Origin of the sequence: Microbulbifer elongatus, from assembly GCF_020524885.1 — a bacterium.
Lineage (GTDB): Bacteria > Pseudomonadota > Gammaproteobacteria > Pseudomonadales > Cellvibrionaceae > Microbulbifer > Microbulbifer elongatus_A.
In genome coordinates this window covers 1,441,238-1,498,908 of record NZ_JAIVKJ010000001.1, presented here as the reverse complement: position 1 = coordinate 1,498,908, position 57,671 = coordinate 1,441,238, and the positions used below count along the sequence as shown (strand labels likewise).

Annotated in this window: 52 protein-coding genes (2 of these 52 running past the window's edge); 25 read left to right on the top strand and 27 right to left on the bottom strand. The window is 57.8% G+C overall.

The annotated features are described in order from the left end of the window. The 4 genes from LC059_RS06340 to hrpB all read left to right on the top strand — a co-directional run. On the top strand, positions 1 to 296 hold the 3' portion of the coding sequence (locus tag LC059_RS06340; RefSeq protein WP_226702966.1) for an FMN-dependent NADH-azoreductase. 307 nt of this gene lie to the left of the window's left edge; 296 of the gene's 603 nt are visible here — the last part of the coding sequence; the start codon falls outside the window, past its left edge; the stop codon is at positions 294 to 296. Positions 297 to 303: 7 nt separating this feature from the next. Further along, a complete protein-coding gene (locus LC059_RS06335) occupies positions 304 to 1,053 on the top strand; it encodes a sulfite exporter TauE/SafE family protein (RefSeq protein ID WP_226702965.1) in 750 nt (249 codons plus the stop codon). Positions 1,054 to 1,277: 224 nt separating this feature from the next. Next, complete coding sequence (locus LC059_RS06330) at positions 1,278 to 2,192, top strand: pirin family protein (protein ID WP_226702964.1); 915 nt, start codon at positions 1,278 to 1,280, stop codon at positions 2,190 to 2,192. A 31-nt stretch (positions 2,193 to 2,223) separates the two neighbouring features. Beyond that, positions 2,224 to 4,767, top strand: a complete 2,544-nt coding sequence (hrpB, locus tag LC059_RS06325) for an ATP-dependent helicase HrpB (RefSeq protein ID WP_226702963.1) — start codon at positions 2,224 to 2,226, stop codon at positions 4,765 to 4,767. A gap of 89 nt (positions 4,768 to 4,856) precedes the next feature. Here hrpB and nfuA read toward each other — a convergent pair whose 3' ends face one another. Together nfuA and LC059_RS06315 are read right to left on the bottom strand one after the other, a co-directional pair. Continuing rightward, a complete protein-coding gene (nfuA, locus tag LC059_RS06320) occupies positions 4,857 to 5,459 on the bottom strand; it encodes a Fe-S biogenesis protein NfuA (protein ID WP_226702962.1) in 603 nt (200 codons plus the stop codon). A 151-nt stretch (positions 5,460 to 5,610) separates the two neighbouring features. Beyond that, positions 5,611 to 6,288, bottom strand: coding sequence for a type 1 glutamine amidotransferase domain-containing protein (locus LC059_RS06315; protein WP_226702961.1), 678 nt, complete (start codon positions 6,286 to 6,288; stop codon positions 5,611 to 5,613). Positions 6,289 to 6,566: 278 nt separating this feature from the next. On the opposite strand from LC059_RS06315, the gene metH reads away from it, so the two are divergent. Further along, entirely contained in the window at positions 6,567 to 10,274 is a 3,708-nt protein-coding gene (gene metH, locus LC059_RS06310; protein ID WP_226702960.1) for a methionine synthase, read from the top strand. 114 nt (positions 10,275 to 10,388) lie between these two features. After that, positions 10,389 to 10,604 (top strand): DUF2970 domain-containing protein, encoded by a 216-nt coding sequence (locus LC059_RS06305; protein ID WP_226702959.1) that lies wholly within the window; start codon positions 10,389 to 10,391, stop codon positions 10,602 to 10,604. A 77-nt stretch (positions 10,605 to 10,681) separates the two neighbouring features. Here LC059_RS06305 and LC059_RS17965 read toward each other — a convergent pair whose 3' ends face one another. After that, positions 10,682 to 10,816, bottom strand: coding sequence for a hypothetical protein (locus LC059_RS17965; RefSeq protein ID WP_264189245.1), 135 nt, complete (start codon positions 10,814 to 10,816; stop codon positions 10,682 to 10,684). Positions 10,817 to 11,108: 292 nt separating this feature from the next. On the opposite strand from LC059_RS17965, the gene LC059_RS06300 reads away from it, so the two are divergent. After that, the gene (locus LC059_RS06300) at positions 11,109 to 12,773 is read left to right on the top strand and encodes a nitrite/sulfite reductase (protein WP_226702958.1); all 1,665 of its coding nucleotides are present in this window, start codon (positions 11,109 to 11,111) and stop codon (positions 12,771 to 12,773) included. Next, a complete protein-coding gene (locus tag LC059_RS06295; RefSeq protein WP_226702957.1) occupies positions 12,757 to 13,341 on the top strand; it encodes a DUF934 domain-containing protein in 585 nt (194 codons plus the stop codon). The genes LC059_RS06300 and LC059_RS06295 overlap by 17 nt, the downstream gene beginning before the upstream one ends. Positions 13,342 to 13,623: 282 nt before the next feature. Here LC059_RS06295 and LC059_RS06290 read toward each other — a convergent pair whose 3' ends face one another. Further along, positions 13,624 to 14,847: a CaiB/BaiF CoA transferase family protein gene (locus LC059_RS06290; protein ID WP_226702956.1), complete on the bottom strand. Its 1,224-nt coding sequence runs from the start codon at positions 14,845 to 14,847 to the stop codon at positions 13,624 to 13,626. A gap of 270 nt (positions 14,848 to 15,117) precedes the next feature. Here LC059_RS06290 and LC059_RS06285 point away from each other — a divergent pair, with 270 nt between their 5' ends. Continuing rightward, a complete protein-coding gene (locus tag LC059_RS06285; protein ID WP_226702955.1) occupies positions 15,118 to 15,474 on the top strand; it encodes a DUF962 domain-containing protein in 357 nt (118 codons plus the stop codon). Here the strand turns inward: LC059_RS06285 and LC059_RS06280 are convergent. Beyond that, positions 15,471 to 16,856 (bottom strand): TyrR/PhhR family helix-turn-helix DNA-binding protein, encoded by a 1,386-nt coding sequence (locus tag LC059_RS06280; protein ID WP_226702954.1) that lies wholly within the window; start codon positions 16,854 to 16,856, stop codon positions 15,471 to 15,473. The two genes, LC059_RS06285 and LC059_RS06280, sit on opposite strands and share 4 nt — an antisense overlap. A gap of 217 nt (positions 16,857 to 17,073) precedes the next feature. Between LC059_RS06280 and phhA the strand changes: the two genes are divergently transcribed. From phhA to LC059_RS06260, 4 genes are all read left to right on the top strand, one after another. Then, positions 17,074 to 17,874 carry a phenylalanine 4-monooxygenase gene (gene phhA, locus LC059_RS06275; protein ID WP_226702953.1) on the top strand — a complete coding sequence of 267 codons (801 nt, stop codon included), beginning with the start codon at positions 17,074 to 17,076 and terminating at the stop codon, positions 17,872 to 17,874. A gap of 295 nt (positions 17,875 to 18,169) precedes the next feature. Then, entirely contained in the window at positions 18,170 to 18,640 is a 471-nt protein-coding gene (locus tag LC059_RS06270) for an Lrp/AsnC family transcriptional regulator (protein WP_226702952.1), read from the top strand. Between the two features lie 72 nt (positions 18,641 to 18,712). Further along, a complete protein-coding gene (locus LC059_RS06265) occupies positions 18,713 to 20,380 on the top strand; it encodes an aminotransferase class V-fold PLP-dependent enzyme (protein ID WP_226702951.1) in 1,668 nt (555 codons plus the stop codon). Positions 20,381 to 20,508: 128 nt separating this feature from the next. Continuing rightward, positions 20,509 to 21,678, top strand: a complete 1,170-nt coding sequence (locus tag LC059_RS06260; RefSeq protein WP_226702950.1) for a cation:proton antiporter — start codon at positions 20,509 to 20,511, stop codon at positions 21,676 to 21,678. Positions 21,679 to 21,710: 32 nt separating this feature from the next. Here LC059_RS06260 and LC059_RS06255 read toward each other — a convergent pair whose 3' ends face one another. The 8 genes from LC059_RS06255 to LC059_RS06220 all read right to left on the bottom strand — a co-directional run bounded on the left by LC059_RS06255 (position 21,711) and on the right by LC059_RS06220 (position 30,087). Next, positions 21,711 to 22,043 (bottom strand): SMR family transporter, encoded by a 333-nt coding sequence (locus LC059_RS06255; RefSeq protein WP_226702949.1) that lies wholly within the window; start codon positions 22,041 to 22,043, stop codon positions 21,711 to 21,713. Between the two features lie 84 nt (positions 22,044 to 22,127). Then, positions 22,128 to 22,601 (bottom strand): GNAT family N-acetyltransferase, encoded by a 474-nt coding sequence (locus LC059_RS06250; RefSeq protein ID WP_226702948.1) that lies wholly within the window; start codon positions 22,599 to 22,601, stop codon positions 22,128 to 22,130. A 46-nt stretch (positions 22,602 to 22,647) separates the two neighbouring features. Further along, positions 22,648 to 23,028 carry a VOC family protein gene (locus tag LC059_RS06245; RefSeq protein ID WP_226702947.1) on the bottom strand — a complete coding sequence of 127 codons (381 nt, stop codon included), beginning with the start codon at positions 23,026 to 23,028 and terminating at the stop codon, positions 22,648 to 22,650. Between the two features lie 127 nt (positions 23,029 to 23,155). Beyond that, on the bottom strand, positions 23,156 to 23,350 hold the full coding sequence (locus tag LC059_RS06240) for a hypothetical protein (RefSeq protein ID WP_226702946.1): 195 nt from the start codon (positions 23,348 to 23,350) through the stop codon (positions 23,156 to 23,158). A 156-nt stretch (positions 23,351 to 23,506) separates the two neighbouring features. Beyond that, positions 23,507 to 23,899, bottom strand: a complete 393-nt coding sequence (locus tag LC059_RS18090; RefSeq protein WP_226702945.1) for a DUF805 domain-containing protein — start codon at positions 23,897 to 23,899, stop codon at positions 23,507 to 23,509. Positions 23,900 to 24,206: 307 nt separating this feature from the next. Continuing rightward, complete coding sequence (locus LC059_RS06230; RefSeq protein ID WP_226702944.1) at positions 24,207 to 27,359, bottom strand: efflux RND transporter permease subunit; 3,153 nt, start codon at positions 27,357 to 27,359, stop codon at positions 24,207 to 24,209. Then, on the bottom strand, positions 27,356 to 28,666 hold the full coding sequence (locus LC059_RS06225) for an efflux RND transporter periplasmic adaptor subunit (protein ID WP_226702943.1): 1,311 nt from the start codon (positions 28,664 to 28,666) through the stop codon (positions 27,356 to 27,358). The genes LC059_RS06230 and LC059_RS06225 overlap by 4 nt, the downstream gene beginning before the upstream one ends. Further along, positions 28,663 to 30,087 carry an efflux transporter outer membrane subunit gene (locus LC059_RS06220; RefSeq protein WP_226702942.1) on the bottom strand — a complete coding sequence of 475 codons (1,425 nt, stop codon included), beginning with the start codon at positions 30,085 to 30,087 and terminating at the stop codon, positions 28,663 to 28,665. Before LC059_RS06220 ends, LC059_RS06225 begins: the two co-directional genes overlap by 4 nt. Positions 30,088 to 30,421: 334 nt before the next feature. Between LC059_RS06220 and LC059_RS06215 the strand changes: the two genes are divergently transcribed. The 4 genes from LC059_RS06215 (at position 30,422) to LC059_RS06200 (ending at position 35,033) form a co-directional block, all read left to right on the top strand. Beyond that, positions 30,422 to 31,609 carry an acyl-CoA dehydrogenase gene (locus LC059_RS06215; protein WP_226702941.1) on the top strand — a complete coding sequence of 396 codons (1,188 nt, stop codon included), beginning with the start codon at positions 30,422 to 30,424 and terminating at the stop codon, positions 31,607 to 31,609. 96 nt (positions 31,610 to 31,705) lie between these two features. After that, on the top strand, positions 31,706 to 32,323 hold the full coding sequence (locus tag LC059_RS06210; RefSeq protein WP_226702940.1) for a trimeric intracellular cation channel family protein: 618 nt from the start codon (positions 31,706 to 31,708) through the stop codon (positions 32,321 to 32,323). 54 nt (positions 32,324 to 32,377) lie between these two features. Next, positions 32,378 to 34,066, top strand: coding sequence for an alpha/beta hydrolase (locus LC059_RS06205; RefSeq protein WP_226702939.1), 1,689 nt, complete (start codon positions 32,378 to 32,380; stop codon positions 34,064 to 34,066). Between the two features lie 67 nt (positions 34,067 to 34,133). Further along, positions 34,134 to 35,033 carry a sulfurtransferase gene (locus tag LC059_RS06200; protein ID WP_226702938.1) on the top strand — a complete coding sequence of 300 codons (900 nt, stop codon included), beginning with the start codon at positions 34,134 to 34,136 and terminating at the stop codon, positions 35,031 to 35,033. Here LC059_RS06200 and msrA read toward each other — a convergent pair whose 3' ends face one another. After that, positions 35,034 to 35,663, bottom strand: a complete 630-nt coding sequence (gene msrA / locus LC059_RS06195; protein ID WP_226702937.1) for a peptide-methionine (S)-S-oxide reductase MsrA — start codon at positions 35,661 to 35,663, stop codon at positions 35,034 to 35,036. It lies immediately after the preceding gene. A 58-nt stretch (positions 35,664 to 35,721) separates the two neighbouring features. Further along, a complete protein-coding gene (locus LC059_RS06190; RefSeq protein WP_226702936.1) occupies positions 35,722 to 36,339 on the bottom strand; it encodes a class I SAM-dependent methyltransferase in 618 nt (205 codons plus the stop codon). 277 nt (positions 36,340 to 36,616) lie between these two features. Here LC059_RS06190 and LC059_RS06185 point away from each other — a divergent pair, with 277 nt between their 5' ends. Both LC059_RS06185 and LC059_RS06180 read left to right on the top strand, forming a co-directional pair. Continuing rightward, positions 36,617 to 37,876 (top strand): porin, encoded by a 1,260-nt coding sequence (locus LC059_RS06185; protein ID WP_226702935.1) that lies wholly within the window; start codon positions 36,617 to 36,619, stop codon positions 37,874 to 37,876. A gap of 56 nt (positions 37,877 to 37,932) precedes the next feature. Continuing rightward, on the top strand, positions 37,933 to 38,478 hold the full coding sequence (locus tag LC059_RS06180) for a molecular chaperone DnaJ (protein ID WP_226703191.1): 546 nt from the start codon (positions 37,933 to 37,935) through the stop codon (positions 38,476 to 38,478). Positions 38,479 to 38,484: 6 nt separating this feature from the next. Here the strand turns inward: LC059_RS06180 and LC059_RS06175 are convergent, their stop codons facing one another. Then, positions 38,485 to 39,264, bottom strand: a complete 780-nt coding sequence (locus LC059_RS06175; protein ID WP_226702934.1) for a methyltransferase — start codon at positions 39,262 to 39,264, stop codon at positions 38,485 to 38,487. 48 nt (positions 39,265 to 39,312) lie between these two features. Further along, a complete protein-coding gene (locus tag LC059_RS06170; protein WP_226703190.1) occupies positions 39,313 to 40,017 on the bottom strand; it encodes a DUF599 domain-containing protein in 705 nt (234 codons plus the stop codon). A gap of 226 nt (positions 40,018 to 40,243) precedes the next feature. On the opposite strand from LC059_RS06170, the gene LC059_RS06165 reads away from it, so the two are divergent. The 4 genes from LC059_RS06165 (at position 40,244) to LC059_RS06150 (ending at position 46,605) form a co-directional block, all read left to right on the top strand. After that, positions 40,244 to 43,156: an insulinase family protein gene (locus tag LC059_RS06165; RefSeq protein WP_226702933.1), complete on the top strand. Its 2,913-nt coding sequence runs from the start codon at positions 40,244 to 40,246 to the stop codon at positions 43,154 to 43,156. A gap of 16 nt (positions 43,157 to 43,172) precedes the next feature. Further along, positions 43,173 to 43,913 (top strand): carboxy-S-adenosyl-L-methionine synthase CmoA, encoded by a 741-nt coding sequence (cmoA, locus tag LC059_RS06160; protein WP_226702932.1) that lies wholly within the window; start codon positions 43,173 to 43,175, stop codon positions 43,911 to 43,913. 14 nt (positions 43,914 to 43,927) lie between these two features. Further along, positions 43,928 to 44,905, top strand: coding sequence for a tRNA 5-methoxyuridine(34)/uridine 5-oxyacetic acid(34) synthase CmoB (gene cmoB / locus LC059_RS06155; RefSeq protein ID WP_226703189.1), 978 nt, complete (start codon positions 43,928 to 43,930; stop codon positions 44,903 to 44,905). 314 nt (positions 44,906 to 45,219) lie between these two features. Further along, complete coding sequence (locus LC059_RS06150; RefSeq protein WP_226702931.1) at positions 45,220 to 46,605, top strand: L-serine ammonia-lyase; 1,386 nt, start codon at positions 45,220 to 45,222, stop codon at positions 46,603 to 46,605. 31 nt (positions 46,606 to 46,636) lie between these two features. Here the strand turns inward: LC059_RS06150 and LC059_RS06145 are convergent, their stop codons facing one another. From LC059_RS06145 to LC059_RS06110, 8 genes are all read right to left on the bottom strand, one after another. Beyond that, the gene (locus LC059_RS06145) at positions 46,637 to 47,446 is read right to left on the bottom strand and encodes a class I SAM-dependent methyltransferase (protein ID WP_226702930.1); all 810 of its coding nucleotides are present in this window, start codon (positions 47,444 to 47,446) and stop codon (positions 46,637 to 46,639) included. Positions 47,447 to 47,479: 33 nt separating this feature from the next. Beyond that, positions 47,480 to 47,848: an STAS/SEC14 domain-containing protein gene (locus LC059_RS06140; RefSeq protein WP_226702929.1), complete on the bottom strand. Its 369-nt coding sequence runs from the start codon at positions 47,846 to 47,848 to the stop codon at positions 47,480 to 47,482. Positions 47,849 to 47,963: 115 nt separating this feature from the next. Further along, positions 47,964 to 48,425 (bottom strand): hypothetical protein, encoded by a 462-nt coding sequence (locus tag LC059_RS06135; protein WP_226702928.1) that lies wholly within the window; start codon positions 48,423 to 48,425, stop codon positions 47,964 to 47,966. A 347-nt stretch (positions 48,426 to 48,772) separates the two neighbouring features. Beyond that, the gene (locus LC059_RS06130) at positions 48,773 to 49,348 is read right to left on the bottom strand and encodes a hypothetical protein (RefSeq protein ID WP_226702927.1); all 576 of its coding nucleotides are present in this window, start codon (positions 49,346 to 49,348) and stop codon (positions 48,773 to 48,775) included. A 59-nt stretch (positions 49,349 to 49,407) separates the two neighbouring features. After that, on the bottom strand, positions 49,408 to 50,058 hold the full coding sequence (locus tag LC059_RS06125) for an OmpA family protein (protein ID WP_226702926.1): 651 nt from the start codon (positions 50,056 to 50,058) through the stop codon (positions 49,408 to 49,410). A 621-nt stretch (positions 50,059 to 50,679) separates the two neighbouring features. Next, complete coding sequence (locus tag LC059_RS06120) at positions 50,680 to 50,910, bottom strand: SlyX family protein (RefSeq protein WP_226702925.1); 231 nt, start codon at positions 50,908 to 50,910, stop codon at positions 50,680 to 50,682. Positions 50,911 to 50,927: 17 nt separating this feature from the next. Continuing rightward, the gene (locus tag LC059_RS06115; protein WP_226702924.1) at positions 50,928 to 52,073 is read right to left on the bottom strand and encodes a serine hydrolase domain-containing protein; all 1,146 of its coding nucleotides are present in this window, start codon (positions 52,071 to 52,073) and stop codon (positions 50,928 to 50,930) included. A 116-nt stretch (positions 52,074 to 52,189) separates the two neighbouring features. Next, positions 52,190 to 53,023, bottom strand: a complete 834-nt coding sequence (locus LC059_RS06110; RefSeq protein ID WP_226702923.1) for an ion transporter — start codon at positions 53,021 to 53,023, stop codon at positions 52,190 to 52,192. A 167-nt stretch (positions 53,024 to 53,190) separates the two neighbouring features. On the opposite strand from LC059_RS06110, the gene yciH reads away from it, so the two are divergent. Beyond that, entirely contained in the window at positions 53,191 to 53,514 is a 324-nt protein-coding gene (gene yciH / locus LC059_RS06105; protein ID WP_226702922.1) for a stress response translation initiation inhibitor YciH, read from the top strand. A gap of 53 nt (positions 53,515 to 53,567) precedes the next feature. Here the strand turns inward: yciH and LC059_RS06100 are convergent, their stop codons facing one another. After that, complete coding sequence (locus LC059_RS06100) at positions 53,568 to 56,186, bottom strand: hypothetical protein (protein WP_226702921.1); 2,619 nt, start codon at positions 56,184 to 56,186, stop codon at positions 53,568 to 53,570. Between the two features lie 327 nt (positions 56,187 to 56,513). Beyond that, the gene (locus LC059_RS06095) at positions 56,514 to 57,188 is read right to left on the bottom strand and encodes a TetR/AcrR family transcriptional regulator (protein WP_226702920.1); all 675 of its coding nucleotides are present in this window, start codon (positions 57,186 to 57,188) and stop codon (positions 56,514 to 56,516) included. Between the two features lie 131 nt (positions 57,189 to 57,319). On the opposite strand from LC059_RS06095, the gene LC059_RS06090 reads away from it, so the two are divergent. Then, positions 57,320 to 57,671, top strand: partial view of an acyl-CoA carboxylase subunit beta gene (locus tag LC059_RS06090; RefSeq protein WP_226702919.1) — the start only. 1,256 nt of this gene lie beyond the right edge of the window; only the first 352 of its 1,608 coding nucleotides appear in the window; the start codon lies at positions 57,320 to 57,322; its stop codon lies beyond the right edge, outside the window.

Below are 57,671 nucleotides of genomic sequence, written 5' to 3'. Positions count from 1 at the left end.
AGCTAAAGGCGTGGCTTGATCACCTGGCGCGTGCCGGCGTCAGCTTCAAGTATACCGACACAGGCCCGGTTGGACTCTTGAAGGATAAACCGGTCTATATCCTCGCTGCTCGCGGTGGTGTTTACCATGCCGCCGGACAGGATTTCCAGGCGCCTTTTCTTCGACAGTTCTTTGGCCTGCTCGGAATCACAAACCTCGAGTTTATTTACGCCGAAGGCTTGAATATGGGTGATGAGGCCAAGGAAAAAGCATTGAATGAGGCATCCCGGCAGATTGCGGAGCTGATACCAGCCTAACTTCTGTATGGATCAGCCGCTTTTCTGGCCACTCGCGATCACCGGCATACTACTGACCGGCATCTCCAAATCTGGATTTGCCGGCGGCGCCGGTGTACTTGCCGTACCGCTTCTCGCTCTGGTGATGCCCGTGCCGCAGGCGGCGGCACTCACACTGCCGCTGCTGATCGTCATGGATGCCAAAGCCGTCTGGCTTTATCGCCGTCACATTCAATTTTCCAATCTAAAGGATATTCTTCCTGCAGCCTTGGTGGGCATCACACTTGGCGGCTTTGCCCTGGCCTGGATACCCGGGCAGGTGCTGCAATTAGCGCTTGGCTGTTTTGCCATCCTTTTTGCCGTTTGGGGAAGATTGGTCAGCCTTTTCCGCAAGATTCACAGTCGCTGGATGGCATGGGGCTGGGCCGGACTTTCCGGTTTCTCCAGTACACTGCTACACGCTGGCGGCCCGCCCATCAACATCTATTTCATCAGCCGCGATTACCCCAAGCTGGAATGGCTCGGTACCGCGAGTGTATTTTTCGCGGTAATGAATCTGATCAAATTGATTCCATATAGCCTGAACCAACAATGGCAGGAAGAGTTTGTCGGTATATGGCTGTGGCTGATTCCCGTTGCCCTGGCGGGTATTTGGCTCGGTCACTGGCTGCAAAACCGGATAAGTGACATGCAATTCATGTTTTTCTGTAGATTGCTACTTTTCGTTTCCGGGGCAGTGCTAATTTTCAAGCCTTTCATTCAAGGGTTTACACACTAACCCCCAAGAACTACTTCCTCTCAGGTCTTGGGGCCACGATCTTTTACTGACCTCGCAAGAAAGGTTGGCTCTTTCCGCGGACCATATTGCTGGAAAGCCTTTATTTCCTGAGCTTCGCGCTAATTTATTGAAAGGTTGTATCGAATATTTGACATATTCGGAGACTCACAAACTCACTACACTTATTTTCAATGAAATGACCATAAAAACGAGGGTAGTGCTCCATGAGCATTCAGGAACGTAAACCGGAAGGCGATTGTAAGTTTGAGAGTGGCTGCGACGCGATAACCCTCGTTATTGACCCGCGAGAAAAAGACCTGGGTGGCTTTGCGGTGCGGCGCACGCTGCCTAACAGTCGCCAGAAAACTGTAGGGCCCTGGATATTTTTCGATCATATGGGCCCAGCCGAATTCGAGCCCGGTAAGGGCATCAATGTTCGCCCGCATCCTCACATTAATCTGGCTACGGTTACCTACCTGTTTGAAGGCGAAATTCTTCATCGCGATTCACTTGGCAGCTTGCAACCCATCCGCCCCGGCGACGTCAACCTGATGGTTGCCGGCAAAGGCATTGTGCACTCGGAACGGGAACGCCCAGAAGTCACTGCAGCCCGACACCGCCTGCACGGATTGCAATTGTGGCTCGCCCTACCGGAAGCGGATGAGGAAATCGACCCGGCGTTTTACCATTACCCTTCTACTGAAATACCAGAGACGAATGTGGACGGGGTGCCCGTGCGGGTGATTATGGGCCAAGCCTATGGCACCGAGTCTCCCGTGAAAACCCATGCAGAAACACTGTATATCGAGGCGCGCCTAAAGGCCGGTCAAAAGCTCGTACTTCCCGACGCAGAGGAACGAGCACTCTACGTGGTCGAGGGTAGCGCCCAATCTCGAAGTGTTCAGCTCCCCTGCCACACCATGGCGGTATTCAAACAGGAGTCGGGCGTCGAGATTGAGGCCAGGGAAGACTGCCTGCTGGCTTTGATCGGCGGTGAGCCTGTGGGCCAACGCTTTGTAGACTGGAACTTCGTCTCCAGCCGCAAAGACCGTATCGAATGCGCAAGGGCTGATTGGGTGAATGGCAATTTTCCGGTGGTGCCGGGAGACCAAGAAGAATTTATCCCACTGCCGGACTGACCGCGCGATCGAGCGGGTATAATCCCCGCCCATGCCAGAATTACCGATTTATGAAGTGCTGCCGGCACTTCAGGAAGCGCTCCGCCAAAACAACAATACAGTCTTGCAGGCCCCACCCGGTGCCGGCAAGACTACGGCCGTACCATTAAAATTGCTCGACAGCCCCTGGCTCCAGGGGCGCAAGATCGTCATGCTTGAACCCCGGCGCCTGGCGGCTCGCACAGCGGCAGCGAGGATGGCGCAGCTGCTGGGTGAGCCAACAGGAAAAACCGTGGGCTACCAGATTCGCGGCGAGCGTAAGTCCAGCAGCGACACGCGTATTCTTGTGGTTACCGAGGGGATTCTCACCCGTCTGCTGCAGTCCGACCCGGAACTCGCGGATACCGCACTGGTGATCTTTGACGAGTTCCACGAGCGCAACCTGCAGGCAGACCTGGCGCTGGCCCTGTGCCTGCAGTCCCAGGAAGTGTTGCGGGAAGACCTGAAGCTGTTGGTCATGTCCGCCACCCTGGATGCAGACGCCGTGGCCGAACTCCTCGGCAAGGCCCCCGTCATCACCAGCGAGGGCCGCGCCTATCCGGTGGAAGTTGAATACCTTTCCCACCGCGAGGTGCCCGAAGACACTCGACAGCTCCCCGCACTGATGGTCCGCAAGATCCGTGAGCTCGTCACTCGAGAAGACGGCAGCCTGCTCGCCTTTCTGCCGGGGGTGCGGGAAATTCGCGCGGTGGAGGCACAGCTGCGCGAAGCATTTTCCGACCGTGGCGATATCGCCATCGCTCCCCTGTATGGCGACCTGAACAAACAGCAGCAGGACTCCGCCATAGCGCCATGCCCTGACGGCAAGCGCAAGATCGTACTGGCCACCAATGTGGCGGAAACGTCCATCACCATCGAGGGCATCCGCCTGGTCGTCGATTCGGGGCTGATGCGAGAGTCCCGCTTCGACCCCAATACCGGCATGAACCGGCTGGTAACCACGCAAATTTCCCAGGCATCCGCCACCCAGCGGACCGGCCGTGCCGGGCGCCTCAGTGCCGGGCACAGCCTGCGCCTGTGGAGTGAATCTACCCAGCGTGGTATGGCAAAGAAGAATGCACCGGAAATTCTGCTTAGTGATCTCGCGCCGGTCATGCTGGATCTGGCCCAGTGGGGCGTCACTGATGTCGATGAATTGCGCTGGCTCGACCTCCCACCACCCGGCCCCACCGCACAGGCAAGAGCCCTGCTGCAGGAGCTGGGAGCCCTCGACGACAAATTACGAATCACCGACCACGGCGAGGCAATGCTGAGCCTCGGAACCCACCCCCGGCTCGCCCATATGATGCTTCGCGGCAATGCGCTTGGGTTGGCCGCAGAAGCCTGCCTCCTCGCCGCCCTGCTATCCGAGCGGGATATTTTCCGCGGAGAGCAGCGCTGGGACAGGGATATTCGCAAGCGCATTGAAGTGCTGACGGGGGGACGCAAAAGCAACAGCGCCGACCAGGGTTCAGTGCATCGCGTTCGACAGCAGGCAAAAGCCTGGCAGTCGCAACTCCCGAAACTTGTCAGCGCAAGTGGCCCCGCCCCGGATCAGTTGGATACTACGGGGGTGCTGCTCGCCTTCGCCTATCCGGACCGCATTGCGAAAAATCGCCACGATCGCGAGCGACGCTTCCTGCTGGCAAACGGCCGCGGTGCACATTTCTCCCACGACGACGAGCTGGCACATGTGGATTATCTGGTAGTCGGCGACCTCGATGGCCAAGGTCGCGATGCGCGCATCCAGCTGGCCGCGCGCGTTTCCAGCGACGCGCTGTACAACTATTTCGAGGAGCAAATTGAGCGGGAAACTGCAGTTCGCTGGGATGAACAGGGCGGGCGCGCAGTGGCCAGCGAGCAAGTCCGACTGGGCAAGCTGGTGCTGGAGGAAAAACCCAGCACGCAGATTTCACCCGAACTTCTGAGCCGTGCCTTACTGGATGCAATCCGCCAGCGGGGCCTACACAGCCTGCCATGGAACAAAGAGTCCGAGAGCCTGGTGGATCGAGTGCGGTTTCTGGCATCACAACAAACAAAGCACCCCGATCTGCTGGAGCACACTGCACTCCCGGACTGGAGCGAAAAGGCACTACTGGAGAGCCTGGACACCTGGTTGCTGCCACACCTGCACGGCCTCAGCAAACTCGACCAGCTCAAGCAGCTGGACCTGAAAAGTATTTTGCTCGCGCAGCTGGAGTGGGCCACGCAGCAGCGCATTGACGAGCTGGCGCCGTCCCATTTGCAGGTACCGAGCGGCTCGCGCATCGCCATTCAATACGCCGAGTTGCCACCGGTACTTCCGGTGCGGTTACAGGAAATGTTCGGCCTCGCTCAAACCCCGACGATTCTCAGCGGCCGCTATCCGCTGATGATTCACCTGCTCTCACCGGCACAACGCCCGGTACAGGTAACCCGAGACCTGGCCAGTTTCTGGGAGAACACCTACCACGAGGTAAAAAAGGAGCTGCGGATCAAATACCAGAAACACTTCTGGCCGGATGATCCAGCCACCGCACAGGCCACCAGCAAAACCAAAAAACGCATGAATGACTAACACCAACGACGAAACGGCGGGCAAAAAAAACGCGGCGGTTGCCGCGTTTTTTTGTTCTGAAAAGACGATTTAAGCCTATCAGTACAAGCTTAGTAGTACGCCTGTGACTTGTCGGAGTGATCGGTAATATCTTTCACCCCAGCCAGCTCTGGAATTTTTTCTCTCAGGGTTTTCTCGACACCTTCTTTCAGGGTCATATCTACCATGCCGCAACCCTGGCAGCCACCGCCGAATTTCAGAACCGCGTAGTGATCTTCGGTGACTTCCACCAGGCTCACCTGACCACCGTGGGACGCAAGCCCCGGATTTACGTCGCTATAGAGGACGTAGTTGATGCGGTCTTCGATCGGGCTGTCATCGGTAACTTTGGGCATGCGGGAATTCGGGGCGCGAATGGTGAGCTGACCGCCCATCTTGTCGGCGGAGTAATCCACCCGAGCCTCGTCCAGATAAGGAATGCTGCGGCCTTCAAAATAGGCTTTAAAGCCGTTCAGTTGCATTTCCAAGTCGCCCTCTTTCTCTTCGCCCGGGCGGCTATAGGCAATGCAGGTTTCCGCATTGGGTGTACCCGGGTTGGATACGAACATACGGATGGCAATGCCTTCGCAGTCCTGCTTTTCCAGCAGGTCGCGCAGGTACTCCTGGGCGGAGTCGGTGATGGTGACGTTCAATTCTGACGGTTGTTCTGACATATACCTTCTCTAGATGTACCCGGTCCGTGACCGGGCGAGAGTACCGGGCTTGGATACCGGGCGTGGGTACCTAGTATGGGTACCGGCTGAAAATAACCAAGCTTACTGGTCGGGTATTTTACGCGCTCCGGCGCCCAAGTAAAACCGGGTCTCAGGCCAGGGCTCCCAACAGCGCCCGCGCGGTCGCTTCCGATGATGCGGGATTCTGGCCAGTGATCAACAGTCCGTCCGTACAGATATAACTCTGCCAGTCGTCGCCCTTGGAGTACTCCGCGCCCCGCTCCTTCAGCATGTCCTCCAGCAGAAACGGCACCACATCGGTAAGCCCCACCCCCTCCTCTTCACTGTTGCTGAACCCGGTGACACGGCGCCCCTTCACCAGGGGCTCTCCACTTTCATCCACAGTATGCCGGAAAACTGCGGGGGCATGGCACACGGCCGCGACGGGCCTGTTGGCGCGGTAGAAGCCGTGAATGATGGCGATGGAGCGCTGGTCTTCCGCAAGATCCCAAAGGGGGCCGTGGCCACCAGGGTAGAAAAGCGCATCGAACCCCTCCGCATCCACATCATCCAGAGTTTTGGTATTGGCCAGTGCCTCCTGGGCAATGGGGTCGCTACGGAAACGGCGGGTAGCGGCTGTCTGTGCGTCATCGGCATCGCTTTTCGGGTCCAGTGGCGGCTGGCCACCTTTGGGTGACGCGAGGGTCACCTCCGCGCCGGCATCGACAAACACATAATATGGCGCGGCAAACTCCTCTAGCCAGAAGCCAGTCTTGTTACCGGTATCGCCCAGTTGATCATGAGATGTAAGCACCATGAGGATTTTCATTGCGCACCCGCCCTTGCTTGATTGGATTTCAATAACTCTAGGGTCCGTTGTTGTGATCAGTTAGCCAAATTTCTACCCATTGGCCCCACTGCCCCTAGAACCATTGGTTACAAGCATATGCACACACATTCTTCCCCAGGCTATGCCACGGTCCCCGCAAGACCTGTCGTGGCGCCGGATTGTGCTAAGATTGCCGCCCTTTTTGATCACCCGGTACCAGTCAGCAAAGGGGCAGTCGGTACAGTGGGTAACAAGTAATCGGATACAAGGAATTGACCATGTCGGACAATCGGTCTCAGCAGCTTCGTGACCAGCGCCTGCAACAGCTTCATAACGCCCTCGCCGAGCGCATCGTGATTCTGGATGGCGGCATGGGCACCATGATTCAGCAGGAGAAGCTGGGCGAGGCGGATTACCGCGGCGAGCGGTTTGCTGACTACCCCTCCGACCTCAAGGGCAACAACGACCTATTGGTACTGACTCAGCCAGAGCTGATCGAACGCCTGCACCGGGAGTACCTGGAGGCCGGCGCGGACATTATCGAAACCAATACCTTCAACGCTACCCGCCTCTCCCAGTCCGATTACGACTTGGAAGACCTGGTTCCAGAGCTGAACCTCGAGGCCGCAAAGGTAGCTCGCCGTGCGGCGGATGCCCTGTCCACACCGGAAAAGCCACGCTTTGTTGCCGGTGTACTCGGCCCCACCTCGCGTACCGCCAGTATTTCCCCGGATGTGAATGACCCGGGCGCGCGCAACGTCACTTTTGATCAACTGGTGGAGAACTACATTGAATCCACCAATGCGCTGATCGACGGCGGATCGGACCTGATCCTGATCGAGACCATCTTCGACACCCTGAATGCCAAGGCCGCAATCTATGCGCTGAAGAAAGTATTCCAGGAGCGCGGCTACGAGCTGCCGATCATGATCTCCGGCACCATCACCGATGCTTCCGGCCGCACTCTCTCCGGGCAGACGACCGAAGCATTTTACTACTCCGTCGCACATGCCAATCCGCTGTCCGTCGGCCTCAACTGTGCCCTGGGTGCCACCGAATTGCGCCCCTATGTGGAAGCTCTTTCCGGCGTTTGCGGCGAACATGTCTCCGCCCACCCCAACGCCGGCCTGCCGAACGAGTTCGGCGAATACGACGAGACCCCCGAGCAAACAGCGGCCATCGTGGCGGAATTCGCTCGCAGCGGATTCCTGAACATTCTCGGCGGTTGCTGTGGCACTACCCCGAAACATATCCGTGCCATTGCCGATGCGGTTGCCGACATTGCGCCGCGCAAGTTACCGGAACTGAAACCTGCCCTGCGCCTGTCGGGCCTGGAACCCTATGTGGTCGACGAACACGCCCTGTTCGTAAACGTCGGCGAGCGCTGTAACGTCACCGGATCCGCGCGTTTCAAGCGCCTGATCATGGATGAGGATTACGATACCGCGCTACAGGTCGCAGCCGCCCAGGTGGAAGACGGTGCCCAGGTAATCGACTTCAACATGGACGAGGCGATGCTGGATTCTGTCGCCGCCATGCGCCGCTTCCTCAACCTGTGCGCCACCGAGCCGGACATTTCCAAAGTGCCGTTTATGGTGGACTCCTCCAAGTGGGAGGTGATCGAGGCGGGCCTGCAGTGCATCCAGGGTAAGCCCATTGTCAATTCCATCAGCCTCAAGGAAGGCGAGGAAGATTTTGTCGAAAAGGCCCGCGCCTGCCTGATGTACGGCGCGGCGGTGGTGGTGATGGCGTTTGATGAAAAAGGCCAGGCCGACACCTTCGCGCGTAAAACAGAAATCTGTAAACGCAGCTACGATATCCTCGTGAACCAGGTGGGCTTTAACCCCTCGGATATCATTTTCGACCCGAATATTTTCGCGGTTGCCACCGGTATCGAAGAGCACAACAACTACGCGGTGGACTTTATCGAAGCCACCCAGTGGATTCGCCAGAACCTGCCCGGCGCCAATGTGTCCGGCGGTGTTTCCAATGTGTCTTTCTCGTTCCGCGGCAACAACCCGGTGCGCGAAGCCATTCACTCCGTATTCCTGTATTACGCCATCAAGGCGGGCCTGAACATGGGCATCGTCAACGCCGGTCAGCTGGCGGTGTACGACGACCTGCCGGATGAACTGCGGGAAAAAGTTGAGGATGTAATTCTCAACCGCAACGGCGAAGCCACAGAGGCGCTGCTGGATATCGCGGAGAAATACCGCGGTGACGGCGCAGCGACAGAGCGCAAGGAAGACCTGGCGTGGCGCCAACTGCCGGTCAACGAACGCCTGGCCCACTCGCTGGTAAAAGGCATCAACAATTACATCGAGCAGGACACCGAGGAAGCCCGTGCCGCAGCCAGGCGCCCACTGGATGTGATCGAAGGTCCATTGATGGATGGGATGAACATCGTTGGCGACCTGTTCGGGGAAGGCAAAATGTTCCTGCCCCAGGTGGTGAAATCCGCCCGGGTGATGAAACAGGCCGTGGCCTACCTGCAGCCGTACATCGAGGCGGAGAAAACCGTCGACAGCAAGCCCAACGGCCGTATTCTGATGGCCACGGTCAAGGGCGATGTGCACGACATCGGCAAGAACATCGTAGGTGTGGTGCTGGCCTGTAATAACTTCGAAGTGATCGACCTCGGCGTAATGGTGCCGGCGGAAACTATTCTGCAGACAGCGAAGGACGAGAACTGCGACATCATCGGCCTGTCCGGCCTGATCACCCCGTCCCTGGACGAAATGGTGCATGTCGCTGCGGAAATGGAGCGCCAGGGTTTCGACATTCCCCTGATGATTGGCGGAGCCACCACCTCCAAGGCGCACACTGCAGTCAAGATTGATCCGCAATTCAAACGCAACCAGACCGTGTATGTGGCAGACGCCTCCCGCGCAGTGGGTGTCGCCAGCAACCTGCTCTCGGATGAGCTTCGTCCAGCCTTTATAAAAGGCATTCAGGAAGAATACGAAAAAGTACGCGTGCGTACTGCCAATCGCAGACGCAACGATCCACGCCTCAGCTATGAAGACGCATTGAAAGCCGGCCCGCAATTTGACTGGGCAAGCTTCGAGCCGAAGGTGCCGAACAACCCCGGCCTGACCGTGCTGGACGATTTCCCGCTGGAAAAACTCGTCGATACCATCGACTGGACCCCCTTCTTCATCTCCTGGGACCTGGCCGGCAAGTACCCGGCAATCCTCAACGATGAAGTGGTGGGCGAAGCCGCCACAGACCTGTTCAAGAATGCGCAAACCATGCTGACCGATATCATCGACAACAAGCGCCTCACCGCGCGCGCGGTATTCGGCCTGTGGCCCGCAAACAGCGATGGCGACGACATCATTGTGTACACGGATGAAAGCCGCAGCGAAGAAATGGCGCGCCTGCACCAGATGCGCCAGCAGGTGCAGAAACGTGGTGGCGATGGCCTCTGCCGCTCTCTGGCGGACTTCGTTGCGCCGGCGGACTCCGGGGTGGCGGACTATGTTGGCGGCTTTGCCGTTACCACGGGTATCGGCGCGGACGAGCTGGCGGCAAAGTATGAAGCCAAGCACGACGATTACAGCGCGATCATGGTCAAAGCACTGGCGGACCGACTGGCCGAGTCCTTTGCGGAGTACCTGCACCGCGAAGTGCGTAAAAATTACTGGGGCTACCAGCCCGATGAGACCCTGAGCAACGAGCAGCTGATCAAAGAGGCCTACTCCGGTATCCGTCCTGCGCCGGGCTACCCTGCCTGCCCGGACCATACCGAGAAAGCCACCCTGTTCAAGCTACTCAACGCAGAACAGAATGCCGGTATCGAACTCACCTCCAGCTTTGCCATGATGCCCGCTGCCGCCGTGAGCGGATGGTATTTTGCACACCCGGAATCCAAGTATTTCAATGTGGGCAAGATCAGCCGCGATCAGCTGGCCAGCCTTGCGGAACGCAAGGGAATGAAGGAGCAGGAGCTGGAGCGCTGGCTGCGTCCGAATCTGGAGGACTAATCGCGGAAATACATCCAGAGTTGTAGGAGCCTGCTTGCAGGCGAATCGGGAATTCGGTTCACTAGACAAAATGTTCGCCTGCAAGCAGGCTCCTACAGAGAGGAAGGAGATGTGATGAGTGAAGATAACCCGGATCAGAAACCATCTTTCGGCCAGGTAGTGCTCAGCACACTTGCAGCCGCAATCGGCGTTCAGTCGAATAAAAACCGGGAAAGGGATTTCAAAGGCGGAAGCATCAAGGCGTACGTCGCCGCCGGGCTAATTTTCACCGCCCTGTTTGTTCTCACGCTGGTGTTGGTGGTGAAGACCGTCTTAACCAATATGGGTTAAATGGGCTAGCACCCGGGATCCCCCGATACATCTGCGGAAACCGGGCACATCTACCCCAGAAGGTCCTCTTCGGGGTTCTAACCTTGAGAGGCGACCCAGAATACACAAGTGGCACAGAATATGGCCACCAGCGCAATCGCCGCAATGGCGTCCACTACATCATCGCTTTCGTTTGATACAACTACTACTTCTCGCGCTACTTGATCGTTCATCGGAATACTCCGTCACTCAAGAAATCATTATTGTTTTAAAGGTAGCAGCACCGCGTAAAACGCGGTTTTTCAAGTAGATCAAATCCCTGCAGGGCGTGCAACCGTGCCGTGACCAGCCATTTTCCACCAAGTGCCTTTCTTATAACTTCCGGTTACTAAGGTAGCGAAAAATATTGTTATTTTTTGTATAAGCCGGCTGGTATGTTAGGCGCCACTCAGGGTCATAGGTAGGGTCCAGAATACCCTCCGGACGCCGGGTAAAGGCGTAAAAAAGTAATGGAATCAAGCTCTTATGTATCGATACGACGAACAGGACCACAAACTGGTCCGGGAACGGGTGGCCCAGTTTCGCGGCCAGACCGAGCGTTATCTCGCCGGTGAGCTGAAAGAAGAAGAATTTTTGCCCCTGCGCCTGCAGAACGGCCTGTATGTGCAGCGGTTGGCACCGATGCTGCGCATCGCTGTGCCCTACGGCCTGATGAACAGCACGCAAGTGCGCCGCCTGGCCCATATCACCCGCAAGTACGACAAGGGCTACGCCCATTTCACCACACGTCAGAACGTGCAGCTGAACTGGCCGAACCTGGAAGACGTACCCGATATTCTGGCCGAACTGGCCGAAGTGGAGATGCACGCGGTCCAGACCAGCGGCAACTGTATCCGCAACACCACCACCGACCAGTTCGCGGGTGTTGCACAGGACGAGCTGATTGACCCGCGTCCTTATTGTGAACTCATTCGCCAGTGGTCTACTTTCCACCCGGAGTTCGCCTTCCTACCGCGCAAGTTCAAGATCGCTGTTTGCGGAGCCAAGGAAGACCGCGCGGCCATACGCGCTCACGATATCGGTATACAGATCGTCAAGAACGACCAGGGTGAAACCGGCTTTGAGGTTTTGGTTGGCGGCGGCCTTGGCCGTACACCGATCCTCGGCGTGACTATCCGCGAATTCCTTCCGGAGGCCCACCTGCTCTCCTACCTGGAAGCCATCGTCCGCGTTTACAACCAGCTGGGCCGTCGCGACAACAAGTTCAAGGCGCGCATCAAGATTCTGGTAAAAGCCATGGGCGCAGAGGAATTTGCTCGCCGCGTCGAAGCGGAATGGGAGCAGATCAAGGACGGCGCCGATCAACTTACGCCGGAAGCCATCGAGTGGTCCAAGCGCTTCTTCCCGGAACCCACCTACAAGGCCTTCTCCAATGGTCATGGCGAAGCAGTACTGCGCGACCAGGCCGGTGAAGACAAGGCTTTTTCCCGCTGGCTGGAACGCAACACCTTCCCGCATCGCGTCAATGGCTATCAGTCCGTCACCCTCAGCACCAAGCCCACCGGTATTCCACCGGGTGACGTGACCGACCGCCAGCTGGAAGCGATAGCCGACCTGGCTGACAAGTACAGCTTCGGCGAAGTGCGCGTTACTCACGAGCAGAACGTGGTGCTGGCCGACGTGGAACAAGAAAAGCTGTTCGACCTGTGGCAGGAAGCGCGCAAGCACGGCTTCGCCACCCCGAACATCGGTACCCTGACCGACATGATCTGCTGCCCCGGCGGCGATTACTGCTCACTGGCCAACGCCAAGTCCATTCCCGTGGCGGAAGCGATCCAGCGCAAGTTCGACGACCTCGATTATCTCTATGACCTGGGCGACCTGGACCTGAACATTTCCGGTTGTATGAATGCCTGTGGCCATCACCACATCGGCCATATCGGTATTCTCGGCGTGGACAAGAAAGGCGAGGAATTCTATCAGGTGCAGCTGGGCGGCAGTTCCAACGAGAAAGCCAGCCTGGGCAAAGTGCTCGGCCCCAGCTTCTCCCGCGATGAAATGCCGGAGACCATCGGCAAGATCCTCGACGTTTTTGTCGAGAACCGCCAGCCGGAAGAATTCTTTATCGACACCTACAACCGTATCGGGCTGCAGCCATTCAAGGAGCGCGTATATGCAAAAGCCAGCTAAGCCCTCAGTGAAAAAACCCGCAGTCAAACAACCGATCGGCGAGCAGCCGGAGAACCCGGCGAAACTGATTCTGGACGGCGCAATTGTCGATAACCAGTGGAACCTGTTGCCACTCGGCGGCGAAGAAGAAATTACCGCGGACAATCTGGCTTCGGGAAAACTGATTCTGCCGCTCAGCCTGTGGCTTGAGCTGCGCGAGCAACTGCAGGATCGTAAGGAAGAGATTGGGGTCTGGCTGGACAGCGATGAAACCGCAGACCTGGTCGGCGAACACGCGGCAGAGCTGCCATTGATCGCGGCCCACTTCCCGCTGTTTACCGATGGCAGAGCCTTCACGGTCGGCCGCCTGCTGCGTGAGCGTTACGGTTACACCGGCGAAGTACGCGCGGTGGGCAGCTTTATTCGCGACCAGCTGACCTACCTGAAGCGCTGTGGTTTTAACGCTTTTGCTTACCAGGGCGATCAGCCTCTGGAAGGCCTGCTGGAATCCATGGCGGACTTTAGCGACAGCTATCAGGCCGCGGCAGATCAACCACGGCCGATTTTCCGCCGCCGCGCCCTCGCCTGAGGGCCGTCCGAATTCACATCTGCTGCCGGGTCACCGGCATGCCCCTTTTCTGCAGCGCCGCCATTACTACCGATCGTCAGTAGGCGGCGCTTGCAGAAAGCGTCGAGCTGTTTACCAATACGGCGAAAAACCAGTTTCAGGTTTTTAGGCAATCCCGCCTTTTGAGTTGGTTCCATCTTCGCACCTTCCTAGTACTCTTTTGGCAACTCTTTCCGTAAATCGCTTGGTAATTCTATTAGATCCTCATAGATTGCGCCGCTTTTTGCCGAAAATGTGCTGCGTTCAGACCACCCCATCCCGCTTCAGAGCTTCAATCTCATCCGCTTTCATGGATAACAGGCTGGTCAGCACCTCCTCCGTATGCTCTCCCAGCGTGGGCGGCGCTTGCGTATAGTCCAGTGCCGAGGCAGAAAAACCGAGTGGGTTGCGCACGGTTTTTACCTTGCCCGCTGCGGGATGACTCTGCTCCAGAACCATGCCCCGCGCCTGCACCTGGGGGTCGGCAAAAACCTGCTCAAGATTATTGATCGGGCCACAGGGCACCTGAGCATCACTCAACCTTTCCAGCCACCAGGCCGCGGTCTGCGTGCGGGTAGCCCGCTCGACAACCGGCACCAGCTTTTCTCTTGCGTGCACCCGTGCACTGTTGGTTGCATATGCCGGGTCATCCGCAAGCTCGGGAAGACCCGCGATTTCGCAGAATTTCCTGAATTGCCCGTCGTTACCCACCGCCAACATAAAATAGCCATCGCTCGCAGGCACCGCCTGGTAAGGCACGATATTCGGGTGGGCAGTTCCCTGCCTTTCCGGGCTCTTGCCAGACGTCAGGAAGTTCTGTGCCTGATTGGCCAGCCAGGCTACCTGGGTATCCAGCAGCGCCAGGTCAATCTGCTGCCCTTCCCCGGTCCTGTCCCGGTGAATCACTGCCGCCAGCACCCCGGATACCGCATACATTCCCGTCATCAAGTCGGCAACGGCCACACCCACTTTCTGTGGTCCTGCGCCGGGTTGCCCCTCGGGTACACCGGTAAGGCTCATCAGCCCACCCATGCCCTGGATCATCGCATCGTACCCGGCGCGTTTTGCGTAGGGGCCGGTCTGGCCAAAACCAGTGATGGAACAGTAGATGATTTTCGGGTTGATGGATTTGATCGATGCGTAATCCAGCCCGTACTTTTCCAGACCGCCTACCTTGTAGTTTTCCAGAAGAATGTCGCACTGCTGGGCCAGCTGCTTGATCAGCGCCTGCCCCCGCGGCTGGGTAATGTCCACGGTGATGGATTTCTTGCCGCGGTTTGCACTGAGGTAATAGGCCGCATCTGCGGTGTCATTGCCCTCGGCATCTTTCAGGTAGGGAGGGCCCCAATGCCGTGTGTCGTCCCCCTTTCCCGGACGTTCCACCTTAATGACCTCGGCGCCAAAGTCTGCCAGCACCTGGCTGGCCCAGGGGCCCGCAAGAATACGGCTGAGATCGAGAACTTTGAGATGCGAGAGCGGGCCGGCCATAGTTTTTACCCTGTACAGACTTCATCCAGCGCGTGCCCGGATGGCAGATCTTAAAACGTGATCACAAATTGCGAGGTGCGAACATTAACAGATATGGAACTGGTTGGTCTAAACCCTGAGCCGTATTAGCCTGTGGGGACTGCCCGTGTCCTCGGTGAACCAGTTTAGGCGCCGGGCACCGCATACAATGGGTTAACAGCGACACCCATGCCATCGACAGGCATACCGATGAAAAGACCAATGACAAAACCAACAATAGAGGTCCGCGAAATGACAGAGACAAGCGCAAACAAACAGGACGACCAGCCCTCAGAAGCGGAAGCCACCCCACGGTTTACATCGTTCAGGGAGTTTTACCCGTTCTATCTCAATGAGCACAGCAACCTGACCTGCCGCCGGCTGCATTTCATTGGTACCGCGCTGGTTATCGGTCTGCTCGCTGCGGCGCTCGTCACCCAGAAGTGGATTCTTCTCGCGGTGCTGCCGATCGCCGGCTATGGGTTTGCCTGGGCTGGGCACTTCTTTTTCGAGCACAATCGCCCCGCTACCTTCAAAAACCCCTTCTATTCCCTGTGGGGCGACTTCGTCATGTTCAAGGATATGCTACTGGGCAAAATCGAGCGCTAAACGTCCTTCTCTGTCAGGCCGTATTTACGCAGCTTGTTGGCAACGGCGGTGTGGGAGATTCCCAGCCGCCGCGCCAGCTCCCGTGTCGAATTTCCACCCGCGCCCTGCGCCTCAACGAGCTCTGCGAGAATCGCCCGCTCGACCTTTTCCATCTGCTCCTTAAGCGTAAGCCCCCGCCCCCACTCCAGCCAGGGCAAGGTGTCATCCGCCATCGCCGCCGGTAAATCAATCAACTCTACTACCTGACTGTTGCGGCCTCGCGCATGGCCAGCCGCCGCCTGCAAAGCGTTTCCCAGCCCCTCCAGGTTGGTGGGCCAATCGCGCATTGCCAATGCATGTAAAGCATCCGAATGAAATCCAATGGCGGCATCATCGAGAATCAACTCGGCAAAACCTGCCAGCGCCGGTCGCATGGCGCGAAGCGTCGGCAGCTCTATGATTTGCGCTTCCAATAATTGGCGCAGGGGCGGAATCAACGAGGAATACGAAGTGGACGTGAGAATAAGGCGCGCCTGCAATTTGCCTTTCAGCAGAAGCTCCGCCAGTGATTGCTGCACAGGCTCAGCCACGAGGTGAATATCGTCCAGCAGCGCGACGGCGTCGCAGTTGAGCCGCGATAGCGCCCGCAGGTCTTCATTGCCGAACTCCCCACCGCGATACTCGCGAAATTCCCCATGCTCCGCCAGCGGACTCAAGTAGTAAGCAGCCCGCAAAAAGGTGCTTTTACCGGTACCCCGTTCGCCGCAGATCAGCAGCGGCTCGCCCAGCGGCGCCATCTGCTGTAGCCGCAGACAGCAATCCCGACGTCGATCCAGGTCCCATAGTACCTGGGGCGGTGGCGGTTCAAATTCCTGCGCTTTTTCACTCTGGCGCTGCTGCAGGGTGAGCACCGCGCCAGCGAGCGATGCCACTGCGCCGGGGGAATCTGCCAGCGCAATCGGAGACCAGTCCAGTGCGAATTCCTGGCCGCGCACGGTCACAGGAAAACCATAGCGCGGCGCAGTGATGCCCCGCAGCAGTTCCGCCAGCTGCAGACGGGGAATGAAGCGTTGTAACGCCATTCCCGCCACCTGCCCCTGACTCACCCCGAACGCCCTCGCTGCGGCCTGATTGGCCGCCACGATACGCCCTGTGCGATCGACAGACAGCACCGGGTACGCCACGTGGCGCAGCAAGGTATCCAGCTCAAAGTGGCGGCGTTCAGAGGGTATCAGCTGGATGCGGCGCACCTGACGCACCCCGCGTACCCGGTGCAGGGACTTCTCGATGGACTGGTACTGAGCCAGCAATAGTTCCGGAGCCAGCAGGTAGACCTTGTCCCCACTGTCACCACCAATCTCGCCGGAACGCACATTGACGCGATAATCGGAGAAGATTGACATTATTTCCTGCAATATTCCGACCCGATCGCTACAGGTTATCTCGATTCTCATGGAGCAACTGTAAACTTAAGTTTACAAAAAGTGTAGTCAACAGCCCGCTGCAACCCATTTTTCAAGCCTTCCCCCCTGCCAAACCCTGCCACAGCTGTCTAAGAATAGAGAGCAGATAACAACAGACGAGGCGGCAAACGACCGCCCGCACAATCAGGAGATCACCATGAGCAGTGGTAAAAAGCCCAGCAAATATGTTGCCCGGGAACCTGACGCCAACGGTTTCATCGAGTACACAGAGCTGGAGCACGACACCTGGCGCCGACTGATCGAACGCCAGCTTGAGGTCGTCCCCGGCCGCGCCTGCGACGAATACCTGCACGGTCTGGATCTGCTCGACCTCCCCCGCGACCGCATCCCCCAGCTTGCCGAGGTCAGCGACGTGCTGCGCCGCGAGACCGGGTGGGAATGTGCCCGCGTGCCGGCGCTGATCGGCTTCGAAACCTTCTTCCGCCTGTTGTCGGAGCGCAAATTCCCGGTAGCCACTTTCATCCGCACCCCGGAAGAATTTGACTACCTGCAGGAGCCGGATATCTTCCACGAGATCTTTGGCCACTGCGCCATGCTCACCAATCCGGCGTTTGCGAACTTCACCCAGAAGTACGGTGAGCTCGGCCTCAAGGCGTCCCCCAAGGAACGCGCCTACCTGGCCCGCCTCTACTGGTTTACCGTTGAGTTTGGCCTGATGAACACCAGTGATGGCCTGCGCATTTACGGCGGGGGCATTCTGTCTTCCCCCAAGGAAACCCTGTACGCCCTCAGCGATGCCCCGGTGCGCGCCCCCTTCGAGGTAGTGGATGCACTGCGCACTCCCTACCGGATCGATATCGTGCAGCCGATTTACTACGTACTCGACGATCTGGAAACCCTGCAGCAGCTCACCGAGATCGACCTGATGGCGCGGGTGCGCGAAGCGATTGCGGCGGGCCTGTATGAACCCATGTTCCCGCCGAAAGAGGCCGCTTAAGGCTTCAGCACAATTTTCCAACATCTCCCTGTTGATTGGCCGGGCATTGCCCGGCTTTTTTATTTAGCCTCACCTCCCGATTCACCCCCTGAGAAAAATTCCACTACTGACACCCCGGAACTGAGATTATCGTTATCGGCAAGACAAGGGGCACGGTAAAGGGTTCTTCTACAGGTAACTGAAGTCGGATCCCGCTGAGCCCGCCAAAATTACTGGGGTATTTTGTTGCTATGGATAGCTGACTTAGCGTTAACCATGGAACATACCCCCGCGTTTTAGGGAGATATTTAGCACTATGTCCTCACTCGACGCGATTGATAGACAACTTCTTGCCATCCTGCAGTCTGATGTTAGTCTCTCCATCGAAGAGCTGGCCGAGCGTGTGGGCCTTACCAAGACCCCCTGCTGGCGCCGGATTCAGAAATTGGAGAAAAGCGGCATCATTCGCCGCAAGGTGGCACTGCTGGATGCAGAAGTCCTTGGCCTGCCGGTTTCGGTGTTTGCCCAGGTAAAAACCAACCAGCACAGCGCGGAATGGGCGGAGTCCTTTTCTAACGCCATGGCAGACTTGCCGGAAGTGGTGGACTGCTACCGCATGGCCGGCGACTACGACTACATTCTCAGAATCGTGGTTAGCGATGTGGCCTCATACGATCGCTTCTACAAGAAGCTGATTGCCCACTCGGGGATTTCCGATGTGGCCTCCAATTTCGCCATGGAGCAGATAAAAAGCACCACACAGCTGCCCATACCGTCGGGAGAATGATCCCCAGCTCAATTACTGTTAATGACCCAAGCCCGCAGGTGATCCCCGCGGGCGCAGTATATTGAGGTAGCCATGCACCGCCAGGCCCACACCGCATCCGATCTCCACGGTTCAGATGCAAGCACCGAATCCCTGCTACAGCGTATCCGTGACAACGTCATTGGCGAACGCATGCCGATGCAAACGCCCTTCGGCCAGCGCCCGCTGATTTACGCTGACTACACCGCTTCCGGCCGCGCGCTAACCTTTATCGAAGACGCCATTCGCAATCGCGTATTGCCCTGGTACGCCAACACCCATACAGAAACCTCGGCCACTGGACGCCAGACAACGTCCTTCCGCGAGCAGGCCCGCGCCGCAGTGCGCAAATCGGTCAATGCCGGCGACGATCACGCGATCATCTTTTGTGGCTCCGGCGCCACCGCCGCAGTCAACCGCCTCGTAGACTGCCTAGGATTACGCGCAGACTGTTACGCCCGTCTCGGTGGAAACCCGGGCAGCATTCCCGCGGAAAAGCGCCCCGTCGTTTTTATCGGCCCCTACGAGCACCACTCCAATGACCTGCCCTGGCGCGAATCCGTGGCAGAAGTAGTGACCATTCCGCAAAACGACACCGGCGGTGTGGACCTCGAAGCACTGCAAAGCGCACTGGACACATACGCAGACCGACCGCTGAAAATTGGCAGCTTCTCGGCGGCCTCCAACGTCACCGGTATTCGTACCGACGTAGACGCCGTTACGCGGCTGCTGCACAAGCACAACGCCCTCTCTTTCTGGGACTACGCCGCTGCGGCCCCCTACGTGGGGATCGATGTGCAGGGCAAAGACAGTCTATCCAGTAAAGATGCGCTGTTTATCTCACCACACAAATTCGTCGGTGGCCCCGGAACCCCCGGAATCCTTATTGTGCGCCGCAGCCTTCTGCCCGAGGGCCAGCCCGCAGTCACCGGCGGTGGCACCGTGTCCTGGGTAAGCCCTGCACGCCACACTTACTTGCCCGCCGGCGAACGCCGTGAAGAAGCCGGCACCCCGGCCATCGTCGAATCCGTGCGTGCCGGCATGGCCTTCGCACTGAAAGACCAGGTTGGCGCCGACACCATCGAAGCCCGCGAAGCCACCTGGATTGACCGCGCCTTCGCACGCTGGGCCAGCAATGAAAACATTCAGATTCTGGGCGGAACTGAAGCCGAGCGTGTCAGTATCGTCTCCCTGCATCTGCTGCACGAAGGCAAACCACTACACCATGGCTTTGTCGTCGCCCTGCTGAACGACCTGTTCGGCATTCAGGTGCGCGGGGGCTGCTCCTGCGCTGGCCCCTACGGGCACCACCTGCTCCACCTCACCGACGAACAGAGTACCGCCATTGAAAAACTGGTGAGCGAAGGCGAGAGCATCCTCAAGCCGGGCTGGGTGCGACTGAACTTCAATTATTTCCTCGACGAGGAAACCGTCGACTACCTGATCGACGCCATTGAGCTGATCGCCAATTACGGTCACCGCATGCTGCCGTACTACCAGTACGATGCGGGCAGCGGCGTATGGCGTTACCAGGGGCAGGAAGCGGATGCGCCGATGACGCTCGATATCGATATGGCAAGCGACGCGCCGGAAAGAGTCACCACACCGCTGCAAGAATTTATCGCCCAGGCCAAACCCATCCTGCAAAACCCGCCAGGAGAAGTTTGCGAACAGCCGATTCTGTCCAGCGAAGGGGAAATCTTGCGCTGGTTTAAACTGTAAAACGGCCTCACTGAGCGTCATGCCGGACTTGATCCGGCATGACGGTTGAAACCAAGCTCAATCCGCGCGGATAATGAGGCTCAAAGCAACAATTCAGTCTGCTCCCCAGTCTGCTTCAAGGATGCGCAGTGCCTGAGACCTCCCTGTTCCAGTCGTTTTTCCTGATTTTTAGTGGCGCCGCCGTCGTCGCCTCACTCGCCCTGTGGGGTCGGCAACCACTCTTGGTAGCCTACATCGCACTTGGCTGTCTTCTCGGCCCATCGGTCTTCGGCGTCATCGACAACGTCGCGCTAATGGCAGAGATGTCCAGCATTGGCATCATCTTCCTGCTTTTTCTTCTCGGCCTCGACATGCAGCCGAAGGCGCTGATGTCGGTGCTGCGCAAAGCGACCTTTGTCGGCCTGATCAGTTGTGCCGTTTTCCTTGGCCTGGGTTACGGCATCGGCCACGTATTCGGCTTTACCAGTACCGAAAGCTGGGTCATCGGCATGGCGATGATGTTCTCCAGCACCATCATCGGCATCAAACTACTGCCCACCACCGTACTCCACCACAAGCACCTCGGGGAAATGATGGTCGGCCTGCTCCTGTTCCAGGATTTCGTCGCCATTACCTGCCTGATGATTCTGTTGAGCGGCAGCACTGGCAGCGTCGACTTTGCGCAATTGGGAATCTCCTTTGCCGCCCTCCCCCTGCTGATCGCCTTCGCCTGGGCCGCCGTGCGCTACGTACTTCAGCCCCTGCTGGCCAAATTCGACCGCTTCCACGAGTACGTATTCCTGCTCGCCCTCGGCTGGTGCATGGGCGTGGCTGAACTGGCGGAAGTTGTCGGCCTTTCCCGGGAAATCGGTGCCTTTATCGCCGGCATTACCCTCGCCACCAGCCCCATATCCCAGTACATCGCCATCAGTCTCAAGCCGCTGCGGGACTTCTTCCTGATCCTGTTCTTCTTCAGCCTGGGAGCCCAGTTCCACCTGGATATGGTCCCGGAAATCGCCATCCCCGCCCTGGTAGCCGCGGCAGCCGTACTGATCATCAAACCGGTTGTGTTCCGCTACCTGCTGGGACAGCAGAGCGAACGAAAGATACTTGCGTGGGATATCGGCTTTCGCCTGGGGCAGATCAGCGAGTTCTCGCTCTTGATCGCGTTCCTGGCGGTGAGCCAGCAGTTGATTGGCAGCAAGGCCTCGCACCTGATCCAAGCCACCGCGATTCTGACCTTCCTGGTGTCTTCCTACATCGTGGTGCTGAACTTCCCCAACCCGATTGCGATCAAGGATGAATTGCGCAGAGATTGACTTAATTTACCGCCGCCGGTGGCTTCTGGCGGCTAATGGGCACTGACATTTGAAAACAGGTTGATTACCGCCACACCAGCGACGATCAACACCATACCGATGACGCTCGCAAGATCGAGCTTTTGCCCAAACATCAGCCACCCGACAAGGGAAATCAGCACGATCCCAAGACCAGCCCAGATTGCGTAGGCAATGCCGACAGGAATGACTTTGAGGGTCAGAGACAACAGATAAAAAGCAACCATGTAGCCCACAACAACAAGCACACTGGGCCAAAACCTGGTAAAACCGGCACTCGCCTTCAAACTCGACGTCGCTACCACCTCGGCAATAATCGCAGCGCCAAGAAACAACCAACTTTTCACAAAACACCTCCCGCGCACCAGACGCTAACCCGCAACTAAAAAAAAGCGCAGCAGTGGATTTAGGCGCGCCCTTTCATACAGCTGTTAAGCGCTTCCGGCGAGTCGCTTAGTGTAAAACCTACTATACGGATCACGCATGTACTCTCCGAATGGAGGACACTCAACGAATCCATAATGTTCATACAGGGCCACTGCTGGATTAAATGCGCTATCCGTACCGGTTTCAAGACTCACTGTACGGTACCCCCTACTCCCAGCCTCGTCTAAGATTACCTTGAGGAGATTTCGACCCAACCCCTTCCGAAGAAACTCTGTGCGCGTTTTCATGGACTTTAATTCACCCGCAATGGATGAAAGCTCTTTAAGTGCCCCGCAGGCTACAACCACGCCGTCTCTACGCGCACTCCAGAATGTAATCTCGGTACTTTGCAGTGCAGCCACATCCAAAGCGTGAATACTTTCCGGCGGAGAGTATTTAGACATCTCTTTACGGTGCAAACTCAGCAGCTCAACGACACCGCCATCCGATAAATCATCTATCGCTATTTCAAATTTCACGACTTTCCCGAAAAATCCCTAATTCAACCGGTAAAGGTTGCATATGTTATGAGGTGCGATCCACTCTCCATGGTGGATTTTTGCGATTTTCACCCGCCCAATAAAGCTTCAGCTTATTGCCGCTCGGGTCAAAGAGCACCGCCTCACGCCACAGGTACGGCTGATCTACGGGCTCCTGAGAGAAAGTGAAGCCCTTGGCTTTCAATTCATTTACCCAAGAATCAAGTTTTTCAGTCTCGAAGTATACGACCGAAGCGTTACTACAATCCCCCGAAGTAAGGGATAGAGAGAATGTGGAGTCCCCCTCCGGACACTCAAATCTTGCGTAATGAGGCGTATCCACAATCTGAATAAAGCCCATTTCCCGATAGAACGCGGTAGCCTCCTCCATGTTGGAAACCGGCATTGTTACCTGATTGAGATTCATCTGAACTCCCTAGCCACCACGTAAAGTCTCCATAACAGGCGCAATTGAAGTGGATTAAAGTGCACCGCCACCTGATGAGCATCAAGCCATTGGACTGACCATATGCGACTGCATACCTTGCTCAAGACTAATTGTCGAAATCTTTTGTGAGCTTATCACCAAGGAGAAAGCCGATAACTGCGCCGACCAAGAGGCCAACAGTAAGTGCGGGAACACCAAAGATGTGGTCTCCAAATGCGATATTAGCCACAACGCCAAATGCCACGCCGAAACAACCCCCTAAAGAGGCAGCATGAAACTTTTTAGATTTTCCACCTTCCATATTCGATTCCTATTACTTGTCACCAGGGAACGATATTGATCAACACATATCGCCGTACACAGCGGCGGCTTACTTTGTGTGTTTTTTGAGCGAAAACAGGAGCGTAGCGACTGCACAAAACGTGCACAGAGCAAGACTTCAATCTGCCGCACCTTGTTAGGGTAATTGCGCAGTGGGTTGCGACCCACGTCGTGGGTTAACTCCATAATTGTTATCACCCTTAGAGCCTGGCCAAAACACCAATAGAAATGCTAGCGGGATTCTAATTATTGGAATAAACAAAAATAAGTAAAACCAGCCAGACCAACCGATATCATGAAATCGCTTTATGGCCGGCACAAAAATAGCCAAATATGCAGCAACGCCCGTAAGATAGATAATCCGGAAGATTTCCTGTTGCGAAACTTTGCCGTTAACAACATCTTCCGATTTCGACATCACGTAGTCTAAGCCTAGAAAATAAATAAAAAGCCAAATCAACACGCCGAAAAGTAGAAACCACCTTCTTGGCATTCTTCCAGACAACGAAAAATATGGCTTCCAAAGCATAACGAGTCTCCTTACCCTAACAGTTTAATCGTAGCCTCCAAGGCTACTATTCCAACGTAACTATCCCAGCAACTAATTTGCTGACATTGCGCGGAATTCCCAATGAGGTCAATAATTAAGCAGCAGAGTCTAAATTACACACAACAGAAAAGTAGTCGTCACGACCACTATCCAGCCACACCCTGACAACTGTAACGCACTGTTTTAATCTTTTTTCCGGGCAGCTAAGAGCAAAGCGAAATTGCAGTCGCGAAGACTTTAAAATACCGCATGGATTTTGACCATCTACCGTGGAGCGCATAGACGCCTAGATACTAGCCCGCCCCACTGCCCTACCCCGCAAGATCCCAAACAAAGCCGGAATATCCCGCGAAAACATCAAATACAGGCACGGAACCAGCAATAACGAAATCGTGGTGGCCGCAAGAATCCCATACCCCAGCGAAATCGCCATCGGGATCATAAATTTCGCCTGCACCGAGGTTTCAAAAATCATCGGCATCAGGCCACAGAATGTCGTTACTGTGGTCAAGATAATCGGCCGGAAGCGGCGTGCGGCGGCGGCCTTGATGGCATCGGTGATGGGCATGCCGTCTGCGCGCAGGCGATTACCGTATTCGATCATCACCAGCGTATCGTTGATCACCACACCCGCCAGCGCCACCATGCCCAGCAGGCTGACCATGCTGAGCCCGTACCCCATCACCAGATGCCCCAGAATGGCGCCGATGACACCGAAGGGAATGGCGACCATCACGGTCAGTGGCTGGATATAGCTTTTCAGGGGAATTGCCAGCAGGAAGTACAGCACCGCCAGGGTCAGGCTGAAGGTGAGACCGAGGGACGACAGGCCCTCGCGCTCGTCGGCCTGGCGGCCCTCGTAGGAAAGTGACAGTCCCGGATATTGGGCCCGCAGCTGCGGCATTACCGATTGATCCAGCTCGTTGATCACCAGCGCGGCCTGGTCCGCTGGTTCGACGTTGGCGGTCACCGTCATTACCCGGCGACCTTCGCGGCGGTTGATGCTGGCATAGGCTCGGCCCTGGTCGATTTCCACCAGGTCAGGCAGTGGCAGCCAGAGTCCATTGCCGGCGCGAATCATGATGTTGTTTACATCATCCAGGGTAACGCGCTCCGTCTCGGGTAGCCGTACCATCACCTTAACCTGATCGCGCCCGCGCTGCTGGCGAAAGGCTTCGGCGCCATAGAGGGAGGCGCGCAGCTGACGGCCGATATCTTCCGCACTCAGGCCGAGACTTTTTGCGGTATCGGTCAGGGTCAGGTCCAGCTGTCGCTTACCCTGGGAGACGCCTGCGTCGATATCTCCCACCGCGGGGAACCCCTGAAGCGCTTCCGATAGCTGCACCGCTGCCTCCTCAAGCAGGTCCGTATCGGTATGGCGCAATTCAATCGTCAGTGCCGGCCCGGCACCGGGGCCGCCGCGATCGCTGGCGAAACTGGAACTAAGCGCGCCGGGTACCGGGCCCACTTCGCGGCGCCAGCGCCGCACGAATTCGCCGGTAGACACCTCGCGCTGGTCCCCCGGTGTCAGGTACACGTCCACCTGCACCGAGTCGTCGCGAATCAGCCCGCGCATGCCAATAAAGAACCCATCGCGGCCGGTTTCCTCGAGGATTTTGTCCGCCGCGCCCATGATCTGCTTGCGCGCGCGATCCAGTTGCGCCTCGGCAGTCCCGGGCGGGAAAGTCACCTGTACCCGGCCGGAATCCCGTTCCACCTTGGGCATGAGGGTAAAGCCCATGCGGCCACTGGCAGCGTAGCCACTCATCACGATCAGGATGGCAACGGAAATCGAGATAGTGATGTAGCGGTGGCGCACACACAGGTCCAGAAACGGCTTGAAGCGATGCTCCACAAAGCGGTCGAGACTGCGTGCAAGCATTTTCTGGCGGGCCGCCAGGCGGCGGGCGGAGCGGCTTTTATGGCCGCGCTTGGAGTGCGCCAGGTGGGCGGGAAGAATAAACAGCGCTTCCACCCAGGAAACGATAAATACCGCACCCACCACAAACGGAATAACACCGAAGATCTTGCCCATAAACCCGGGCAGTTCAGTAAGTGGTAGAAACGCAACGATATTGGTAAGAATCGCGAACGTCAGCGGCACCGCCACCTGCTTGGCGCCGGCCACTGCGGCATCGAAGTTGCTGTAGCCCTGCTGCCGCCACTCGTAAATATTTTCCCCGGCAATGATCGCATCATCCACCACAATACCGAGGGCGATGATGAAGGCGAACATACTCACCATATTGATGGAGATATCCATCGACGGCAGGAACAGCAGCGCACCGAGGAAGCTGATGGGGATACCGAGGGTCACCCAGAACGCGAGGCGCAGCTCCAGAAAAGCACCGAGCACCACGAATACCAGCAACAGTCCGATAAAGCCGTTTTTCAGCAGCAGCGATAAACGCTCCTTGAAAATTTCCGAATCGTCATCGCGCACACTGACATGAATGCCCGGCGGCAGTGTCGGGCGCAATTCGGCCAGCACCTGGTGAGTGGCATCGCTCACGCTCATCGGGGTTTGATCGCCGATGCGATATACATCGATACCGGCTGCGGCCTCCCCGTTGAACACCATATTGCGGGGTTCATCGACCAGGGCATCGCGAATACTGGCTATATCCTTCAAGCGCACGGTGCCGCCGCTGTCGGTGCGCGCGATGGCAATCTCACCAAACTGACGCGCCCAGTCCTTGCGCTCGGTAACACGCACCAGAATCTCTCCGGCTTCGGACTTCACGCCGCCCGCGGGCACGTCGACCGCATCGTTGCGCACCAGCTGCGCGATATCCGGCAGGGACAGGTTGTAGCGGCGCAAATCGTCGCGGTCGACCTCGATGGCAACTTCGTAATCCTTTACCCCGTAGGCCTCGAGCTGCGTGATATCCGGATGGGCTTCCAGCTTGTCGTACACCTGCATCACATACGCGCGCAGGGTGGACTCGTCCACATTGCCATGCACCACCAGGTCGAGCACGTCGCGCTTGCGCTCCGCCAGGCTGACCTGTGGCCGTTCGATATCCGACGGGAAAGTGCTGACGCGATCGATCGCCGCCTGTACGTCCTGGAATACCTTGTTGCCGTCGGCATCTTCATCAAGCTCCAGAGTCAGGCTGGCACTCCCCTCCCCAGCGCGCCCCCGCAGCTCCTTAATCCCCTCGAGGCCGGTCACCGCCTGCTCGGCCGGCACCAGTACTCCGCGCTCCACTTCCTCCGGGCTCGCCCCCGGGTAGGAGATGTTCACGGTGACCATATCCAGGCTGAATTCCGGAAAGACTTCTTTCTTGATGGTGAGAGAAAAAATCAGGCCTCCAATCAGGAATACCAGCATCAACAGGTTGGCGGTGACATGGTTGTGCGTCATCCACGCAATGGCCCCACGACTGGTATCAACGGGTGGCCGCTTAGGACTGGAACTGGAATTGTGCTCGCTCATCCGCGCTCACCATCTGTGCCCTGCTCGCGGGATTTTTTGGAAGGTTCCGGCAGTTCTGGTGGAGCATCCTCGGCGGCCGATTTGCGCGCGTCGTCGCGCTGCTTGCGTTTTTGTTCCGGGTTCGGCCCACGACGGTTGTTTGCGCCCCGCGCGGCATCCGCGGTGCGCACCGGCATATTTTCGGTCACGCTGGTCAGGCGGGTAATCACCAGGGTTTCACCGCCCTGCAAGCCGCTTTCGAGGATCGCAAACTCGTCGTCGAGATGAGAGACCTGCACCGGCTGGATATGGATTTTTCCGTCGCGGACAATCCAGACTTCATTGCCATCCTGCAGAGCGGTCAGCGGAATCCGCACCTGCTGTCCATCGGCACGGCCGGTAATCTCCACCCGCGCGAGGTCGTTCAGCAGTAACTGGGGCCGGGACGGATCCTCGATACCGAGGGGATCATCCAGCTCCACCAGCACCCGGGCCAACCTGCCCTGTTCTTCCAGCACCGGGATCACCCGCACAAAGCGACCTTCCCGAAAGGTATTCCGCGGCCACTGGCTGCCGCGGATGCGAACTTTCGCTTTTGGCGTATTGAGCTTCGGAAGCTGGCTTGCGGGTACCTCCACTTCAATCTGAAAACGGTCGGCACCCGCCAGGGTGTACATGACGGTACCCGGTGCAACCCGATCACCAATGTCGACGGTGCGGGATACCAGCAGTGCGTTGAATGGAGAAGAGATGGAGGTAAGGCGTAAATCCCGTTCCGCCAGCCCCACCTGTGCCTGAGCGGCGTCCATCCGCGCCCGCGCTGCGGCCAGTTGCGGTTCGCGCATGACCAGGGACTGGTCCGCGTCCGGCAGTGAGGCACCGAGTAGTTCGTACTCCTCTTTTGCCACAAGACGCTGCCCCTGCTCCTGCTGCAATTCCGCGCGGCGCTCCGCCAGGGTACTGCGGGCGGTCTGCAGGGCGAGCTGGTAGGGTTCACGTTCGATGCGGAGCAGCTCCTCACCTTTAGCGAGCGTGGACCCCGGACCCAGGTCGTAATTCAGCCATTCAACCCGGCCATCAACCTGCGGCTGTAATTCCACCAGCTCCCGCGCCGATACCTTGCCGAGCGCCTTGATGGTCAGGGGGAAATGTCCGTATTCGGCGGTGGCAACCTCCACGGTGAGCGGCGGCGCCTTGCGCTCCCCCCGCTGCATGGTGGGCTTTTCCCGCAGCAACCAGTTGGAAATCATTACCGCCAGTACGATCAACAGCACTGGAAAGGCGATGCTCCAGTTGATTTTGTTCAGTAGCGGATGCTTGGACATCATGGATTCTCCACCCGGTAAACTTCCAGCTCCTGCGCCGCCGGCTGCGGCAGGTCCTGCGCTGGCAGGCCTCCGGACAGGGCGCGATAGAGAGTTACCCGGTTTTCCAGTAATTGGCGGCGCGCGGTCAGCAACTGCCGCTCCAGAGATTGTTGGTTGTCGGTGGCAGAAAGCACGTTGAGGAAGTCCACTGAGCCCTGGCCGTAGGCCCGTCGCTGTCGCAGCGTAATCTGATCTGCAAGCTCTGTACGTGTTTCCAGAAAACTCAGCCGCTCGCGAATGGCGCGCTCATTGATCAACGCCTGCTCTACTTCAGAAAGCGCCTGCATCACGGTATTGCGGAACGCGGACCAGCGCTCCTGCTCTACCGCCTGCTGCTGGCGCTCGGCTGCGGCCAGGTTGCCGCCATCAAATATGACGCCCTCCAGCGCAGTGCTGAAATTGAGCAACCAGTCGTCGGCAATATCGGATAACGAGCGACCGCCGCCACTAAAAAACAGACTGAGGGTAAGTGCCGGCAGCCGTTCGGCCCACGCCTGATTGGCAAGGTAATGTCCCTGCAAAACTTCACGCTGGGCAAGGCGCACATCCGGGCGGCGCAATAACAAATGGGAAGGAACACCGGTATCCGGCAGCGCCGGGAGCACCGGCAGCCCGCTGACAGTTCGGGCAAAATCCGGGAGCTGCTCGGGGGCAACCCCAAGCAAGGCGGCAAGCTGCACCTGCAGCACCTGAATGTCCGCCCGGCTCTGCGCCAGTTCCTGTTGCGACTGCTCTACCAACTGCCGCTGCTGAAGGACATCGGCCGCGCCGCTCACACCGCCACCGAAACGCAGTTCAAGTACCCGCAGGGTCTTACGGTTGGTATCCAGCTGCTGCTCGAGGAGTTGCTGCTGCCCCCAGGCTTCCTGTAGTTGCAGCCAGACGCTGGTCACCTCCGCCGCGAGCGTCAGTGCCGCCACCTGGAAACTATCTTCCCGGGCCAGTCGCCCGGCTTCAGCCGCTCGCGCACCACTGCGCACGCGCCCCCAAAGATCCACTTCATAGCCGGCGGCGAGGCTACCACTCCAGCTGTTGCCTTCATTCTCGGCACCGGAGAAATCAAAATTGTTGCTGGAGGCGCGGCGCTGCTCGGTATTTTCCAGTGCACCGGTCAAGCGCGGCCAGAAACCGCTGCGGGCCTGGGCCGCCGCCGCGTCCGCCTGCTGCAACCGCCAGTAGGTCGCTTGCAGGTCCGGGTTGGACGCCAACGCCAGATTCACCAGCTGATCAAGTTCACTATTGCTGAAACTCTGCCACCAGCGCTGCGCCGTCAGCTGGCTGCCGCTGGTGCTGAAACGGTCCGGCAACCCGAGAGACTGCTCGGGAAATTGCGGTGGCAGTAGCGGTGCACTCGAGCAGGCAGTGAGCAGTACCGTCAGCAACCCAGCCAGCAGAGCACATATGAGCCGCTGCGGGAGCCGCAACAAAAATGGTTTAGACAGAAGCCCCATAAAACAATATCGGCAAAAATGCATTTATTTTGATTATCGAAATTCTATCAGCCGGGCCAAGTTGATTTACGTTTGTTTACTTAGCAGTCACGGGCCGGCCTGGGCACCACCATGCCACACTCACTCGCCGAACGTCCCTGCACCGCACCCTCCGGCCAACCCTCCTCCTGTAGCCAGCCTCAAGAATGTGATCACAAATAGTGAAGTCTCGATAAAGGTTCGCTATGATGACCTCAGGAACCACAAGTACGGACCAAAACAAACCATGAGCAAGAACCAGCCACTGGCCCACTGGGACGATATTCTGCTGCTGGACCGCCAGCTGAGCGATGAAGAACGAATGATCCGCGACACCGCGCGGGAATACTGCCAGTCAAAACTGATGCCGCGGGTGCTTGAAGCCAACCGCAATGAAGTGTTCGACCGCAATATCATGCGTGAAATGGGTGAGCTGGGACTGCTCGGCTCCACCATCGAGGGCTACGACTGTGCGGGACTCAACTATGTCTCCTACGGCCTGGTGGCACGCGAGGTTGAGCGTGTGGACTCCGGCTACCGCTCTGCCATGAGCGTTCAGTCCAGCCTGGTGATGCACCCCATCTATGCCTACGGCAGCGAGGAGCAGAAGCAGAAGTACCTGCCCAAACTCGCCAGCGGCGAATGGGTCGGCTGCTTTGGTCTTACCGAGCCGGATGCGGGCTCCGATCCCGGCGGCATGAAGACCCGCGCCAAATCGGTCGATGGCGGCTATCGCCTGACCGGCTCCAAGATGTGGATCACCAACAGCCCCATCGCCGACGTCTTCGTGGTCTGGGCGAAGGACGATGAAGGTGATATTCGCGGCTTCGTGCTGGAAAAAGGCATGGAGGGCCTCAGTGCCCCGAAGATTGAAGGCAAGTTTTCCCTGCGCGCCTCTATCACCGGCGAAATCGTGATGGACAATGTATTCGTTCCCGAAGAGAACCGCTTCCCGAACATCAAAGGCCTGAGCGGTCCGTTTGGCTGTCTGAACCGCGCCCGCTACGGCATCTCCTGGGGCGCCATGGGTGCTGCAGAATTCTGCTGGCACGCTGCCCGCCAGTACGGCCTCGATCGCAAGCAGTTCAACAAGCCCCTGGCGCAAACCCAGCTGTTCCAGAAAAAGCTGGCGGACATGCAGACCGAAATCACTCTCGGCCTGCAGGGCTCCCTGCGCGTGGGTCGCCTGATGGACGAACAGAAAAACCACTTCGACCCCACCATGATCTCCCTGGTCAAACGCAACAATTGCGGCAAGGCCCTGGATATCGCCCGCACCGCCCGTGACATGCACGGCGGCAACGGTATTGCCGACGAATTCCATGTGATTCGCCACGCGATGAACCTGGAAGCGGTCAACACCTACGAAGGCACCCACGATGTGCACGCGCTGATTCTTGGCCGCGCACAGACTGGTTTGCAGGCGTTTTTCTAAGCCCCTTCCTAAACACCCACCGCATTCAGTTGTACCGGAGCCCCACGGGGCTCCATAATTCCCCGCATCTGCGATCAATGTGGCGAACGGGAACCCATGGAACAACTTCTGCACTGGTGCGACCTGATCGGCATCGTGATCTTTGCCTTTACCGGCGTATTGGCCGCGGGCCACAAGCAGATGGACCTGTTTGGCGCTGTGGTACTGGCCTGTGTCACCGCGACCGGCGGCGGCACCACCCGGGATATGATTCTCAACGTCCCTGTCTTCTGGCTCTCCGACAGCTACTACCTGTGGATCGCTGCCGCCACCGGCGTGATCAGCTTCTACCTTATTCGCTACCTGCAGGTCCCCATGCGCCTGCTGATGATCGCCGACGCCGCTGGCCTAGCGGTGTTCGTGGTAATCGGCACCCAGAAAGTCCTGGATCTCGGCCACACCCCCGCAATCGCCATCGTTATGGGCGTGATGACCGGGACATTCGGCGGTCTGATCCGGGACATCCTGTGCGGCGACATTCCCCTGCTACTGCGACGGGAAATTTATGCCACAGCGGCCTTGAGTGGCGCCGCCGCTCTGGTGATACTGGACGATATTCAGGCACTGCCCGGGGAAGCAGTGGTGGCCATTGCGGTTTTCGTCACCCTCGGGATTCGGCTTGCGGCGCTGCGCTGGAACCTTTCCGCCCCCATCGCACGCATGCGCCCCGACTGACAAGACACCAACATTCACACCTGTAGCCAGGATTACACGGCAGACACAGCGACTATGCCCTCACGTATTTTTTCCGCGCAAACCGTTACCCGCAGCCTGCTCTTAATGTCGATGATCGCATTGACTGCGGGATGCACCCGGGAGGAGTCCGCTGAAGCCCCCTCCCCCAGCCACCTGATCCCAAAAAGTTGCTGGTTTGATACCGAAGCCAGCTGGCCGACCACCCAGTGCTACATGATGGAAGTGCCGGAAAACCACGACAATCCGGCCGGCCGCAAAATCCAGTTTCCGGTGGTGCGCTTCTTCGCTGAAATCAATGACCCGGACAAGGAGCCCCTGCTCCACCTGGGCGCCGGTGGCCCGGGCGCCAGCATGGGTCTAGAACCGGAAAATGCCAGTGACTGGCTGTGGGTCAACTACGCCGGCATGACCGTTGAAAGCGGCCGCGATCTCATCGTTATCGATCCGCGCGGCACCGGCATGGCCAGCCCGAAACTGGCCTGTGATGAATTCATCAAAGACGCGAACCTGGCATTTACCCGCAACCTCAGCACCGATGAGGAGTCCCGCGTTTTCACCTACAGCATGGAGCGCTGCTACAGCCGGCTGAGTGGTACGGCCGACCTTGCCCACTACAACAGCGCATCGGTAGCCAGAGACGTGGAGGCGTTGCGACAGGCACTGGGGGTGCCAAAGCTGAACCTCTACGGTGTGTCCTATGCGAGCCGCTATGCCCTCACCATCGCACGGGATTTTCCCGAATCTGTACGCGCGATGGTACTCAACAGTGCGGTGTTTCCCGACATCATTTACACCCAGCAGTTGCCAGAAGACGTGATCGCCGCTTACCAGCGCGGACTCGATTACTGCAGCGAAGACACGACCTGTAACAAGCAGTACCCCAATCTCAAACGCCGCCTGGAGACCCTGGTCGAGCAGCTGGACGAAAAGCCGCTTACCGTGGAGACGAGCAACATCCACCCGGGTACGCAGTATCCCTTTGTGCTCACCGGCCAGCGACTGTTGCGGGTGCTGTTTCAGGCCCTGTACAACGAACACTTCTATAAAGAGTTTCCCGCAATTATCGAGGAGCTGGAGTCCCAGCAGGCAGAACTGCTAAAGCCTTCCATTGCCAGTTTTATGGGCCTGGTGCTGGACCCCAATTTTGGTGATGCGGCGGGCATCAGCCATTTTTGCTACGAAGAGGCGCCGTTCGTCGACTTCGACCTGGCCCGGCAGTCCGCAAGCAACAGTGGCATTCTGGGCGGCTCGGTGCGCTCAGACATCGATATGATGCAGGTCCAGTGCCGTATCTGGGCCATCCCTTCCGCGCCGTTACTGGAATCCCGCGCGATCAAAACGACGGTCCCGACCCTCGTCATGCACGGCGCCCTGGACCCGGTACTCTCCGCCAAAGACGCCAACAAAGCGCGCAAGAAGCTGCCAAACCATCAGTGGATCCTCTTCCCCAAGCTGGCACACGACGTGATCTCTGCGAGCGATTGTGCCGAGGAGGCGGCAGCCGGATTCCTCGACCAACCGCAACAGCCCGTCGCCGAGATCGCCAGTGACTGCCGCAAACAGGAGCTGGCACGCCAGGCGGAACTGGAGAAAAAGATCGCAGAACTAGAGGCGCAACGGTCCAGCGAAAGGCAGGAAGGTGCGTCGCAGGAATCATCAGAGCAAGACGGGGAGCGCAACCGCAAGGTAACCGCTGGAAACCGCTATTCGGAAGCGCACTGAAGCTGGACAAAATCGTTCCCGGGGCTTAATTTGGAGCCCATAACGACGATAAAAAAAAGCAGTAGCTATGACTTATCAGGGTGTGATTGAAGTATCCGAACTGGCAGCGCTTCTGGATCAACAGGATCAGGGAAGTCAGCTCGTCATTCTCGACTGTCGCTACAATCTGGCCGATACGCAGGCCGGCGAGCAGGCCTACCTCAAAGAACATATTCCGGGTGCGCGCTATGCCAGCCTACACCGGGATCTCTCCGCTTCTCACGAGCCGAGCGGTGATCACAACGGCAGTCGCTACGGCGGCCGCCACCCATTACCAAGTGCAAAGCAGTTTTCCGAGTTTGCGCGCGCAGCGGGGATCTCTGCGGAAACGCAGGTGGTGGTATACGATGATCAGCGCTTTGCGTTTGCTGCCCGTGCCTGGTGGCTGCTGCGCCATTACGGCCATACGCAAGTAACCATCCTGAACGGTGGTTTTTCGGCCTGGAAAAATGCCGGGCTGCCGGTGTCCGAAGGTGAAGAAGACCCTGCGGCAGCCGGCGATTTCAGTGGCTCCGCCGAGGCCGGCGAACTTCTGCACTACGAAGACCTCTATCCCCACCTGGAAAACCCGCCCTGGCAATTGGTGGATGCGCGGGAAACCCGACGCTTTCTGGGAAATGAAGAGCCCATCGACCCGATTGCAGGGCACATTCCCGGGGCCATCAACAAGCCCTGGCAGGCGACCACCGACGAAAATGGATTTATCCAGCCGCTGGCCGTCCTGCGCGAAAACTGGCAGAGCATCCCGGCCGACGACGATATCGTGTGTTATTGCGGGTCTGGGGTAACGGCGTGTGTAAACCTGTTTTCACTGCTGCAGGTCGGTCGCTCCGCGCGACTGTATCCGGGGAGCTGGAGTGACTGGTGCGCGCATATTCTGTATCCGCGCACCTCATCACCCGAGAATCACAACAAAGAAAACGCCTGATCAGCGCAACAGACAGGCGCCGGTTCCGGCAAGGCCGCAGTACCCACCCGGGTTCTTGGCCAGATACTGCTGATGATCTTCTTCTGCATAGAAAAACGTCGGTGCCGGCTCGATCTCTGTGGTGATACTGCCAAATCCCTTCTCTGCCAGCGCCTGCTGGAAGCGCTGTTCGGACGCCTGCGCCTGTGACAGCTGGTCGTCACCGAAGGTGTAGATACAGGAACGGTACTGGGTCCCCAGATCGTTGCCCTGGCGCATACCCTGGGTGGGATCGTGCTCTTCCCAGAAGCGACGCAACAGCTCTTCGTAACTCACTATCGCCGGGTCAAACACCACCAGCACCACCTCTGCGTGCCCTGTACCGCCACTACACACTTCCCGGTAGTTCGGATTCGGGGTATGGCCGCCGGCGTAACCTACCGCGGTGACGTACACACCCTCTATTTCCCAGAACAGCTGCTCGGCGCCCCAGAAACAGCCCATGCCAAATACTGCCTGTTCCATACCGGCGGGAAACGGCGGCAGCATCGACTCGCCGGACACAAAATGCTTGCCGCTGATGGGCATGGCTTCCGGGCGGCCGGGGAGCGCATCATCGGCCGTGGGAATCTGGGTCTTGTCGTATTGCATCTGGGATACCTCTGCCTTGTTTGCCTACCTGTTGAGGCTGAGCCGTTGAACAGACTGGTTATTCGCCCGCGAGCATAATACAGCCGCTGGCTTTCATCGGGCGCTGAGTCTGCCACTCGAAATACTGCGCGTCGAGCTTTTCCTCTGCGCGCTCCGCAAGGCGTCGAAACGGTGAGCGGCCCGGATCCACCAGCATAACCCGCCCTACCCCCGCACGCAGTGCACGGCGAGTCAGGTTGTACAGCAACCCCTCGAGCTTGTCCCAGAAGCAGATATCCGTACCGATCACCGCATCAAATTCTGTCAGCGCGGCTTCGGTGACTTTTTCGTAGCGACACTTCCAGGTGTTGATCGATACTCCATTCAGCTCCGCGTGGTACTCAGCGAAGGGAAACACACTGGGGTCGGCATCCAGCGAGGTCACCTTCGCACCAAACTCCTTCGCACAAAAAATACCGCCCAGCCCCCAGCCGCAACCGAGATCCAGAACCCGCGCACCCTTTTTCAATGGGTGTTTTTGCAGGTAATCCATGGTCAGGCACGAGCTCTTCCAGAATTTGTTGCCGTGCAAACTGGCATCACCGGCTTCGCGGCGCAGCCGACGCATATCCGGGTGTGCATTTTTCCGTACGGTCAACCCAAACATCTGACGGCTGAGAGAATGACTTTCTGCCAAGGTACTCCCCTTTTGATTTTACGATTCGCTTTCTGCAGTGTGTGAGATGGCGCCCCGAGTATAAATTTCAACCCGTTCACTCACGACCCCCAAGACGCTGTATGCGGCAACTTCAACAAAAATAAGGTAGTGAATGCCATTTATGCGAAGTGTATTCGTTCAAGCCGGCCTCTCGAGCCATCTGGTCTACTTTTGCTAAAGAGCTATGAATGGCCTCCGTTCACTCGCCGATTTTCGCCGCACGCGAGAATCGTTCTTGAAGGCAAGAGAGCACCGCATGAATAAAAACCTCCATAGAACACTACTGGCGACGGCAACTGTCGCCGCGATATCCAGTGCGAATGCAGTGCCCATTTACCAGTCCAATCAAGTCACTCTGTATATGGAGGGGTACTTCACCGCGCACATGGTGAACTCCTTCGGCGATACCCAAATGGAAGATGGGGCATCGCGTATTCGCATTGGCCTCAATGTACCGGCATACGACGAATGGGACACCGGCTTCAACCTCGAGTGGGGGGTGCGGGCGATCAATTCCGCGTCGAATCTGGTGATCCAGGGTGACCAGCAAGCAGCACCCGGCGACCGGCAAAATTCGCTGTTCCTGCGCCAGGGGCACCTGTTTGCAAAGCACCCCACCTGGGGCGACTTCTCCATGGGAAAGCAGTGGGGGGTGTACTACGAAGTTACCTATATCACTGACTGGTACAACGTCTCCGGTGGTCTTGCCAGCGGCACCTACGGCCTCAACACCGATGGTGGTTCGACCGGCACGGGCCGCGCAGACAGCGCCCTGGCATGGCGCAAGAGCTGGGATCTTGCTGCCGGCGAGTTCAAAATCGGATTTCAGTATGCGGCACATACCGCGGACTTCGAAACCGCGGTAGAAATCGAGCCCGATCGGGAGCTGGTCTGTCCCCCTTCGGACTGCGAGTTTGGCATAAGCCACGGTATCTCCGCCGGGTACCTGGCTGATATTGGCGACGGCCTGTACTTCGGAGTCGCTTACAACCGCGTCAAACTAGATGTCGCCAGCCAGGACGGGTTGGTTTTTGACACCTCCGGCCTGGAGCCAGTCCTCATCGACGACAGTTTCTCGTTTAATGCCAGTAGTAACACCTGGGCCTCCGCCATAGGCACCTATTACGGCAAAGGGGCTTATGAGAAAGGTTTTTATGGCGCCGTGGTGGTCCAGCGCTCGCAAAACAACCAGTTGGCTCCGCAAGGATCGGTGGTGGGTATTACCAACTTTTTCGATGCCAGGGGGTCCGAATCTTTTCTCAGTTATACCTGGGGGCGCGACAACTGTTACTCCTTTTACGGTGGACACAATTACCTGGAGTCCGACGACCCGGAATTCGACGCGGCACTGGTTCAGGGCAATCAATACCGCCTGGAGCAGTACTACCTCGGTTTCCAGTACCGCTGGAACGAGCGCGTGCGCATTTACTTTGAAAATGCCTTTGACAGCAGCAACGTAGTGGCAAAGCCAGAATTCGACAACTTTAATGCCATCGGCATCCGCATCGACATCTGATACGCTTCCGACCTTGGGTTTTCAATTTTACCGGGGAGCAGCACACCTTGGGTCGCATGATTTTGCTGATTGCCGTAGGCATCTTTGCCTGGCTGGCAATCCAACAGTTCAAATACAGCCCGCCTGAGCGGCGACGCAAGCTACTGGTCCAGTACGTACTGATCGCCCTGGCGGTGGCTGCGGTGCTACTTGCCGTTACCGGACGCCTGCACTGGGTGGGCGCTGCGGTGGCGGTGGTGCTCCCCCTTATCAACCGCCTGTGGCGAACCTTTGGCAGACACCTACCGTGGATCGCGCCGCTGATTGCCAAGCACGCTCAGGCCAAAGCAGAAAAAGAAAGGGCGGAAAAGGAAAAAGCCAGCCGCGCAAATGGTGAGAGCCAGAACGCAGAAAGCCAGCCCCACCGAGCCCATGAGCCGCAACTGACTATCGAAGAAGCGCGCAAGATCCTGAGCGTTCCCGCCCATGCCACGCGCGATGAAATCATCGGTGCGCACCGCAAGCTGATTCAGAAATTCCACCCGGACCGCGGCGGTAACGATTACCTGGCGTCCCGAATTAATGCCGCAAAGGCCCTGCTGCTCAAACAGCTCGAGAAGTAATCAGCATCAGGCCCGCCGGCACAACAGGTGTACGTATCGGGCCAGCTGTCGATAAGGGTCCACCCGGGAATATTCCAGTTCCTTCTCCACGATCGCCGCTGGCGGCAATTTATCGCGCATTTCCGGCGTCATGAAATCGTGGAAACAGCGAATGCCGCTGTGCGCCACCAGTGACAGGCCAGCCTGCTCTACCCACCCCATTACCTCCTCAGGCAAAAGCGGGTTTTGCGGTGTGAGGCTCCCGGGGTGCCCACCCCAATCCCCACTGTTGCGGTTGCGGTCAAGCTGGCGCAGGCTGCCCCGCTGCAGCAGGCGAAATTCCAGCGCACGACGATTGTAAAAAGTGAGGGAAAGGTAGCCGCCTGGCACCAGGCATTGCGCGAGATGCACCAGTGCCTGCTGCGGCTGCTCGAGCCACTCGAGCACCGCATGGCACAACAGTAGATCTGCCGACGGAATCCGCGGGTCGGAATCCAGGGCTTGCAGGGGCAATTGCAGGGTCTGCACCCGGCTGCCCAGCCCGCGCTCCGCGACCTGCTCTCGTGCAAGGTCGAGCATCTCCACAGAAATATCGGTAAGCCAGACCCGGTGGCCCGCCGCAGCCAGATCCAGCGCGAACTGCCCCTGGCCGCCTCCAGCATCCACAACGTTGAGTCTATCGCCCTTACCGTCCAGAACAGGTGCCAGGTCCCGGTTCAAAACCGCCAGGCGGATATCTCCCTTGAGCCCGCCGTAGATCCTTTTCCTGAAACGCTGGGCAAGATCGTCGAAATTGCGATCAGCCACGGAGCGAGTACCGGTCGGTGAACAGCTTCACCATTTCCTGCTGCCGCATTACTTGTCCCGCACCTGATCCAGGGAGCGCCCCTCGGCAGCCAAAATGACCTGCAGGGTGCGCGAACGAAACTCGCGCATATACAGCACCCAGATCACCGCCAGGAAACCGAACACAAACAGCACCGGATGTACGAACCAGCCCATCACTGCCATGGAAAAATAGAAGGAACGCAGGCCGTAGTTGTAACTATGCCCTGCCTGGTCGATCACCTTGGCGGCACTAATGGCGTAGCGACGACGCTCTTCGGGAGTGACCTCCTCCTCGTCGACCGCCGGGGCCGCCCCTAAGAGCACATTGGCAAACGAGTACTGGCGCAGCGACCAGGTAAAATTGAAGAAGGCGAAAATGTAAATCACGATGAGCACCATGACCTTGATCTCGAACTGCTCGACCGTGGTGGTCTGGGCAAACGGCAAGCTACTCAGCACTTCCACCGCCGCAACATTAGCCGACAGTGCGGTGACCAAACCGGCGAGAATCAGAATGCTGGTGGACGCAAAGAAGCCGATCACCCGCTCGAGGTTGCTCAGGATGGCGGCGTCGGGCATGCGCATATCCCGCTCCAGCATGCGCAGCATCCACTCTACCCGGTACCACTGCATGGAAGAAGCCAGACACCAGGCGGTTTTCGCCTTCTTGCGGGCAAATACCGTGTACCCGGCCCACGTCAGGCAAAAACCCACCAAGCTCGCGTAATCCATCCAGTTCACAACGCACCTTCCCCCATCGACTACATTTATTGCGTCAAAAAATAAAGGCCAGAGTTTCGCACCGGTGGCGCAGGTGTCAACAACTAGTTCGATTGCCACACCTGGCTGTCAACCCTGTCATTTCTACCGCCCGGAGCGCTAAAATGGCCGCCGATTTTGCCAGGGCTGCCTCACCAATTGCCCCTGGCGACAGAAACCTACCCATTGGAGCTGTCTTTTGAGCAACGTACACCCCGCATTCGAACCGATTACCAGCGCCGAAATCGAATCCCTCGGCGTTCGCGTGGAAGAGTACCGCCACCGCCGTACCGGCGCCCAGCACCTGCACATCGCCGCAGACAACCCGGAAAACGTGTTTTTGGTCGCCCTGCGTACCGTCCCACAAGACTCTACCGGTGTCGCCCATATCCTGGAGCACACCGCACTGTGCGGCAGTGACAAATACCCGGTACGCGACCCGTTCTTCATGATGATTCGGCGTTCCCTGAATACCTTTATGAACGCCTTCACCAGCTCCGACTGGACCGCCTACCCCTTCGCAAGCCAGAACCGCAAGGATTTCGATAACCTGCTGGACGTATATCTGGACGCGGTATTCTTCGCCAAACTGGACCCGCTGGACTTTGCCCAGGAAGGACACCGCCTGGAGTTTGCCGAAACCGAAAACCCGGAAAGCGAGCTGGTGTTCAAAGGCGTGGTGTTCAATGAAATGAAGGGCGCCATGAGCTCGGTGACCTCACAATTGTGGCAGAAACTGAGCAAATATCTGTTCCCGACCACCACCTACCACTTCAACTCAGGCGGTGAGCCCTCCGATATTCCAGACCTCACTTACGAGCAGCTGGTGAATTTCTACCGCAGCCACTACCACCCTAGCAACGCCATTTTTATGACCTTCGGCGATATCGAGGCGGCAGAACATCAGGCGATCTTCGAAGAAAAAGCCCTGCATAAATTCGACCAACTCCACAAAACCATCGAAGTCGGCCGCGAAAAGCTCTATGTGGCACCGGTGCGCGTGGAAGAACAGTATCCACTGCCCGGTGAAGAAAACCTGGACGAGAAAACCCATATCGTACTGGGTTGGCTGCTTGGCGACGTCACCGATCTTGAACAGGCCCTGACCGCGCACCTGCTTTCCGGCGTGCTGCTCGATAACAGCGCATCGCCACTGATGCACCTGCTGGAAACCACCGAACTGGGCCAGTCCCCCTCCCCCCTGTGCGGTCTTGACGATTCCCAGCGCGAACTAGTGTTCGTATGTGGCATTGAAGGCAGCGAGCGCGAACGCGCCGACGAACTGGAAAAGCAGGTACTGAAGGTCCTCGAAGACGTCGCAGAAAACGGCATTCCCTACGAACAGGTAGCCGCCGCTCTGCACCAGCTCGAACTGCAGCAGCGAGAAATCGGTGGTGACGGCTATCCGTACGGCCTGCAGCTGATCCTGACGGCGCTGACCGGCGCCACTCACCGGGGCGACGCCATCGGCCTGCTGAATATCGATGCCGCGCTGGAAAAACTGCGCAAGCAGATCGAAGATCCTAAGTTTATCGCCAATGCGGCGCGCGAATTATTGCTTCAGAATCAACACCGGGTACGGCTGGTACTGTCTCCCGATACCGATATGGCGAACCGCGCAGAGCAGGCAGAAAAAGCCCGCCTGGCAGAAATCAGAGAAGCACTCAGCGACAGCGAAAAGCAGCAGATTATCCAGACCGCAAAAGCCCTGGCGGATCGCCAGCAGCGCAAGGACGATGAGTCCATCCTCCCCAAAGTGGGTGTAGAAGACATTCCACCGGAGCTGCCCAAGGTAGAAGGCGAAGAAGTACAGCTAAGCGGTGCAAAGGTAACCCGCTACGCGGCCGGCACCAATGGTCTGGTATATCAGCAACTGGTGACCGCGCTGCCCGACTTCACCGATGAAGAACGCATTCTGGTGCCCTACTACTGCCAGACCTTGAGTGAACTCGGCCTCGGTGACAAAAACTACCTGGAAGTCCAGCAGTGGCAGGCGGCGGTCGCCGGCTCCCTGCACGGATTTACCAGCCACCGCACGGAACTGGACGATCTCAACAGCCAGTCCGGGCACTTTATCCTGTCCGGTAAAGCGCTGGCGGCCAACCAGGCGGGGCTGACCGAACTGATGCAGGCCACCATGGAGCAGGTGCGCTTCGATGAGCTACCGCGCATTAAAGAGCTGTTGCTACAGACCCTGGCCCGCCGCGAACAGTCTGTGGTCGGCAGCGGCCACGCACTCGCCATGGCCGCCGCCAGCGCCGGCTTCAACCGCGCCGCCGCGGAAGGCCATGAATCTGGAGGCCTGCTCGGCCTGCGTCAGCTCAAAGCACTGGTGAAAACGCTCGACAGCAACGAAGGGCTGGAAACCCTGGCTGGAAAGTTCAGCGCCATTCACCAGAAAATCTTCGACGCAAAACGCCAGTTCCTGGTCGTGGGTGAAGAAGATCGCCTGGCGGATTTCACCAAGGTGCTGAGCCCGCTGGCAAACAATGCCGCGCAAACTACAACCGAAGTAGAGCCACCTTTTACCCCGCACAAGGTGCAGGAAATGTGGATTGCGAACAGCCAGGTGAATTTCTGCTCCAAGGCTTATCCCACCGTGCCCATGTCCCATCCAGACGCCCCGGCACTGGCGGTGCTCGGCGGATTCCTGCGCAACGGATTCCTGCACCGCACTATTCGCGAACAAGGCGGCGCTTACGGTGGCGGTGCCAGCCACGATGTAAACATCGGGGCATTCCGGTTCTATTCCTACCGCGACCCGCGTATGGCAGAAACCCTCAAAGACTTCGACGCATCGGTAGACTGGCTGCTGAACGAAACCCACGACGAGATACAGGTGGAAGAAGCCGTGCTTGGGGTTGTCGGTGGCATGGATAAGCCCGGCTCCCCCGCCGGTGAAGCGAAAAAGGCATTCCACTCTAACCTGTATGGGCGCACCCATGCCGTTCGCCAGGAGTTCCGCCGCAAGGTCACCGAAGTCACCCTCGATGATCTTCAGCGCGTGGGCATGACCTACCTGCAACCGGAAAAAGCCAGCACCGCAGTGGTCACCGGCAGCCAGGGCCGCGACGCCGGGCTGGCACTGGACCTGCACGAAGAAAAACTGTGACGGTGAGTAAAACGCAGTGAACAAGAAAGACGATATTTTTTCCAAGCCTCTCGGTGAGGTGGCCGGCTTCAGCTTTGACCAGTCGGTAGTGGAAGTCTTTCCGGATATGATCCAGCGCTCGGTGCCGGGCTACACCACGATAGTGGCCATGATCGGCACCCTCGCCGAGCGCTATGCCCAGGCCGGCAGCCGCTGCTACGACCTGGGCAGCTCCCTGTGCGCGGCTACACTCGCAATGCGCCACCGAATTCCCGCGGCAGATTGCGAGATTGTTGCGGTGGACAATTCCCAGGCAATGATCGAGCGCGCCCGCACGGTACTGGCTGCGGACAGCGGCCAGATACCGGTACAGCTGGTGTGCGACAACCTGCAGAACGTGGCCATCGAAAACGCCTCGGTGGTGGTGCTGAATTTCACCCTGCAATTTATTGCCACCGAAGAGCGGGAAGCAATACTGCAGAAAATCTACGACGGCCTGCGCCCGGGAGGCGTACTGATTCTCTCGGAGAAAGTGGCCTTCTCAGACCACGACCATCAGGAGCTGATGATCGACCTGCACCATTCATTCAAGGCCGCCAACGGTTACAGTGCATTGGAAATCGCTCAGAAGCGCAGCGCCCTGGAAAATGTACTGGTTCCGGAAACCCTGTTCGACCACCGTACCCGCCTTAAAAACGTCGGCTTTAACAGTGTCGACGTATGGTTTCAGTGCTTCAATTTCGCCTCACTGATTGCCATCAAGCAACGGGATGAGTGAGCGAAAGTACTGAGATGATTGACTACACACCGCTCTATGCCGGGCTCCAGCATATTCCCGAACTGCGCTTCTGGCTCGCGATCCTGCCCCAGCAGATTGCCGAGGCGTTGAGCCCTGCGCGCTGGGGGGAACTCCCCGAGTGGCAGGCCGTACTGGAAGCGCTTCCCGATGTTGCGCCCTCTTCCATTGAGACCGGCAGCGAAGTGCGCATTGGCAGCGCGGCAGACATCTCGCCGGTACAGACCGAGGCCCTGGAAACCCAGCTCCACAAGCTACACCCCTGGCGCAAGGGCCCGTGGAAGGTGTTCGATACCTTTATCGACACTGAATGGCGCTCGGATTGGAAATGGGACCGGGTAGCGCCACATCTGGACGATCTCTCCAATCGGTTGGTTCTCGACGTAGGTTGCGGCAGTGGCTATCACTGCTGGCGTCAGTACGGTGCCGGCGCCCGTCGGGTTATCGGTATCGACCCCTCCGCCAAGTTCGTTGCCCAGTTTTATGCCCTGAAGAAGTATCTCGGCCTCGACAGGCCCGTGGATGTGTTGCCTTTGGGGATCGAGGCGTTGCCCGAGAACCTGCGAGCCTTTGATACCACTCTGTCCATGGGGGTTCTCTACCACCGGCGCTCGCCCATGGCGCACCTGCGCGAACTCAAGGAGACGTTGCGCCCCGGCGGTCAGCTGCTGCTGGAGACCCTGGTCATCGACGGCGGCCTGGGGGAGTGCCTCGTACCCGAAGGGCGCTACGCCAAAATGCGCAACGTGTGGTTTTTCCCCAGTACCGCAACCCTGGAAAGCTGGCTGCGCAAGACCGGCTTCACCAATGTGAAAACCGTCGACCTGGACCGCACCACGCTGCAAGAACAGCGCAGCACAGACTGGATGCGCTTTGAATCGCTAGTGGATTTTCTCGATCCCGAGGACCACAGCAAGACCATTGAGGGGCACCCCGCCCCCCTGCGCGCCACACTCACCGCGACAGCACCGTAATGCGCCACTGAAGACCCGGTGCCCGCCGCTACTCAGTGCGTTCTCCGCGACCAACTTTGCCAAAATATTCGCAATATTCCCTGCGCCGATAGGTGGAAGACTAGTAGTTTGTTGCCCAGGACCGGTAATTCACCAAATATAATCTCGATTTCCGGCGCCCACCTTGCGCTGCAAATAGGCTTCGGCGAACGTGTACGCCGCCGAGCCCCTGCGGTATTCACGCAGGGCTGAACGGCACCATAACTACACTTAAAACGAATCCCGCGGGCGCACTGCACCGCTGGCAGATTTGGCGAGAAAATCCCGGAATCCTCATGAGCATCAGTGTTTTCGAACTGTTCAAAATCGGCGTCGGCCCTTCCAGCTCCCACACCGTGGGCCCCATGGTGGCGGCACGCCAGTTTGTTTGCGATCTGGAACAACAGGGCACACTAAACAAGACCGAGCGGATTGAGGTGCACCTGTACGGCTCGCTGGCGCTCACCGGTATCGGCCATGGAACCGATATGGCCGTGCTGATGGGGCTCGAAGGCGAAGCCCCCGATACCATTGATGTAGACGCCATCGAAGGGCGGCTCGCCGGAATCGAAACACACCAGCAACTGATCCTGAACGGTCAGCGCGCCATCCATTTCGAGCGCGATCGCGACCTGCTGTTTCACAAGGAAGAGTTTCTGCCGCAGCATTCGAACGGCATGACGTGCAAGGCATTCGCTGGCGGCGAATGTCTGTTTGAGCGCAGCTACTTCTCCATTGGCGGCGGCTTTGTACTCTCCGAGGAAGATTTCCAACACCGCGAGCAGATCGCCACACTGCTCCCCTACGATTTCAGTTCCGCCGAAGAACTGATGGCTCTGTGCGATCGCCACGGATGGACCATTGCCGAGCTGGCGATGGAAAACGAAAAGGCGTTTCGCAGTGAGCAGGAGGTCAAGGATGCCCTGTGGCATATTTGGGAGGTGATGGACGCCTCCATCCAGCGCGGCTGCCATCAAAGCGGTGTATTGCCCGGCGGACTCGGTGTGCGTCGGCGCGCCGAGGAACACTACCGCGAATTGTCCAAGCAGACTGCCGAAGAGCGCTGCAAGGGCCTGGCGATTCTCGACTGGGTAAGCCTGTTTGCTCTAGCGGTAAATGAGGAAAACGCCGCACGTGGCCGTATTGTCACCGCCCCCACCAACGGCGCGGCCGGAGTGATTCCCGCCACCATCGCCTACTATGTGCAGTTCGTGCACGACCCCGAGGAGCACGGTGACCTCAAAGACCAGGTGGTGGAATTTATGCTGACCGCCGGTGCCATTGGCATGTTGTTCAAGAAAAATGCGTCAATCTCCGCCGCGGAGGTGGGCTGCCAAGGTGAAATCGGAGTGGCTTGCTCCATGGCCTCCGCCGGCCTCGCGGCGGTACAGGGTGGCAGTAATCAGCAGATTGAAAACGCCGCAGAAATCGGCATGGAGCACAATCTCGGTCTGACCTGCGACCCCATTGGCGGTCTGGTTCAAGTGCCCTGTATTGAGCGCAATACCATGGGCGCAGTGAAAGCCATTAACGCCGCGCGTCTGGCTCTGCGCGGCACCGGCGCGCACATCGTACCGCTGGACAGCGTAATCGAAACCATGCGCCAGACCGGTATCGATATGCAGAGCAAGTACAAGGAAACCTCGCTCGGCGGCCTCGCCGTAAATGCCGTGAACTGCTAACCAGACACCCTGCCCGCATCACCAGGAAAGATCACCCCGGCACGCCGTGCCGGGTGTAGACATCAAAGCGGCCGGATTTTCCTTCAAAACGCAGACTCGGTTTTTCACCATTCAAATCCGGTGCCAGTCGCGGACGCTTTACCACCGTGCGGTAATAGCAGGCCGCAAACGCTGGCGCCAACAGGCTGTCCGCATCTTCATCCGAACCGACGACCTGGTGAAATGCCACCATTTCTTTTTTCACCTTGGCACTTTTGTCGCGGCTCGGGAACATGGGGTCCAGGTAGACCACTGGAATCGACTCGCTCCCCTGCTCTGCCAACCAGGCAGCCGCGCTATCGACAGCGGGCTCCAGTTGCACACGGGCGGCTATAGGTGCGAGCTCGGGATCTGATTGCGCAACTTCGCGCAGGCGCCTGACACCATCTTCCAACAATGCGTACACCACCGGATTCCGCTCCAGCATACGCACTTCACAGCCGAGAGATGCCAGCACAAAAGCATCCCGCCCCAAACCCGCGGTGGCATCCAGAACCTGCGGGTAAAATCCACTGCGGATCCCCACTGCCTTGGCGATCTGCTGCCCTTTACCACCGCCAAATTTGCGCCGGTGCGCGGCGGCACCAGTAACGAAGTCCACCTCTACGGGCCCCGGCGCCTTGCGCCCCGTTGCGCACAGCTGTAGCCGCTCTCCGCGCTTGAGTACAAAAGGCGTGCAATCGATGTGTTTTTCAGGAGTTTCGCCGAGGTACGGCAACTGCAGCTGCTGCGCCAGTGCTTCGGCCTGCGAACAAAACTCGGATGTCGCAGCCGTTACTGCCAGCTGCACGGAGGAAGACATGGTAGATGGTATCCGTCGCTCAAAGCGGGGAATTTAACCGGGATGGCTCAACCATTCCAGTGCAGATTCCTCTTCGTCAGTAGGATACGGGCGCACTTCCGCGGCAACAAAGTGATTGAGAAGCTGCGGCATAAACCCAAGTAGCGTGTTGTCCGAGAGAACAGCGATACGGTGAAGGTGGCGGTGCTGGTTGCGGGTAAAGACACAATGGGGCACCAGTGCAGCGAAATTCTGCCAGCCTCGATAGTGCCGGGCGTCGATCAGCAACCCCTGCAGACTCCCGTGCTGGCAGATAACCGGGTCCACCTGCGCAGCCAGCGCGCGAAACTCAGCCGGCCTCAAATCCGCCACCGGACGGATTTCCAGAATATCGTGGTCGTGATGCCAACAGTGCTCGATCATGGCCTGACACAAAAACGTAACTACTTTATACAGCGTAGAAAAGAAAAAGGCTGCGAACCAGTCGCAGCCTTTTCTCCTTTGGATTCTGTTTTGGGCTCAGGTAATCAACACGACATTACTGGGGTTCATCTTCAGTTTTGTCTTTGTCGCCACGCAGTTTGTCCATGGCATCTTCAGCAGCATCTTTGGTAGCATCACCAGCTTCTTTCAGTGCATCGCCGGTATCTTCCGCCGCATCTTTGATTACTTCACCGGTATCTTCGGCGGCATCTTTCACGGCATCGCCAGCATCCCGGGCAGCGTCCTTGGTTTCATCCAGCAGATTGCTGCCGGAGGATTGCGGATCCTCAGTCGTCGGGGCGACGTCATCACTCTCCTGTGGCATGGTCGGATCCGAATCCATATCCGGCGGAGTCGACGAATCGGGCATCGATGAATCAGTGTCCGGTGTCGTACTTTCGGCAGGTGGTGTTTCCATGTTGTCGTACGCATCGCGGACGGAGTCGTCCGATCTCTGTGACATGAAATAGCCGATGATCAACAACAGAATAATCAGTGGTAACAGTAGTTTCTTCATATGCCCAATGACCCCTGGTCAGCGTTAGAGAGTTCAGAACGATGGGGAGCATCTTGCCGATTTACCCCGGACAACCGTTTATGATGCCCGACGTTGCCGTCAATTTGCCCCCTCGTTACCGGATGACGCTACTCCCTACCTCGCAGAAACCGCACTCGCGAAGAAGTCGGCGCCAATACTGATAAGAATAATCTTCAATTGGCACACTTCAAGGAACATTGTTCCAGCAATCTAGTCTTTATGATTGTAAAAAACTCAGGAGATATTCAGTGGAGGTCTAAGTGGAAGAGCGGCGACAAGACTTACGCCCCGCTGTAGCAGGCCCCCTTTAGCCCTGCTGGCGCTCCTTAGCCCTGATAATAGCTATCGAGCTGCACCAATAGACTCGCCGCAGCGGAATCCTCGACGGCAGCCTCACAGCTCGACAGTTGCAACCGCCCCTGCGTATCCGTTTCTGCAAAAATCAGATACTGGCGACCGCGCACGAGCTTGCGATCGCAATCATCCAGGGTCAGGCGAAAAGCAATCAAATTACTCGGCTCGCCCTTCCAAACTTTCTGCGCGACACCGGAATAGACATAGCCGAGGATGGCCACCATTCCGGGTTCCGACAGCGCATTGTCGATCATGCGGTGTACGCCGGTGATTTTTACCCGGGCTACTAGTTCAGAGCTTTGGATACGACCAACTATTGCATCGTCCATGACATCGCCCGTTGTGAGCGGCTGCCCCTGGACTTTCGTCGCGCCGGAATCATCAGGTGAAGTCACACGGCCGCTTTCAATTGCAGCGGATGATTCATTTTCTTTCTGCTCGGCGTGCAACGACACAAACGGGGAAAAGAAGAAGGTAGAAAGAAGAAAAAAAGGCACAGCGGATCTGATAAGGCCCGCCCCGGGTTTGTGAAAAGACATCCCTGCCATAACCACCCCTATCATTATTGTGGCAATAAAAAAGGGCGCCGAAGCGCCCTCTTATCTTGCTACTGAAGCGGCAGCAATTCCAGCTCTACACGACGGTTGGCCTGGCGACCGGCGTCGGAGTCATTGCTTGCAATCGGGTAGCGTTCACCGTAGCCAACAGCCTGTACGCGGCCGGCGGCAACACCGCGGGTAGTGAAGAATCCGGCGACGGACTCGGCACGGCGCTCACTCAGGTTCTGGTTGGTAACATCAGAACCCGTGCTGTCGGTGTGGCCACTGACACGGATCGCGGTTTTGTCGAACTCGTTGAGTACCAGCACGACCGAATCCAGGGTGTCATAGAAATCGTTACGGATCTCGTAGCGGTTAGTAGCAAAGGTAATATTGCCCGGCATGATCAGGCGAATATTGTCACCTTCACGCTGGACACGCACACCCGTGCCTTCCAGACGCTGGCGCAGGGCCATTTCCTGGCGATCCATGTAGTAGCCAATACCGCCACCGATGGCAGCGCCTCCCACTGCGCCGGTGATGGCACCTTTCTTACGATCGCTCTTGCTGGCAGTTGCCGCGCCAATAATGGCCCCGGCTACCGCACCGGCACCAGCACCTTTGGCGGCGTTACTGGTTTTACTTTCCTGGGTGTAAGGATCCAGGGTGGTACAACCCACCAGTGAACCAAGGGCAAGAATTGCTACCCATTTCTTCATTTAAGCATCTCCTAACGCTTTTAATAATCACGGGGAAAATCGGCGATTGCGTGCAGTATGGCTTTCAGTAGCTGACTGAAAGCTGAACCGAATCCGCCATGGGCACGAAGACTATGCGCAAAGTCTCCGGAGGTCTACCGACGATTTCCCAAAATTGACGTGATAGACACTCTCGGTCCGCTATCTGTTCCCAGTGACAGTCGACAGAGCAACGCCTATTCCACCCATTAGCCCCAGCGAGCTATTTACCCCGGTGGTGGAACGCAAAATACTCTTCACCGGTTCGGAATCGTGTGCCCGCGTGTAATTCACTCGTCCACAATATCTGTGGATAACTATGTGCATGATTCAACAAAAGGGCACGCCAAGCCGCACAGACCCTTGCCCCCAGCAATTTGGGCAATTTTTCGCCCGGCACTATTTACTCTTTTAAATCAATAAGTTACGAGAAGATTCAACTTTCGCGTACCAACTGACGGTCACTGCGCCAATACCCACAGGCGCATCTACCGCATGTGGAAAAAACTTGTCAAGGGGTGGCGAGAAGGGAAGAATCAAAAACCCGGGAAATTCAAGAAATCGACGTGGAAAAACACGCCGAACCTGCCGACACTAAATCAATTAGTAATGAGGCGGTTTTTCATCACCGGGCTTGAGCCCTTTCTGAACTTCAAACGACAGATCCTGATACTTTTCTGTGACTTCCTTGAGCCGTGCTACCAAAGCGCGAATCTGGGCATCCTGCGATGTGATCACGTCATTCAATTGCGCCAGGGTGTCCTCCTGGAAAGCCAGGCGGGTTTCCAATTCGTCAATCCGCGCCACCAATTGCTGATGATCTTCTGTACTCATGGTATACCTCCGCCCACTCACAACAGGCTGTACAGGCAATTCTTCAGACCAACAGCGCGCTGATCCATAAACAGGCTCTGCCCCATCCGGGATGTGACATAGCCGAAACCCAACTCAGACTTTGGGTCGGCAAAGCCGATACTGCCACCGGCACCGGGATGACCAAAGCCAGCCTCGCTGCCAAAATGCAGGTCTTCTGCGGTCGAGGACTTGAGGAATCCACACGCAAACGCAACCTCCGCCTGCAGTATGGCGTCCTGGCCGCGGCTCTGCTCTGCCGTCGCCTCTCCAAGTATCGACGCCGGCAGCAATTGGGGATCGTCACAGGCGAGGTCGCCGTATATCGCAGCGAGATCTCGCGCACTGAAATGGCCATTGGCAGCGGGAATCAACGCGCCCCGCCACTGGTCACCATTGGTACCCATCATCAGGGTAACCGGGTTGGTGAACGCGGTAGCCACTGGGCCCTGCCGATCTTCTTTGATGGAGCGACCGATGGCATTGTTACGCAGCTCCGGCAACGGCTTTTTCAAAGGGCCTACATCGGCGAGTTCAGAGGATCGATGCCCTACCCCACCGAAACCGCCATCGAGCCCGAGGGGGTCGGCAACATTACGACGGTAAAGTGACATCAGCGGCTCGCCGCTGGCTTTTTCGATTAGCCCGCCGAGTGTCCAGCCATAGAGGAAAGGCGAGTAGCCCTGTTGAGTGCCCGGCGCCCACCATGGTTCGGTAGCCGCCACTTTCTCAAGCGCACCCTCCCAATCGTAGATCAGCTCGTCGGCCACCCGCTCACGAAACGCAATAACTCCAGAGCGGTGGCACAATAGCTGCCGGCCGGTAATGGACGACTTGCCGGCCGCGGCAAACTCCGGCCAGTAGTGGGCAACCGGAAGGTCCAGGTCAAGATTTCCCGCAGCAACCTGCTGTAGCGCAATCAGTGCGAGCACGCCTTTGGAGGACGAAAACACATTGACGAGGGTATCTTCTTCAAATGGTCGCTCGCCGTGGCGATCCGCACTCCCGGCCCACAGGGAGGCGATCTCTTCTCCCTGGTGCACGGCGCAAAACGATGCGCCCAGGTCGCCATAATCGCGAAAATTGCTGGCAAAGGCATCGTAGAGGGCTTCAAAGCCCGGGACGCAGTATCCCTGAATATCCATTGGGGTCGGCTACCGGTATCTGTGGAGTTATGGGAGATCCCCCCGGCCTGAGCGGAGGGTTGAACGGGGCGCAAGGATAGCCGATAAGCTACGGGGCTGTTAAGGCGGTAAACGGATCAATCTTCCGTTACCGGCTCGAAATCTTCCAGCTTGTAACCGCAGTGTTTGCAGTACTCGGAATCGGCATCGTGCCCGGCCCGACCGCAATTGTGGCAGCGTGCCAGCTGCTTCTCGCGGCCCAGCTCGTGGGCCAGCTCCGCGGTGACAATACCGGTGGGAACGGCAATGATTGAGTAGCCGATCAGCATGGTCATGGAGGCAATAGTCTGCCCCAGGGGTGTGTGCGGCGTGATATCCCCGAATCCCACGGTGGTAATGGTAACGATGGTCCAGTAAATGCTCTTGGGAATACTGGTGAAGCCGTGCCTGGGGCCCTCCACAATAAACATGACACTGCCAAAAATGATACAGATCACCAGCACACTGGCATAGAAGACCAGGATTCGCCGGCGCGCCTGCCACAGGGAGCGAACCAGAAGATTGGCGTCGCTCAGGTAACGCACCAGTTTGAGGATACGGAAGATGCGCAGAACCCGTAGAAGACGGATGACCATCAGGTAGGTGGCGCCGGTAAAGATCAGTGCCAGGTAACTGGGAAGAATCGCCAGCAGATCGACAACCCCGTAAAAGCTGAAAATATAGGAACGGCGATCCTTGGCACAGTAAATCCGCGTGAGGTACTCCACGGTAAACAGGGCAGTGAAGAACCACTCCAGGGCAAAGAAGACATCCCCGTAGCGCACCCACCAGCTTTCCACCGAGGCCAGCAGCACCAGCCCCACACTGACCAAAATGGTCCAGATCAAGACCACGTCAAAATACTTGCCGGCCGGAGTGTCGGTGCCAAAAATTACTTCATTTAGCCACTTGCGGGCGCCTGTCAGAGGCATTCAGTCCTGTCCTTACGATGAATGATCACGGGTATGCCGGAGAAACACTCGCTATTCTAGCCGACAAAGGGCGATTTCCTTCAACCCCATGGAATTGCCCCGCAGCGATCGGCTATCCTTGCGCTGCATTCGCCCTCCCCAACCTGGCAGCACAGCAAAGTATCAGCATGAGCGACAAAAACAGACTTGTATATTCCACAGACCGCGGACGCATCAAGGAGTCACCGGCACAGGAAAAGCGCCATCAGGGCGACGGCATTGTCCGAATCCAGCGAGAGACCAAGGGTCGCAAGGGCAAAGGAGTCACTTGCGTAAGAGGTGTGGAAGGCACCGACAGCGAACTGAAGTTACTACTGGCAGAATTGAAGAAACGCTGCGGTTGCGGCGGCGCCCTGAAAGATGGCGTTATCGAAATTCAGGGCGACAAGCGAAATGAGATTAAAGCGGTCCTGGAAGGTAAAGACTACAAGGTAAAACTGGCCGGAGGCTAAGGCGTCGCCTCCAGGCCAGTGGCGTAAGTTTGACGCCAGTGCTTTCTTTCCGGTTACAGGGCACCGACAAGCCGCAGAGGTTTGACCTTTTGACGCGACTCCTCCTCTAGGCAAACGGCGAGCAACTTGGCCAGCGCGCCCTGGTAGTCCTCGTACACGGCTGCGCTGGCATTTTTGCAGCGCAATTCCAGCCCCTGCAGAACCCCTATCAGGTCCCCCGCCTTGCTGGATGACGGAATTTCCACCTCTCCCGCGCCATAGGCTTCCAGCTTTTCCATGGTTCCCTGTGACAGCAGCCCCGACTGCACTTTTGCTCCTTCGTACACCGCATGGATCTGCCGCACCGCTAATTGGGCGTATTTCTGGGTCACTGCTGATGGGAGTTCCACCGACGGCAATCGTTCAATCATCTCACACAGTAGGTCACCGCAACCGTCAAGGGTACCGAGGGGCTCACGCAAGGTTTCGAAGCGTTTGAGCTGCTGAAGTGCATTAGTCGCTGCACTGTGATCGGTAGCGGCCATGGATTCCAGGGCGCGCTGTGTGCGCTGGAAGAACATACTGTGCAACTGCTGTCGTTGCTGCATGCACTCCTCCACTCGCACCCGGATATCCTTGCGCGAAGCCTCCGCGTCAGATGGCGTAGTGCCGCAGAGATCATAACTGCGCGGATCTACACGCACACCGGCACGCACCAGTGCGGCCCCCAACTGCACCCGGGTTCCCCGTAACTGCAACTGAGCCAGGCGCTGCTCAAGCTCCTGTAGTTCGATCAATCGGCTGCGTATCCAGTCGATACATTCCTGCAAACCAAGCGCCTCGAGTTCCGCATTTCCTGTCCCTTGCAAAGGGAGTAAGCCTCTCGGTACGGCTCGGTTGAAATACATCGACAGAACGCGCTGGGCCTCTTCTGATTCTTTACTGGCGGTAAGCAGCAACTGGTTTTCTACCGGGCGGCAACTTTCATCCGCGCCCGCGCGGCTCGCTTTGGCACAGAGATCGTCGAAGTCACCAAACAATTTTTGAACAGAAAACTCTGTCCGCTGAAGTACTGCGGGCAGCGAACGGTCCTCCACCGCCGCCACACGGTCGTGCCCGGCGGGCTCCAGCGGGCTCCAGCAATCGGTATCTTCGGACATCGCCAGCTCGATACTGGCTCGGGTGGGCTCGTCGAGATTCTGAAAAAGCCAGCGTATTCCCTGCGGTACATTAGCGAGCCGGCGCCCGGTCAACTGGGCTTCACGATTGATCTCTCCGCACACCAAATCGGCATGCACCAACTGATTCCAGCGCTCCGCAAACTGTGCAAACCTGTCGCTACCAATCATCAACGCTGCCGCTGCATCGGCGCGAGCCTCCAGCCGTCGGGCGAGAGATCCGCTAGTCGTACGATGCAACCCCTGTAAACGCTCCACCACCGGCACCAACGCCTGACCACACGCGGAAAGTATTTTGTGCAGCGGTTTCAAAAGTTGCTCCACGCGAGACACCGATACGGCGCCTGAACTGAACAGGGTTCTCTCCGCTTCCAGTGCTTCCTGCATCGACTGCAGGTTTTGCGCGGTGGTCACGGAACAATAGCTCGCCGCGCGCACGAGAGGCCCCTGCTGATAGGACAGCGCACGAGCGATCAGTGCCAATAGTTCACCGCCATTCAAAGAGGCGATGGCCCCGAGGCCCACTGACAGGGTGCACTGACCATCCGGAGCGCGGACGACCACAACATCCGCCCCCTGATTCACCTCAACCAGAGTACCCCTGGCCTGGCTGGTTGCAGCCAGCGTTTTTGGCCCGGCCAGCTTCGCCGCAATACTGAGCCCGGTTTTTGCCTCCAGTACTTCAAGCAGCAGGAACAGGCCCGGCGCTTCGGGTTTGCGCAAGCGGATACCAGCATCGTTCGAACTTGCTCTGGCTCTCGAGGCAGTGAAATAAGGGTATAAAAACAGTGCTGCCAGGAAAGACACCAGCAACAGTTTTACTGCCGCACCAGTTACCGCGGCGGCAACGCTAGCGGTTCCCGCGAGAATGGACGCCGGCACCGCCCAGAGAGTCAGACCGGCATACACCAGACAAAGGCACAGTAGTCCGATAAATAGTGCCGGTACCACCAGTGCGCCAATTAGCCCGGTGATCAATGCCAGGCGATCGCTAGCGGATTCAAAGCGAGCAGAAGGATCCGGATGAAACAGTGCCTCCAACTGCGTGCGGGCAGTCGAAGTCGCCTTTTCCGCAGCAGCCACCGAGCGAGATGTGTCTCCACTTCTCTGCGCCGCTTTTGGATTTTTCTTCTCGGAAACAGCAACATCTATCGCCGGCTTTTTGGTTGCCGGCTGCTGCTTTGCGGGAACATCGGGCTTTGAGGTAGATGATGGCGCTTGCGCGGCAGTGTTTGAACTCTTTTCGCTGTTTCCCACCGCCCCGGATATCTCACTGGTCGAGATGGATTTTCCGGCATCTTTGCGCGCCTTACGCTTCTGGGCAAACTGCATGCGCGCGAGGATCGCGCGATTATCGAACTTGCCCGCGGGATGGACCTCGATTTTCAGCCCCATCTGATGTAGTTGCGTCCGATATTGTACAACCTGCCCGGACGATAGCTCGTCCTTGATTACCCACCCTTTCAAGAAAAGTCGGCGGGCCTGCTGCGCACTGATGGAAAAAGCATCAGACATTTTTGCCAGAACTTCTTCCGGGTTCCTGGATCGCAATACTTTACCCGCGGATACAATCTGAAATTTTTGCTGCACCGACATGACTCTCCCCAAGCCCCCAAATTTAAACGCTCTTCAAGCCCCATATAACCCAATGCTCCTGGGCTTCAGTAATGATGGCCCGAGGCTTGTCGGCAGTTCTATGACTGCCGTCTGATGAGAGAGTAAAAGATTCCAGTGCAGCTGATTGCGTACTGGTTCTCAGGGAATCTGTATGAGGTGAAAGTGGTACGGGTTTACCAACTAACATCACAGCGGTGAAGCGAACAGCGTCTCATTTGAAGCGCGTCAGCCTTCTTGCCACACCATAAGCAGAGCCTGATCGGCCAGTGCATTAAGGGTCAGACCACGACCGCGGGGCTTGAACCAGGTGTGGCTGTGGGCCAGCGCGCCCAACAGCAATTTGCGCGCAAGCTGCGCATCGGCAATGCCAGCCCCTCTTGGGCGGTTGTTCAGGACGGAGATCCAGATGGATTCATAGCTCTCCCGCTCCGTGAGCACCAGGCGTTGATTATCGGCGGACAAGCTCCGCCATTCGCTGACCAGGATCGGGAAGCCCGGTACCGCCAGACCGTGGATCGCTTCCAGCTCACAGCGGATGCAGGCCCGCACACGCTCCCGGGGATCCTCCTCTGCGGAAACCGCAGCCGCCATCCGCGCCCGGGCAACCCGGGTCACCTCCAGCATAACTTGGCAAAGGATCTCTTCCTTGCTCCTGAAGTGGTGAAAAATACTTCCGGAAAGAATGCCCACGTCCGCGGCAATATCCCGCACCGTCGTGCGGGCGTAGCCCTTGTCCTGAAACAGCTGCGCCGCCGCATTCAGCAGGCGGCCTCTTGGACTTTTCGGATCACTGACTTCACCCGTGGCCACAAGAGTCGAGAGTTCCCTGTCACGGCCGCCGGGCCCCTTCTTTGCCCCGTGGCTTTTTGCACCATCACTCAATGAAATTTTGTCTCCCACATCACCTCCAGCCCCGCAAAGCTTATGTCCCGCATGCCCTGGCGTGCATTCAGCCACCAGGGATATTCCGCTGTTGATAACCAAGCGCTTGCTTGGTAGCGTTAGGGCATTATTTGCGGAGGCTGCCTTCTATGCAACCCATCACGCCACAGGTCACGAGTGACAGCGAGGACTTCAAGCACAATTCAGAGGCAATGCTGGCTGCCCTGTCGCAATACCGCAGCGCAGAGAAGCGAGTCGTCGACGCGGAGAATGCGAAAGCGGCACGCTACCACGAGCGCGGGCTGTTGCTGCCCAGAGAGCGGCTGAGCCTTCTACTGGATCCCGGTGCTCCGTTTATCGAACTGTGCGCCATGGCTGGCTACCGTATGTACGACGACCGGGATGGCACCGGTGCCGGCGGCGGTGCCATTTGCGGTATCGGCGTCATCAGTGGCCGCCGCTGCGTAGTGCGCATCGACAACTATGCGGTAAAAGGTGGCA

Bases quoted from the DNA above. Each gene is read 5' to 3' on its own strand.
- LC059_RS06295 (WP_226702957.1), top strand. From the start codon at position 12,757: ATGCAAAAGCCAGCTAAGCCCTCAGTGAAAAAACCCGCAGTCAAACAA.
- LC059_RS06205 (WP_226702939.1), top strand. From the start codon at position 32,378: ATGCCCTCACGTATTTTTTCCGCGCAAACCGTTACCCGCAGCCTGCTC.
- LC059_RS06230 (WP_226702944.1), bottom strand. From the start codon at position 27,359: ATGAGCGAGCACAATTCCAGTTCCAGTCCTAAGCGGCCACCCGTTGAT.
- LC059_RS18090 (WP_226702945.1), bottom strand. From the start codon at position 23,899: ATGCTTTGGAAGCCATATTTTTCGTTGTCTGGAAGAATGCCAAGAAGG.
- LC059_RS06280 (WP_226702954.1), bottom strand. From the start codon at position 16,856: ATGTCAATCTTCTCCGATTATCGCGTCAATGTGCGTTCCGGCGAGATT.
- LC059_RS06330 (WP_226702964.1), top strand. From the start codon at position 1,278: ATGAGCATTCAGGAACGTAAACCGGAAGGCGATTGTAAGTTTGAGAGT.
- msrA (WP_226702937.1), bottom strand. From the start codon at position 35,663: ATGCAATACGACAAGACCCAGATTCCCACGGCCGATGATGCGCTCCCC.
- cmoB (WP_226703189.1), top strand. From the start codon at position 43,928: ATGATTGACTACACACCGCTCTATGCCGGGCTCCAGCATATTCCCGAA.
- LC059_RS06305 (WP_226702959.1), top strand. From the start codon at position 10,389: ATGAGTGAAGATAACCCGGATCAGAAACCATCTTTCGGCCAGGTAGTG.
- LC059_RS06300 (WP_226702958.1), top strand. From the start codon at position 11,109: ATGTATCGATACGACGAACAGGACCACAAACTGGTCCGGGAACGGGTG.
- LC059_RS06265 (WP_226702951.1), top strand. From the start codon at position 18,713: ATGCACCGCCAGGCCCACACCGCATCCGATCTCCACGGTTCAGATGCA.
- LC059_RS06270 (WP_226702952.1), top strand. From the start codon at position 18,170: ATGTCCTCACTCGACGCGATTGATAGACAACTTCTTGCCATCCTGCAG.
- phhA (WP_226702953.1), top strand. From the start codon at position 17,074: ATGAGCAGTGGTAAAAAGCCCAGCAAATATGTTGCCCGGGAACCTGAC.
- LC059_RS06140 (WP_226702929.1), bottom strand. From the start codon at position 47,848: ATGATCGAGCACTGTTGGCATCACGACCACGATATTCTGGAAATCCGT.
- LC059_RS06245 (WP_226702947.1), bottom strand. From the start codon at position 23,028: ATGAATCTCAATCAGGTAACAATGCCGGTTTCCAACATGGAGGAGGCT.
- LC059_RS06210 (WP_226702940.1), top strand. From the start codon at position 31,706: ATGGAACAACTTCTGCACTGGTGCGACCTGATCGGCATCGTGATCTTT.
- LC059_RS06125 (WP_226702926.1), bottom strand. From the start codon at position 50,058: ATGAAGAAATGGGTAGCAATTCTTGCCCTTGGTTCACTGGTGGGTTGT.
- LC059_RS06335 (WP_226702965.1), top strand. From the start codon at position 304: ATGGATCAGCCGCTTTTCTGGCCACTCGCGATCACCGGCATACTACTG.
- LC059_RS06145 (WP_226702930.1), bottom strand. From the start codon at position 47,446: ATGTCTTCCTCCGTGCAGCTGGCAGTAACGGCTGCGACATCCGAGTTT.
- nfuA (WP_226702962.1), bottom strand. From the start codon at position 5,459: ATGTCAGAACAACCGTCAGAATTGAACGTCACCATCACCGACTCCGCC.
- LC059_RS06170 (WP_226703190.1), bottom strand. From the start codon at position 40,017: ATGGATTACGCGAGCTTGGTGGGTTTTTGCCTGACGTGGGCCGGGTAC.
- metH (WP_226702960.1), top strand. From the start codon at position 6,567: ATGTCGGACAATCGGTCTCAGCAGCTTCGTGACCAGCGCCTGCAACAG.
- LC059_RS06315 (WP_226702961.1), bottom strand. From the start codon at position 6,288: ATGAAAATCCTCATGGTGCTTACATCTCATGATCAACTGGGCGATACC.
- yciH (WP_226702922.1), top strand. From the start codon at position 53,191: ATGAGCGACAAAAACAGACTTGTATATTCCACAGACCGCGGACGCATC.
- LC059_RS06185 (WP_226702935.1), top strand. From the start codon at position 36,617: ATGAATAAAAACCTCCATAGAACACTACTGGCGACGGCAACTGTCGCC.
- LC059_RS06130 (WP_226702927.1), bottom strand. From the start codon at position 49,348: ATGGCAGGGATGTCTTTTCACAAACCCGGGGCGGGCCTTATCAGATCC.
- LC059_RS06240 (WP_226702946.1), bottom strand. From the start codon at position 23,350: ATGGAAGGTGGAAAATCTAAAAAGTTTCATGCTGCCTCTTTAGGGGGT.
- LC059_RS06180 (WP_226703191.1), top strand. From the start codon at position 37,933: ATGATTTTGCTGATTGCCGTAGGCATCTTTGCCTGGCTGGCAATCCAA.
- LC059_RS06285 (WP_226702955.1), top strand. From the start codon at position 15,118: ATGACAGAGACAAGCGCAAACAAACAGGACGACCAGCCCTCAGAAGCG.
- LC059_RS06110 (WP_226702923.1), bottom strand. From the start codon at position 53,023: ATGCCTCTGACAGGCGCCCGCAAGTGGCTAAATGAAGTAATTTTTGGC.
- LC059_RS06225 (WP_226702943.1), bottom strand. From the start codon at position 28,666: ATGATGTCCAAGCATCCGCTACTGAACAAAATCAACTGGAGCATCGCC.
- hrpB (WP_226702963.1), top strand. From the start codon at position 2,224: ATGCCAGAATTACCGATTTATGAAGTGCTGCCGGCACTTCAGGAAGCG.
- LC059_RS06100 (WP_226702921.1), bottom strand. From the start codon at position 56,186: ATGTCTGATGCTTTTTCCATCAGTGCGCAGCAGGCCCGCCGACTTTTC.
- LC059_RS06115 (WP_226702924.1), bottom strand. From the start codon at position 52,073: ATGGATATTCAGGGATACTGCGTCCCGGGCTTTGAAGCCCTCTACGAT.
- LC059_RS06290 (WP_226702956.1), bottom strand. From the start codon at position 14,847: ATGGCCGGCCCGCTCTCGCATCTCAAAGTTCTCGATCTCAGCCGTATT.
- LC059_RS06135 (WP_226702928.1), bottom strand. From the start codon at position 48,425: ATGAAGAAACTACTGTTACCACTGATTATTCTGTTGTTGATCATCGGC.
- LC059_RS06150 (WP_226702931.1), top strand. From the start codon at position 45,220: ATGAGCATCAGTGTTTTCGAACTGTTCAAAATCGGCGTCGGCCCTTCC.
- LC059_RS06200 (WP_226702938.1), top strand. From the start codon at position 34,134: ATGACTTATCAGGGTGTGATTGAAGTATCCGAACTGGCAGCGCTTCTG.
- LC059_RS17965 (WP_264189245.1), bottom strand. From the start codon at position 10,816: ATGAACGATCAAGTAGCGCGAGAAGTAGTAGTTGTATCAAACGAAAGC.
- LC059_RS06215 (WP_226702941.1), top strand. From the start codon at position 30,422: ATGAGCAAGAACCAGCCACTGGCCCACTGGGACGATATTCTGCTGCTG.
- LC059_RS06120 (WP_226702925.1), bottom strand. From the start codon at position 50,910: ATGAGTACAGAAGATCATCAGCAATTGGTGGCGCGGATTGACGAATTG.